General features: G+C 61.7%; 57 protein-coding genes, 1 tRNA gene and 1 pseudogene (1 of these 59 running past the window's edge). 25 read left to right on the top strand and 34 right to left on the bottom strand.

Translation table 11 applies throughout. The features are described 5' to 3' along the window. Both cysS and BP737_RS06995 read right to left on the bottom strand, forming a co-directional pair. Window positions 1-939 carry the 5' portion of a cysteine--tRNA ligase gene (cysS, locus tag BP737_RS06990; protein ID WP_292407029.1) on the bottom strand. The gene continues 321 nt to the left of window position 1, outside the view, so 939 of the gene's 1,260 nt are visible here — the first part of the coding sequence; the start codon lies at window positions 937-939; its stop codon lies off the left edge, out of view. A gap of 21 nt (window positions 940-960) precedes the next feature. Further along, window positions 961-1,034 (bottom strand) — tRNA-Cys (locus tag BP737_RS06995). 430 nt (window positions 1,035-1,464) lie between these two features. Between BP737_RS06995 and BP737_RS07000 the strand changes: the two genes are divergently transcribed. Continuing rightward, window positions 1,465-1,950 (top strand): TspO/MBR family protein, encoded by a 486-nt coding sequence (locus tag BP737_RS07000; protein ID WP_292407032.1) that lies wholly within the window; start codon window positions 1,465-1,467, stop codon window positions 1,948-1,950. Between the two features lie 61 nt (window positions 1,951-2,011). Here the strand turns inward: BP737_RS07000 and BP737_RS07005 are convergent, their stop codons facing one another. The 7 genes from BP737_RS07005 to BP737_RS07035 all read right to left on the bottom strand — a co-directional run bounded on the left by BP737_RS07005 (window position 2,012) and on the right by BP737_RS07035 (window position 8,358). Beyond that, window positions 2,012-2,614, bottom strand: a complete 603-nt coding sequence (locus BP737_RS07005) for a CDP-alcohol phosphatidyltransferase family protein (protein ID WP_342686064.1) — start codon at window positions 2,612-2,614, stop codon at window positions 2,012-2,014. After that, window positions 2,611-3,123 (bottom strand): adenylate kinase family protein, encoded by a 513-nt coding sequence (locus tag BP737_RS07010; protein WP_292407039.1) that lies wholly within the window; start codon window positions 3,121-3,123, stop codon window positions 2,611-2,613. The genes BP737_RS07005 and BP737_RS07010 overlap by 4 nt, the downstream gene beginning before the upstream one ends. Further along, entirely contained in the window at window positions 3,120-4,178 is a 1,059-nt protein-coding gene (hisC, locus tag BP737_RS07015; protein WP_292407041.1) for a histidinol-phosphate transaminase, read from the bottom strand. The genes BP737_RS07010 and hisC overlap by 4 nt, the downstream gene beginning before the upstream one ends. Further along, entirely contained in the window at window positions 4,162-5,286 is a 1,125-nt protein-coding gene (locus BP737_RS07020) for an acetylornithine transaminase (RefSeq protein ID WP_342686065.1), read from the bottom strand. Before BP737_RS07020 ends, hisC begins: the two co-directional genes overlap by 17 nt. A gap of 4 nt (window positions 5,287-5,290) precedes the next feature. Then, entirely contained in the window at window positions 5,291-6,208 is a 918-nt protein-coding gene (guaA, locus tag BP737_RS07025; RefSeq protein WP_292407050.1) for a glutamine-hydrolyzing GMP synthase, read from the bottom strand. A 4-nt stretch (window positions 6,209-6,212) separates the two neighbouring features. After that, complete coding sequence (locus BP737_RS07030) at window positions 6,213-7,808, bottom strand: CTP synthase (protein WP_342686066.1); 1,596 nt, start codon at window positions 7,806-7,808, stop codon at window positions 6,213-6,215. Between the two features lie 139 nt (window positions 7,809-7,947). Further along, entirely contained in the window at window positions 7,948-8,358 is a 411-nt protein-coding gene (locus tag BP737_RS07035) for a PaaI family thioesterase (protein WP_292407059.1), read from the bottom strand. 100 nt (window positions 8,359-8,458) lie between these two features. Between BP737_RS07035 and BP737_RS07040 the strand changes: the two genes are divergently transcribed. Together BP737_RS07040 and BP737_RS07045 are read left to right on the top strand one after the other, a co-directional pair. Then, a complete protein-coding gene (locus BP737_RS07040) occupies window positions 8,459-9,634 on the top strand; it encodes a hypothetical protein (RefSeq protein ID WP_292407062.1) in 1,176 nt (391 codons plus the stop codon). Between the two features lie 246 nt (window positions 9,635-9,880). Then, window positions 9,881-11,170, top strand: a complete 1,290-nt coding sequence (locus BP737_RS07045) for a PAS domain S-box protein (protein ID WP_292407065.1) — start codon at window positions 9,881-9,883, stop codon at window positions 11,168-11,170. A 13-nt stretch (window positions 11,171-11,183) separates the two neighbouring features. Here BP737_RS07045 and BP737_RS07050 read toward each other — a convergent pair whose 3' ends face one another. Further along, a complete protein-coding gene (locus BP737_RS07050; protein ID WP_292407067.1) occupies window positions 11,184-11,966 on the bottom strand; it encodes an MBL fold metallo-hydrolase in 783 nt (260 codons plus the stop codon). An 87-nt stretch (window positions 11,967-12,053) separates the two neighbouring features. Here BP737_RS07050 and BP737_RS07055 point away from each other — a divergent pair, with 87 nt between their 5' ends. From BP737_RS07055 to BP737_RS07075, 5 genes are all read left to right on the top strand, one after another. Beyond that, a complete protein-coding gene (locus BP737_RS07055) occupies window positions 12,054-13,439 on the top strand; it encodes a P-loop domain-containing protein (RefSeq protein WP_342686067.1) in 1,386 nt (461 codons plus the stop codon). Between the two features lie 193 nt (window positions 13,440-13,632). After that, window positions 13,633-14,088, top strand: a complete 456-nt coding sequence (locus BP737_RS07060; RefSeq protein ID WP_292410814.1) for an NUDIX hydrolase — start codon at window positions 13,633-13,635, stop codon at window positions 14,086-14,088. A gap of 1,042 nt (window positions 14,089-15,130) precedes the next feature. Next, the gene (locus BP737_RS07065) at window positions 15,131-15,490 is read left to right on the top strand and encodes a transposase (protein ID WP_292410816.1); all 360 of its coding nucleotides are present in this window, start codon (window positions 15,131-15,133) and stop codon (window positions 15,488-15,490) included. Window positions 15,491-15,501: 11 nt separating this feature from the next. Next, the gene (locus BP737_RS07070) at window positions 15,502-15,924 is read left to right on the top strand and encodes a transposase (protein WP_292410823.1); all 423 of its coding nucleotides are present in this window, start codon (window positions 15,502-15,504) and stop codon (window positions 15,922-15,924) included. Window positions 15,925-16,247: 323 nt separating this feature from the next. Further along, window positions 16,248-16,388, top strand: a complete 141-nt coding sequence (locus BP737_RS07075; protein ID WP_292410817.1) for a hypothetical protein — start codon at window positions 16,248-16,250, stop codon at window positions 16,386-16,388. A 57-nt stretch (window positions 16,389-16,445) separates the two neighbouring features. On the opposite strand, the gene BP737_RS07080 is transcribed toward BP737_RS07075, so the two are convergent. The 3 genes and pseudogenes from BP737_RS07080 to BP737_RS07090 form a co-directional block, all read right to left on the bottom strand. Beyond that, window positions 16,446-16,958: an HNH endonuclease signature motif containing protein gene (locus BP737_RS07080; RefSeq protein ID WP_292410818.1), complete on the bottom strand. Its 513-nt coding sequence runs from the start codon at window positions 16,956-16,958 to the stop codon at window positions 16,446-16,448. A 519-nt stretch (window positions 16,959-17,477) separates the two neighbouring features. After that, window positions 17,478-18,224: a PDDEXK nuclease domain-containing protein gene (locus tag BP737_RS07085; RefSeq protein ID WP_342686073.1), complete on the bottom strand. Its 747-nt coding sequence runs from the start codon at window positions 18,222-18,224 to the stop codon at window positions 17,478-17,480. Then, window positions 18,203-18,658, bottom strand: a pseudogene (locus BP737_RS07090) (DUF1016 N-terminal domain-containing protein); the annotation flags it as partial. The pseudogene BP737_RS07090 and the gene BP737_RS07085, both read right to left, overlap by 22 nt. 377 nt (window positions 18,659-19,035) lie before the next feature. Here BP737_RS07090 and BP737_RS07095 point away from each other — a divergent pair. Both BP737_RS07095 and BP737_RS07100 read left to right on the top strand, forming a co-directional pair. Next, window positions 19,036-19,365 carry a nucleotidyltransferase family protein gene (locus BP737_RS07095; RefSeq protein ID WP_342686068.1) on the top strand — a complete coding sequence of 110 codons (330 nt, stop codon included), beginning with the start codon at window positions 19,036-19,038 and terminating at the stop codon, window positions 19,363-19,365. Beyond that, a complete protein-coding gene (locus BP737_RS07100) occupies window positions 19,325-19,570 on the top strand; it encodes a DUF86 domain-containing protein (RefSeq protein WP_342686069.1) in 246 nt (81 codons plus the stop codon). The genes BP737_RS07095 and BP737_RS07100 overlap by 41 nt, the downstream gene beginning before the upstream one ends. A gap of 18 nt (window positions 19,571-19,588) precedes the next feature. Here BP737_RS07100 and BP737_RS07105 read toward each other — a convergent pair whose 3' ends face one another. Beyond that, complete coding sequence (locus tag BP737_RS07105; RefSeq protein WP_292410820.1) at window positions 19,589-19,819, bottom strand: hypothetical protein; 231 nt, start codon at window positions 19,817-19,819, stop codon at window positions 19,589-19,591. On the opposite strand from BP737_RS07105, the gene BP737_RS07110 reads away from it, so the two are divergent. Next, window positions 19,818-20,261: a GNAT family N-acetyltransferase gene (locus BP737_RS07110; RefSeq protein ID WP_292410821.1), complete on the top strand. Its 444-nt coding sequence runs from the start codon at window positions 19,818-19,820 to the stop codon at window positions 20,259-20,261. The two genes, BP737_RS07105 and BP737_RS07110, sit on opposite strands and share 2 nt — an antisense overlap. Window positions 20,262-20,590: 329 nt before the next feature. Here BP737_RS07110 and BP737_RS07115 read toward each other — a convergent pair whose 3' ends face one another. The 5 genes from BP737_RS07115 to BP737_RS07135 form a co-directional block, all read right to left on the bottom strand. Next, on the bottom strand, window positions 20,591-21,670 hold the full coding sequence (locus tag BP737_RS07115; RefSeq protein WP_292410822.1) for an ABC transporter ATP-binding protein: 1,080 nt from the start codon (window positions 21,668-21,670) through the stop codon (window positions 20,591-20,593). Between the two features lie 4 nt (window positions 21,671-21,674). Continuing rightward, window positions 21,675-22,376: an ABC transporter permease gene (locus tag BP737_RS07120; RefSeq protein ID WP_342686070.1), complete on the bottom strand. Its 702-nt coding sequence runs from the start codon at window positions 22,374-22,376 to the stop codon at window positions 21,675-21,677. A 67-nt stretch (window positions 22,377-22,443) separates the two neighbouring features. Continuing rightward, entirely contained in the window at window positions 22,444-23,376 is a 933-nt protein-coding gene (locus tag BP737_RS07125; RefSeq protein WP_292407506.1) for a substrate-binding domain-containing protein, read from the bottom strand. Between the two features lie 179 nt (window positions 23,377-23,555). Further along, window positions 23,556-24,254: an ABC transporter substrate-binding protein gene (locus BP737_RS07130; RefSeq protein WP_292407509.1), complete on the bottom strand. Its 699-nt coding sequence runs from the start codon at window positions 24,252-24,254 to the stop codon at window positions 23,556-23,558. A gap of 92 nt (window positions 24,255-24,346) precedes the next feature. Continuing rightward, window positions 24,347-25,153: a uridylate kinase gene (locus BP737_RS07135; RefSeq protein WP_292407511.1), complete on the bottom strand. Its 807-nt coding sequence runs from the start codon at window positions 25,151-25,153 to the stop codon at window positions 24,347-24,349. A 92-nt stretch (window positions 25,154-25,245) separates the two neighbouring features. Between BP737_RS07135 and BP737_RS07140 the strand changes: the two genes are divergently transcribed. The 4 genes from BP737_RS07140 (at window position 25,246) to BP737_RS07155 (ending at window position 28,134) form a co-directional block, all read left to right on the top strand. Next, on the top strand, window positions 25,246-25,479 hold the full coding sequence (locus BP737_RS07140; RefSeq protein ID WP_292407514.1) for a hypothetical protein: 234 nt from the start codon (window positions 25,246-25,248) through the stop codon (window positions 25,477-25,479). Window positions 25,480-25,526: 47 nt separating this feature from the next. Further along, window positions 25,527-25,880 carry a hypothetical protein gene (locus BP737_RS07145; protein WP_292407518.1) on the top strand — a complete coding sequence of 118 codons (354 nt, stop codon included), beginning with the start codon at window positions 25,527-25,529 and terminating at the stop codon, window positions 25,878-25,880. 150 nt (window positions 25,881-26,030) lie between these two features. Beyond that, window positions 26,031-26,933 (top strand): mechanosensitive ion channel family protein, encoded by a 903-nt coding sequence (locus BP737_RS07150; protein ID WP_292407521.1) that lies wholly within the window; start codon window positions 26,031-26,033, stop codon window positions 26,931-26,933. A 67-nt stretch (window positions 26,934-27,000) separates the two neighbouring features. Beyond that, window positions 27,001-28,134, top strand: a complete 1,134-nt coding sequence (locus tag BP737_RS07155; protein ID WP_292407524.1) for a putative sulfate/molybdate transporter — start codon at window positions 27,001-27,003, stop codon at window positions 28,132-28,134. Window positions 28,135-28,136: 2 nt separating this feature from the next. Here the strand turns inward: BP737_RS07155 and BP737_RS07160 are convergent, their stop codons facing one another. The 4 genes from BP737_RS07160 to BP737_RS07175 all read right to left on the bottom strand — a co-directional run bounded on the left by BP737_RS07160 (window position 28,137) and on the right by BP737_RS07175 (window position 32,009). Then, a complete protein-coding gene (locus BP737_RS07160) occupies window positions 28,137-29,216 on the bottom strand; it encodes an ABC transporter ATP-binding protein (RefSeq protein ID WP_292407528.1) in 1,080 nt (359 codons plus the stop codon). A 4-nt stretch (window positions 29,217-29,220) separates the two neighbouring features. Further along, complete coding sequence (locus BP737_RS07165) at window positions 29,221-29,925, bottom strand: ABC transporter permease (protein WP_292407531.1); 705 nt, start codon at window positions 29,923-29,925, stop codon at window positions 29,221-29,223. Window positions 29,926-29,979: 54 nt separating this feature from the next. Further along, the gene (locus tag BP737_RS07170; RefSeq protein ID WP_292407534.1) at window positions 29,980-30,951 is read right to left on the bottom strand and encodes a substrate-binding domain-containing protein; all 972 of its coding nucleotides are present in this window, start codon (window positions 30,949-30,951) and stop codon (window positions 29,980-29,982) included. Window positions 30,952-31,076: 125 nt separating this feature from the next. Continuing rightward, on the bottom strand, window positions 31,077-32,009 hold the full coding sequence (locus tag BP737_RS07175) for a substrate-binding domain-containing protein (protein WP_292407536.1): 933 nt from the start codon (window positions 32,007-32,009) through the stop codon (window positions 31,077-31,079). A 190-nt stretch (window positions 32,010-32,199) separates the two neighbouring features. Here BP737_RS07175 and hisD point away from each other — a divergent pair, with 190 nt between their 5' ends. Further along, complete coding sequence (gene hisD / locus BP737_RS07180) at window positions 32,200-33,450, top strand: histidinol dehydrogenase (RefSeq protein WP_292407539.1); 1,251 nt, start codon at window positions 32,200-32,202, stop codon at window positions 33,448-33,450. A 48-nt stretch (window positions 33,451-33,498) separates the two neighbouring features. On the opposite strand, the gene BP737_RS07185 is transcribed toward hisD, so the two are convergent. Then, window positions 33,499-34,461 carry a HEAT repeat domain-containing protein gene (locus BP737_RS07185; protein WP_292407542.1) on the bottom strand — a complete coding sequence of 321 codons (963 nt, stop codon included), beginning with the start codon at window positions 34,459-34,461 and terminating at the stop codon, window positions 33,499-33,501. A gap of 91 nt (window positions 34,462-34,552) precedes the next feature. Further along, window positions 34,553-35,281 (bottom strand): HEAT repeat domain-containing protein, encoded by a 729-nt coding sequence (locus BP737_RS07190; protein WP_292407545.1) that lies wholly within the window; start codon window positions 35,279-35,281, stop codon window positions 34,553-34,555. Between the two features lie 337 nt (window positions 35,282-35,618). Here BP737_RS07190 and BP737_RS07195 point away from each other — a divergent pair, with 337 nt between their 5' ends. Further along, window positions 35,619-38,060: a heavy metal translocating P-type ATPase gene (locus BP737_RS07195; RefSeq protein WP_292407548.1), complete on the top strand. Its 2,442-nt coding sequence runs from the start codon at window positions 35,619-35,621 to the stop codon at window positions 38,058-38,060. A gap of 20 nt (window positions 38,061-38,080) precedes the next feature. Next, window positions 38,081-38,230 (top strand): YHS domain-containing protein, encoded by a 150-nt coding sequence (locus BP737_RS07200; RefSeq protein WP_292407550.1) that lies wholly within the window; start codon window positions 38,081-38,083, stop codon window positions 38,228-38,230. Between the two features lie 169 nt (window positions 38,231-38,399). On the opposite strand, the gene BP737_RS07205 is transcribed toward BP737_RS07200, so the two are convergent. Beyond that, window positions 38,400-39,425 carry an HD domain-containing protein gene (locus BP737_RS07205; protein ID WP_342686071.1) on the bottom strand — a complete coding sequence of 342 codons (1,026 nt, stop codon included), beginning with the start codon at window positions 39,423-39,425 and terminating at the stop codon, window positions 38,400-38,402. A gap of 728 nt (window positions 39,426-40,153) precedes the next feature. Between BP737_RS07205 and BP737_RS07210 the strand changes: the two genes are divergently transcribed. After that, window positions 40,154-40,879, top strand: coding sequence for a S16 family serine protease (locus tag BP737_RS07210; RefSeq protein WP_292407556.1), 726 nt, complete (start codon window positions 40,154-40,156; stop codon window positions 40,877-40,879). Between the two features lie 413 nt (window positions 40,880-41,292). On the opposite strand, the gene BP737_RS07215 is transcribed toward BP737_RS07210, so the two are convergent. Together BP737_RS07215 and BP737_RS07220 are read right to left on the bottom strand one after the other, a co-directional pair. Next, window positions 41,293-42,024, bottom strand: a complete 732-nt coding sequence (locus BP737_RS07215; RefSeq protein ID WP_292407558.1) for a dolichyl-phosphate beta-glucosyltransferase — start codon at window positions 42,022-42,024, stop codon at window positions 41,293-41,295. After that, the gene (locus tag BP737_RS07220; protein ID WP_292407561.1) at window positions 42,018-42,533 is read right to left on the bottom strand and encodes a DJ-1/PfpI family protein; all 516 of its coding nucleotides are present in this window, start codon (window positions 42,531-42,533) and stop codon (window positions 42,018-42,020) included. The genes BP737_RS07215 and BP737_RS07220 overlap by 7 nt, the downstream gene beginning before the upstream one ends. Before the next feature lie 375 nt (window positions 42,534-42,908). On the opposite strand from BP737_RS07220, the gene BP737_RS07225 reads away from it, so the two are divergent. Then, window positions 42,909-45,251, top strand: a complete 2,343-nt coding sequence (locus BP737_RS07225) for an SdrD B-like domain-containing protein (RefSeq protein WP_292407564.1) — start codon at window positions 42,909-42,911, stop codon at window positions 45,249-45,251. A gap of 263 nt (window positions 45,252-45,514) precedes the next feature. Then, entirely contained in the window at window positions 45,515-46,000 is a 486-nt protein-coding gene (locus BP737_RS07230; protein WP_292407567.1) for an SdrD B-like domain-containing protein, read from the top strand. A gap of 27 nt (window positions 46,001-46,027) precedes the next feature. On the opposite strand, the gene BP737_RS07235 is transcribed toward BP737_RS07230, so the two are convergent. Continuing rightward, complete coding sequence (locus BP737_RS07235) at window positions 46,028-46,261, bottom strand: hypothetical protein (protein ID WP_292407570.1); 234 nt, start codon at window positions 46,259-46,261, stop codon at window positions 46,028-46,030. A 105-nt stretch (window positions 46,262-46,366) separates the two neighbouring features. Here BP737_RS07235 and BP737_RS07240 point away from each other — a divergent pair, with 105 nt between their 5' ends. Then, window positions 46,367-48,019, top strand: coding sequence for an ATP-dependent DNA ligase (locus tag BP737_RS07240; protein WP_292407571.1), 1,653 nt, complete (start codon window positions 46,367-46,369; stop codon window positions 48,017-48,019). Here BP737_RS07240 and BP737_RS07245 read toward each other — a convergent pair. From BP737_RS07245 to BP737_RS07255, 3 genes are read right to left on the bottom strand one after another with little or no spacing between them, the layout of a single operon-like run. Further along, complete coding sequence (locus BP737_RS07245) at window positions 48,016-49,158, bottom strand: hypothetical protein (RefSeq protein WP_292407574.1); 1,143 nt, start codon at window positions 49,156-49,158, stop codon at window positions 48,016-48,018. The two genes, BP737_RS07240 and BP737_RS07245, sit on opposite strands and share 4 nt — an antisense overlap. Then, a complete protein-coding gene (locus tag BP737_RS07250) occupies window positions 49,139-50,203 on the bottom strand; it encodes a DUF2117 domain-containing protein (protein ID WP_292407577.1) in 1,065 nt (354 codons plus the stop codon). The genes BP737_RS07245 and BP737_RS07250 overlap by 20 nt, the downstream gene beginning before the upstream one ends. A gap of 31 nt (window positions 50,204-50,234) precedes the next feature. Beyond that, on the bottom strand, window positions 50,235-50,927 hold the full coding sequence (locus tag BP737_RS07255; RefSeq protein WP_292407580.1) for a TIGR00266 family protein: 693 nt from the start codon (window positions 50,925-50,927) through the stop codon (window positions 50,235-50,237). Window positions 50,928-51,111: 184 nt separating this feature from the next. On the opposite strand from BP737_RS07255, the gene BP737_RS07260 reads away from it, so the two are divergent. Together BP737_RS07260 and BP737_RS07265 are read left to right on the top strand one after the other, a co-directional pair. Continuing rightward, complete coding sequence (locus tag BP737_RS07260; RefSeq protein ID WP_292407583.1) at window positions 51,112-51,402, top strand: HNH endonuclease; 291 nt, start codon at window positions 51,112-51,114, stop codon at window positions 51,400-51,402. A gap of 67 nt (window positions 51,403-51,469) precedes the next feature. After that, window positions 51,470-51,697: a hypothetical protein gene (locus BP737_RS07265; RefSeq protein ID WP_292407586.1), complete on the top strand. Its 228-nt coding sequence runs from the start codon at window positions 51,470-51,472 to the stop codon at window positions 51,695-51,697. A gap of 9 nt (window positions 51,698-51,706) precedes the next feature. Here BP737_RS07265 and BP737_RS07270 read toward each other — a convergent pair whose 3' ends face one another. Both BP737_RS07270 and BP737_RS07275 read right to left on the bottom strand, forming a co-directional pair. Beyond that, complete coding sequence (locus tag BP737_RS07270) at window positions 51,707-53,512, bottom strand: YgiQ family radical SAM protein (protein ID WP_292407589.1); 1,806 nt, start codon at window positions 53,510-53,512, stop codon at window positions 51,707-51,709. Then, window positions 53,509-53,958, bottom strand: coding sequence for a PPC domain-containing DNA-binding protein (locus BP737_RS07275; RefSeq protein ID WP_292407592.1), 450 nt, complete (start codon window positions 53,956-53,958; stop codon window positions 53,509-53,511). Before BP737_RS07275 ends, BP737_RS07270 begins: the two co-directional genes overlap by 4 nt. 125 nt (window positions 53,959-54,083) lie before the next feature. On the opposite strand from BP737_RS07275, the gene BP737_RS07280 reads away from it, so the two are divergent. Beyond that, a complete protein-coding gene (locus BP737_RS07280) occupies window positions 54,084-55,202 on the top strand; it encodes an acyltransferase (RefSeq protein WP_292407595.1) in 1,119 nt (372 codons plus the stop codon). Window positions 55,203-55,477: the final 275 nt, after the last annotated feature.

Consider the following 55,477-nt stretch of genomic DNA (forward strand, 5'->3'; position numbering starts at 1 on the left):
TTCGAGCGCCCGCGCCGCATGTGCTATTCCCTCTTCGGTGGCCTGAAGCGGGGACCGATAGTGCGACAGCAGAATATAATATCTCAGGACGTCTTTATTCCAGGTCTTGAGCGCGTCCCTGACGGTGATGAAGTTGCCGAGCGATTTCGACATTTTCTTCCCTTCGACCGTCAGGAATCCCGTGTGCATCCAATACCTGACCATCGGGTGCTTTCCTTCCATCGATTCCATCTGCGCGATCTCCGCTTCATGGTGGGGAAAGATCAGGTCCAGCCCCCCGCCGTGGATGTCATACTGCTGCCCGAAGTATTTCTCGGTGACCGCAGTATCCTCGATGTGCCACCCGGGCCGCCCCCGGCCCCAGGGGGAGTCCCAGGTATACTCTCCGAATTCTCCGAACTTCCAGAGCACAAAGTCCAGAGGTGTGCGTTTTCCTTCGCCGGTTACCCGGCTGATGCGGTCCGTTCCATGCTGGCCGGACAGCTCTCCGTTGCGCTCGAACGTACTCACGTCGAAATAGACTCCGGCCTCTGTGACGTATGCCGCGCCGCGCCCGAGCAGGCGCTCCGCCTGGGATAGGATCTCCGGGATATGCGTGGTGGCGCGGGCATGGTAACTCACCGCATCGATTCCCAGGGAGCGCATGTCCCGGAGGTATGCGGCCTCAAACGTTCGTGCGAGTACGCTCTGGGGCACGCCCTCTTCCTTTGCGCGGTTGATGATCTTGTCGTCGACATCGGTGATATTCTGGAGATAGAATACTTCCAGCCCCGTCCACCGGAGGTACTTCGCCAGGACGTCAAAGACGATGTAGGTCCTGGCGTGACCAAGGTGCGAGTAGTCGTACACCGTCGGGCCGCAGACGAATAAGTATACCCTGCCAGGGTTACGGGTCACGAGCGGCTCTACGGTTCTCGATAACGTACTGTAGAGGTCCAAGTACCGATCTCCTCCATCGGACGCCGGCGGAGGGAGTCGAACCCCCAAACATTCGCTTTGCAGGCGAAGGCATTATACCGCTCTGCCACACCGGCTTCGTGCTGCTTCCCGCTTCGCGGTTGCGCGGCCCTTTCCGGCACACCCGGCTGCCGTACTCTCCGGGAGTGATGTGCCGGTCGTCAACGGCGATCATCGGGTGATCTCTCGTGCCTATGTATCCATCACTTTTAGTCGTATTGGTTACCGTGAAGGGATACCTCCTGCAGCGGGCCCTCATGGTGCGGTGCCGTCTTGAATGTTTGTCCTGCCCGGAGCCGCCGCCTTTCTGCAGGATCGCTCCGCATCCATTGATAAAGGAGCCGGAGAGTTGCGGCCCCGTATAAATGGTCTGATGATCCGGATATGCGGGGGTTGTATCCTCCTCGTTTTCGAGGAAGGCATATCGTCGGCTTTCCGTCGGGACCAGGGCTGACATCTTGCCCTGATATCAAAAGATTTAAGGCGTATGACTGCTACTTTACCGTCGTGGCATCCACATACATCCGGGTTATCCAGTTCCTTGCGGCGATCGCGGTCTGCCTGCTTGCGGGGCTGATCGGGTCGGTCTTCACGACACCCGCCGTTCCGACCTGGTATGCCGCGCTTGCAAAGCCCGACCTGACCCCTCCGGCGTGGATCTTTGGCCCCACCTGGACGGTGCTCTATATCCTCATGGGCGTCGCGCTTTACTTCGTCTGGAGCAAGGGGTGGGGGCAGAAGAACGTGCAGGTCGCCATGACGATCTTCGCCGTCCAACTGGCCTTGAATGTCCTCTGGTCGTACTTCTTCTTCGGACTGCAGTCACCGTTCTTCGCTCTCCTCGGGATCGTGCTCCTCTGGGTTGCTATCCTCATGACGATCGGCGCCTTCTACCGGGTCTCCGTGCCCGCGGCGGTGTTGCTCGTCCCCTACCTCCTCTGGGTGAGTTTCGCGGCGTATCTCAACTACGGCATCTACGTTCTCAATCCGTAAAAATGACCTATTTTCCGGGGGCAAGGCCCCCGGCGCCGGGATTTGTGAAAGATGTCGGGCGTCAGCGTTTATCGATCTGCCGCCAGACGTGGACGAACCGCTGCAGTGCGGTGTAGTGTCCGAATATCCCGAATATGACGAGGAGCCACCCGAGGAAGTTCATGCCATATATCGTTTCCGGGAGCAGCACCGTGAGCGCGCCGGCGATGATGATCAGCACCAGGCGGTCCGCCCGGCCGAGGATGCCCCCGTAGTACCTGCCGACCCCGACGGCCTGCGCCTGGGTGCCGAGGTACGAAGACATCAGGACGCCGGTCAGGGCGAAGACGCCGATCGGCCAGGGGGCGGCGCCGCCTGCGAAGATGCCGGTGATGATGAATATGTCGGCGTAGCGGTCGATGACGTGGTCGAGGAAGTCGCCCCGAAGGCCCGCGGCCCCCGTGTCCCGTGCGAGCGCTCCGTCAAGAGCGTCGAAGACGGCGTTCAGGACGACCATGACGATCCCGAGCACGACGCCCCCGGCATAGAACGCTATACCCGCGAGTATCGATACGAAGAAAGATGCAACGGTGAGCCCGTTCGGGGTGAGCCCGATCTTCTTTGCCAGGTTCACCATGGGCTGAATGATGCCCTGCATCTGCGGCCGGAACTGGTCCAGTGTCATGCCCCGGGCTCCAGATACCCTGTCCAGTCGATGGACCCGTAGGACGCCGGCAGTTCCCCGCGAATAAACTGCTCTATCCGGTCCGCACACTCGCCGACCGGGAGATCGGTCGTATCCACCTCAAGGACGCGCTCTCCCGGATGCTCTTCCAGCGTCTCGATCAGGATGACGTCGAGCGCCTCCGCCTCGACGTTCTCGGCGACCTTCCCGGCGGGATAGTTCCTCGGCATAAGGCGTTTCCGGAGGACGTCCGGCCGGCACCGGAGGACCACCACCCGGTCGCAGGGGAGGAGGTGTGCGAGGTGGCCCTCGACGATCCCGTCGACCGGCTCGAACTCTTCCGCCCACCGGTCGACGTCCACCACCAGGGTCTCGCGGCAGGGGTCCTCCTCGATGACGTAGGGCCGCACGGTATCGGTCAGCCGGACGACCCGGTGGCCCCGCTGTTCGAGTTCCGCCGCAACGGACGTTTTTCCGGTTCCCGGCGTGCCGGTGAGGCCTGTCATCATAGGTCGCGAATCGCCTCGAGGAATCGAACGTTTTCCCATTCTTCGCCGATGCTGACCCGGATATAGTGGTCTCCGAGCCCCGGGAAACTGGTGCAGGACCGGACGAGGACTCCCCTCGCCGCAAGGTGTTCCACCGCCTCATCACCCGTGCAGGGAGCGACGTCGATCATGACAAAATTTGCGTCCGAGGGGAACGTCGTAAACGGGGTCTCATTCCGGAACCGCAGCCTCCACCGCCGGACGTGGTCGCGGACCTCGCGCACCCGGTCGGGGTCCGCGAGCGCCCCGACGGCAGCCGCTGCGGAGACCGAGTTCAACGCAAACGGCGTCGCCGCCCGGCGATAAAACGGCTCCAGCCACTCCGGGACGAAGGCGTAGCCGACCCGCAACCCGGCAAGGGCGAAGATCTTCGACATCGTCCGTCCGAGGACCAGGTTGTCGTGCCGCCGCATGAGGGGCCGGTAGTCGATATCTGAAAAGTCGACGTAGGCGTTGTCGAGGAAGAGCAGCCCCTCCGTCTCCTCGAGGATCTCCTCGACCGTTTCGGGGGAGACCGAGTTCCCCGTGGGGTTGTTCGGGGAGCAGAGGAAGGCGAGTTTCGCCCCCCGCGAGGCTTCAATGAACTCTGCCGGATCGACCGAGAAGTCCTCCCGGCGGGGGACGTTCACGACCCGGGCGCCGTGCGCCGCGGCCGCGAGCCCGTAGAACGAGAAGGTGGGGGTCGAGACGACCACCGCTTCCCCGGGCTCGACGACCGTCCGGATGACCGTCTCGATGACGCCGTCCATCCCCGCACCGGTGACGAACCGGTAGTCACCGTGGTAGCGGCGGAGAGCCTCGACGAGCGCCGCCGTCCGTTCGTCCGGGTAGCGATTGACCGTCCCGAGCGCAGCCGTCGCTGCTTCGATTGCGGCCGGTGTCGGCGGCCGGGGATTCTCGTTGCTTGCAAGGCGGGCCACCCGGTCGATGCCGTGCTCCCGCGCGACGTCCTCCGCCTTCTTCGCGTAGGAGTAGCCGTTCGCTCCCGCGAAGCACGCTCTAACCAAGCGCCGCATTGATGACACCGACGGCTGTCTTGATCTCTTCGTCCGTGATCACGAGCGGCGGGACGAGGCGGAGGTTCCCGTCGGCGGCGCAGTTGACGAGCACGCCGTTCTCGGCACAGGTCCGCTGCACTTCCGGACACCGGTCGCCGACCGAGATCCCGATCATCAGGCCGCGGCCGCGGGGAGTGTGGCGGGAGAGGCCATTCATGAACATCTCGCCCTTCCGCGGGATGTCGGGGAGGATCTCCTCGATGACGTCGATCGTCGCGAGTGCCGCCGCACAGGCGAGCGGCCCTCCGGCGAACGTGCTCCCGTGCTCGCTCCTCTGAAATTCGAGCCCTTCCCGTGCGACGAGCGCGCCGATGGGGAAACCGCTTGCAAGCCCCTTTGCGATCGTGACGATATCGGGGGCGACGCCGGTGTGCTGGAAGGCAAACCACCTGCCGGTCCGGCCCATTCCGGTCTGCACCTCATCGACGATCATCAGCGCACCGGTATCGTCGCAGATCTCCCGGATGCCCCGGAGGAAATCATCGGGCGGGATCAGGACGCCTGCTTCACCCTGGATCGGTTCGACAAAGACCCCGGCGGTATCCGCATCGACGGCCTCTGCGAGAGCGTCGAGGTCGCCGTAGTCGACGAATGTGCAGGAGGGCGAGAGCGGTTCGAACGGCTCCCGAATAGCGGGTTTGTGGGTGACGGCGAGCGACCCGCACGTCCTGCCGTGGAACCCGTGATTGAACGCAACGAACTTCTTTCTCCCCGTCCGGACGCGGGAGAGTTTTATCGCGCCCTCGTTCGCCTCCGCGCCGGAGTTCGAGAAGAAAGCCTTTGCGAGCCCCGTGATCCCCACCAGTCGCTCCGCAAGTTCCGCCTGGTTCGGGACGTAGTAGAGGTTCGAGCAGTGGATCAGTCGGTGGGCCTGATCGCAGATCGCTTTCACAACCTTCGGGTGGCAGTGGCCGGTGCTGCAGACCGCAATCCCCGCCACACAGTCGATGTATTCCCGTCCTTCGTCGTCCCAGACGCTTGAGCCCGCGCCGCGGACAACTTTCATCGTCCGGCCGAACGCGGGCATGTAGTAGCGTGCATCAAGCACCCGTGAATCTTCTGCCATGGTCTCACTCATACTCTATCGTCGCGGGGGGTTTCGGGGTGACGTCGTAGACGACCCGGGAAACCCCCGGGATAGCGGCGGTGATCCGGGCTGCCATCCGCGAAAGCGTCTCGTGGGGCAGGAGCAGCGGGTCGGCGGTCATGCCGTCCCGCGACTGGACGGCCCGGACCGCGACGATCCAGCCGAGCAGCCGGACGTCCCCTTTCACCCCGGTCCCGAGGCCGATGAGCGCCGCAAAGCACTGCCAGGGGTGGAATTCCTCCACCAGGCACTCCTCGACGATGGCGTTTGCCTCCCGGACGATCGCGATCTTCTCTCTCGTCACCTCACCGAGGACCCTGACGGCAAGCCCCGGTCCCGGGAAGGGCATCCGGTGCTGGATCTCCACCGGAAGCCCGAGCCCGCCGGCGACCTCGCGGACCTCATCCTTGTAGAGGTCCGCGAGCGGCTCGATGACGCCTTTGAACTTGATGTCGAGGGGCATGCCGCCCACGTTGTGGTGGCTTTTTATTCCCCCTTCGCTCTCGATACGGTCGGGGTAGATGGTCCCCTGCAGGAGCATCGTCGCTCCCTTGCGCTTCGCCTCCCGCTCGAAGATCCGGACGAACTTCTCGCCGATGGCTTTGCGTTTTGCTTCGGGGTCCGCGACCCCCTTGAGCGCCGCAAAGAACTCATCGCCCGCATCCACAATGTGGAGATTTTTCCCGTCGAAGAGAGAGCGTATCCGTTCGGTCTCTCCCTTTCGCATGAGGCCGGTATCCACGTATATCGGGATGAGCCGATCGCCGATGGCACGGGAGGCAAGCTCCGCGCAGACCGACGAGTCCACGCCGCCGGAGAGCGCCATCACGACCTTCTCTTCTCCGGCGGCATCGCGTATTCGCCGGATCGCCTGATCGATAAACTTCTCGACGTTTACCATTCTGTTATCTCACCTGGTCTTTTGAAGAGGATTTATTCTTTTTGCACGCCTCTACAAAGCCGATGTAGGGCGGAGAGGGTTTTGTCGGACTCGACTTGAACTCGGGGTGGAACTGGGTGGCGAGGTAGAAGGGGTGGTCCGGAAGTTCGCAGATCTCCATCCGCTCCCCGCATGAGCCAGAAAAGACGAGGGCGGCGTCTTCGAGGTCTTTGATGAACATGGGGTTCACCTCGTAACGGTGCCGGTGCCGTTCCACGGTCCCGGTCTTGCCGTAGAGTTCGGCCGCTCTTGTTCCTTCTTTGAGATCGACGTTGCAGTTCCCGAGGCGCATCGTGCCGCCGAGGTTCGAGACGTCCTCCTGCTCGGGAAGGATGGCAATGACATGCGTTCCCGGCCCCATCTCTTCGCTGGTGGCGTCGGGTATGCCGAGGACATGCCGTGCGTACTCGATCACCGAGAGCTGGAAGCCGAGACAGAGGCCGAGATAGGGCTTCCTGTTCTCGCGGGCGTATTGTATCGCCCGGATCTTGCCCTCGATCCCGCGCTTGCCGAATCCCCCGGGGATCAGGATGCCGTCCACATCGGCAAGATCGCGGAGGCTGAACGTCTCCGCATCCAGCCAGCGTATGTTTACCTCGGTGGAGAGAGCCCGGCCGGCGTGTTTGAGCGACTCCTTGATGGACATGTAGACGTCCTCGATCCCGTACTTGCTCACGATGGCGACCGTCACCCGGCTCGTGTACTCCTGCGAGACGACCCGGTACCACGTGGGGTCTGGTTCCCTGTTCTCGAGGGCCAGGTAACCGCAGATGACGTCTGCAAGTCCTTCTTTCTCCAGTTCTACCGGGATCTGGTAGATGTCCGGGACGTCCTTTGCGGAGACCACGGCCTTTGCCGGGACGTCGGTAAAGGCGGAGATCTTCTTCTTCGTCTGCGGGCCGATCACCTCGCTGCTCCTGCCCACGATGATATCGGGCTGCAGCCCGAGTTCCCGAAGCGCCTTGACCGAGTGCTGCGTGGGCTTGGTCTTGAGGTCGCCCATGGTGTCCACCGGGACCAGGGTGACGTGGACGAGAAGCATGTCCTGCGGCGCAAGTTCGCCGTGCATCTGTCGGACGGCCTCAAGGAACGGCATGCTCTCGATATCGCCGACCGTGCCGCCGACCTCCACCATGCAGATCTCAGCCTTCTTGCCGCCGTTTACTTCTACTTCTGCCGCCCCGCGGATACAGTGCTTGATCTCGTCGGTGATATGGGGGATGATCTGGACGGTCGCGCCGAGGAAGTCCCCGCGCCGCTCTTTCTCGATGACGTTCCGATAGACCTTTCCGGTCGTGATATTGTGGAGCGACTTGAGGTTGATGTCCAGAAACCGTTCGTAGTTGCCCAGGTCGAGGTCGACCTCTCCCCCGTCGGAGAGGACGAAGACCTCCCCGTGCTGGGCGGGGTTCATGGTGCCGGCATCGATGTTCAGATACGGGTCGATCTTCACCGCCGTTACCTGGTAGCCGCGATTTTTCAAGAGGCGACCTATGGAGGCGGTGGTGATGCCTTTCCCGAGTCCGCTCATGACGCCGCCGGTTACAACAATGTACTTCAAACTCCTGTTCCCCTCCGAAATGTTCCAGAGTTTCTATCTCATGTATGTGATCTCGGATATTGAGAATGTATGGTTCCCGTATCCCCCGGGACGTTCTGCCGGCGTAATAAGGGGTTTTTTGCGGGAACCTGCCGCGATGCTATCGGCCTACAACCGCGAACGAGGTCGATGTCCGGGATAGGAGGGTATCATCCGCCGCGTTCCGGACCTCTCCGTCTGCAAACGCTACGCGGCGTCCTTTACGGATGACTCTGCCGGTGGCGACGATCCTTCCGGCATTGACCCCTTTTATGAAACTGGTGTGCTCGTCGATCGTGGCGATCTCTTCCGTATCGGTAAGAAGCGTGTGGAGTGCAAGCGCGATAGCCTCGTCTGCAAGCGCCACGTAGATCCCCCCCTGAAGCCACCCGACGCCGTTCAACATATCCGGCCGAACCTCCATGCTGAGGCGGGCGCATCCGTCGCCGAACTCCTCCGCCTCGATGCCCATCAGTGTAAAGAAGGGATTCGCATCTCTTCCTATCCGTTTTAGTTCGTCAATGTAGCCCACATAACCACGCCTGTCTTACGGTGTTTTGGGGTCGGCCCGGATAAGTTTTGTGAATTTATATGAACAACAAATATCTCTTCCATCGAACACCTGTAACTGTATGGATGATGCGTGGCAGCCCGAAGCGCTTCGAAATCGGAGACTTGAGCAACTTCGGGCTACCATGGACGATTACGTTGCGGCGCACATCGATCAGGTGGAGGCCAACCTCCCGGTCTTCTTCGGGCACGTTGCCGCTACGCTCGATAAGGCCTTTCCCGACCTCCTCGACGGGGCCTACGACGATTTCATCGATGCAACCACCTTCACGCTTCTCAACACCACGCGCGAACCTCCTACGCCGGAGTTTCTCGAAAAGATCCTGCGGCACGCCATGGGAAACAAGCGGCGTCGTCGGGGACGGGCGACCCTCGATGTGATCGTAGGCCTCAAACTGGTCGATACCGGCAACTACCCTCAGGCAATCGAATACTTTACCCGTTACCGGAACTACGACGGTCGGGTCAACACGGCGATCGCTTACATTTACTATGCTCTCTCCCTGGCACCGAACAGGAAGCGGGATCTTCGCCCTGATGATATGGAACTTCATGCCCGGGAGGAGATGCTGAACCTCGCCCGGACCCGCGCTCCGCTCAATCGTTTGGAGGTGTTCAATCGTAAAGACACCCGGCTGAACCAGATCTTCTGGTTCATGCTGGACCTCGCATTCACCTGGTTTCCGAGCGAACCCGAGTTTTACCGTATCGGGATTCTGCAGGCAAACTACGAGGACGACCTCGATCGTCGCCAGCACCTCCTCGATTACGCCCTGGAGCGGTTCCCGGATAACAGGTCCTTCCTGGTGGAGGCGTTTGACACCCGCGTAAAACTGTGCAGCGGGAGCGGTGCCGCCGCTATCGTCAAACAGATGATGCAACAGTATCCTGACGACCACGGCTCGCTTTATTTCGGGATGAAACTTGCGATCCTCGGAGCGCAGCCGAAATCCTACGCAAGTTTTCGAAAACTTGCCATCTTAAACGGGTTTCCCCGGCACCTCCTGCTGCTGCTGGACGCCGTGCTCGAGGTCATGTGCAACCACAAGACCGAGAGTTACCTCTGCTTCGAAGAGGCAAAGAAGGCCCTGGCCTGGCGGAGCCACTATATTGCAGCGCTCGAGTATATCCTCCGGGATTTCATCGAAGGGGATGACGACCGGGCAAAACGGGCGAAATCGACTCTGTTTTCGAGCGTCGACCAGTACTGTATGAATGTCCTGAAGATCGAGGGGTAACAAAAGTCCTGCAAGGGCTCCCGGGTTCCTGTCGCGTATAACCCCGTGCTGTTCCCGTGGATCGTCGGGACCCCTTTAATGGGTGCTAAATCCCCTGGGGGTTCTTTTGTATTCTTAAAAACGCGTTTACTCAAAGTTCCATCGAAAATAGATAACGATGGGTATATTTACTCTAACAGGCAAAACCTCCTACGGGTTACGCTCGGGCGTCTTGAATCCGGGTCGGCCGGCGGAGGATCGGTTACAATGACGGGAAACACTACTACGCATAACACTGGCAGGGAGGTATCCGGGGTCGAAGCCGCCCGCGAATCGCCGCATCCCGGGGCGGATGTCTGCCTCTCGATCCTCCGCGAATCGCCGGACGGGCTTGTTCTGGTGGACGATACGGGCGAGTGCCGGTACCTGAACCCGGCGTTTACCCGGATCACCGGATATACCCTCGAGGACATTCCCGTGTTGAATGCGTGGTTCGAGCGTGCTCATCCGAATCCGGCGTATCGACAGGAAGTCCTGGAGATATGGCAGGAACTGGTCCGTGGCGACCGGGACACTCTGGTCGCCGGTGTGGTTTGCCGGGATGGGAAGAAGGTGCGGGATATCGAGCTCCGGCGGGTGCCGGTTGGCGGCGGCTGCAGTTTGCTCACTCTCCGGGACGTCACCGAGCAGGTTCTGGTCGAGGAGCGTCTCAGGCAGACCACTTCCGAGCTGACCGCAGTGATCGAGGCTTTTCCTGATCTCTTCCTCCGGCTGAACGCCGACGGCACGATTCTCGATTCCCGCGCAGGCAGGCTGGCGGAGGTCTCGCTTGCGTCCCGGATGCTGCTCGGGCGACGGGTACAGGACCAGTTCCCTGCCGGAATCGGGGTGGCGCTTCTGGATGCGCTGCGGCAGGCCGTTCGGACGGATACACCTGCCGCACCCCTGGAGTTCAGTCATGCGGAGGCCGGGAAGGTCCGGCATTATGAGGCGCGCGTCGTGCCGATGTACGAGATGCAGGCGATGACCGTCGTCAGGGATATTACGGAGCGGAAGGAAGCGGAGCAGGAACTGCGTCGCCACCGCGAGCACCTGGAGGACCTCGTTGCCGAGCGAACCGCCGACCTCGAACATTCGAACCAGCGTCTCCGGCGTCTCCTCTATTACATCGAGATGACCGAGAGGCAGGCCGCCGGGGAGTGGCTGGACTCGTCGATCGAGCAGGGCACCCTGAACCCGGCCGAACCCGAAGAGGGGCGGATCACCGTCGACGCCTCCGGGACGGTCCTCGTCGTCAACCGGGCGGCCGAACGTCTGACCGGCTATGCAGGGGAGGAACTGACCGGGAAACCCCTCTGGCCGCTCCTCCCGGGAGGCGATCTCCAGGGGGTCCTCTCGTCGGTGGTCCTCAGGCAGGGCAGGTCCGCGGAGTGCGTCGAAGGAGCGGTGCTCGTGAGAGACGACGGTTCAAAACGGCTGGTCCGCGTCTGTGCCGACCCGATCACCGATGCTGCTGGTGCCGTGATCGGTATGGTCTGTATGCTTCGAAAACAGTGAGGTGCGGGAGCGCTCAGAGCCGAAAGCCGCAGGACTCCGGGTGCACCGGGCCGGGGTCCTGGGGCGCTACGGTGACCCCTACCTGGTCGGAGTAGAATCCGAGCCCTTCGAGCGCGGAGAGAAGCGCCTTCTCGTGGGTATTGTTGATCTCGCTTAAGTGGGCGAGGACCGCCATGTGGATGTGGTCGGCGAGCCTCTGCAGGCATCGGGCGGCATCGGGGTTTGAGAGGTGGCCGCGTTTCGACCGTATCCGGCTTTTTAGATACGCGGGATAGGGTCCGTTCTCAAGCATCTCCGGGCAGTGGTTGCTCTCCAGGAGGACGGCGTCGCAGGAGGCGAGCCGGTCGAACATGGAGGCGGTGACGGTGCCGGTATCGGTGCAGCACCCGATGCGGAGGTCGCCTTCGGTGATGCGGAACCCGCAGGGTTCCCGTGCGTCGTGGGAGGTCGGGAAGGCCTCGACCGAGAAGTCCCCGAGACAGAACGGTTCGTCGTACCGACACCTCCGGACTGTTGTCGTCTCCCCGCATCTTCCCGAGAACGCTTCAAGCGTGCCGCCGGTCGCGTAGACGGGCACGTCCAGCCTCCTTGCCAGGACATCGACGCCCCGGATGTGGTCGATATGCTCGTGGGTAACGAGAATCCCTTCGATGAGCCCTGCATCTCCTCCGGCGGCTCTGAGGCGCCGAAGGGTTTCACGCGCTGAGAGCCCCGCATCGATGAGCAACGCACCGCGCTCTCCTCGGAGGTAGGTGCAATTCCCTTTGCTCCCGCTGGCGAGGATCGTCAGTTTCATTGTAAGATTGGTGGGCTGTGCGGATATTTAAGGGCGCGGCGATGAACCGTACGAAAAGAGCCTTGGGGTACGGGATACCATCTCCTGATGAACGGCATGAGCGGGACGGACGGCTCCTGGCAGGGGCAGGTTCACGGGATCGTTGCGAGTCTCGGAGACGGCCGGGCATGCATTGAGCGGAAAGCAGTGCGTGACCTCGTCAACACCTACCTTGTCCGGTCGCTCGACACGACGGCGCTCCGGTTCAGCCTTCCCGTTCTGCTCGCGGCGCCGGCTGGCGCATCCGGCCCCGGCTCCGACGGGGCCGTCGGGGTGACCATCGAGGCGATCAAGGCGGCGGTTCCCGGAGAGCGCGACCTCGGCCCGATTGCCGGGGCCGGGACGGAGCACCCCGTTCATTGTCTGCCGAACGTGGAGCCGGTCACGCTGATCGCATCAAGGAGCGCCATCGGGACCGACCTCTGGCGGCCGGACCCGGACAACCGGATCGACGACGACGGTCTCCACCTCGTCGTCAGGGGGGCTCTCCCGTATCCCGGCCCGCCCACGCCGGGTAGTGTCGGGGAGGTCAGGGAACGCCTCGGGGCGCTTGTCGAGGCTCTCGACCGTGTCGTGCGCCGGGTGCCCGACCGGACCCTCGTTGCAGCACGGGCCCTCTCCGTCGACCAGAAGGCCCTCCGGCGCGCCCTGCCCGGGATGGGGCTTGTTGCGTTCATCGCCGACGGCACCCGCCCGGCCCGCCGGTTTACCCGGTTCCGGTGCCACCACAGGATCGCGGGCCCGAAGGAGGGCGTGCATATTCCCTTTTGCTGCCCGCGGGAACTCGACCCGGTCGAGGTGGAGGTTGCCGGGAGCGGCAGGACGATAACCGGGCTCGGGCTCCGGCGCCGGGAGGCCTTCGCGGTCGCGGGCTCGAACGCCGAAGGGAAGAGCACGTTTCTTCGTGCGGTGATTGCCGGACAGGACGACCACGCCGCGGGGGACGGGCGGGAGTTTCTCGTCAGCGTCGACGGGGTCACCCGGGCGGAGGCGGGCGAGCGGTACCTTGCGGGGGCGGACGTCAGCCTCTTCTTTCACAGCCTTCCGCCGGGGGTCTCGGGTGGTCCCCGGGCGGCCACCGGTCAGGGGAGCGGTTCCCTCGTGATGGCGCACGAGATCCAGACCGCGCTCCGCGCCGCGTCGCCGCTCCTCATCCTTGACGAGGACCGCGCCGCAACCAACCTGCTGGTGCCGGGATGCCTCCAGAGCGGCGAGGTGACCCCGCTCTCCACCCTGCTTGCCGTCCGGAGGGAGGCGTTCGGAGAGACGGCAATTCTCTTCGCCGCCTCGTCGCTCGACATCCTGATCGCGCAGGCCGACCGAATCCTGCAACTCACCAGCCACGAAGCGCGGGCACTCGACCCCGGCGAGTTTCGGCGGCGGCTTGATGCGCATCTCGCAGAGGTGCGGGAACACCTTGCGGCGCGAGAGTGATTGGGGGTGCGGTTATCGGCGATATATTTCGTGTCCGTATGAAGACCTTTATGCCCGGAGCGGAGGGTATGCCGTGGGGTGCGTTTGACGGAGCGTCTCGGCGCCTCTGTCGCAATAGCATATTCACCATCCTCAGGGAGAGCAGACCGTATGAAGCGACGCCGCCAAGGAAAAAAGAGAATGGAGGAACTGTATGAGACAGCCACTAAATATTCATGTCTACCTTTATCGGAAAAATCACAATGATGTATTTGAGTACGCCGTTTTCCAGCGAGCTGATGACCCAAAGTGTTGGCAAGGGATATCTGGTGGTGTTGAAGAAGGGGAAACAATTGAGCAAGCCGCTTTAAGGGAGTCCTTTGAAGAAGCAGGCGTGGCTATTGATACCCCACTGTATCGTTTAGATACAGTCAGTTTTCTGCCGTCAGATATTTTTTCCGTGCACAACAAATGGGGCAAAGATGTTGTGGTTTGTCCGATGCACTTCTTTGCCATACCCTTCCAAGGTGAAATTGTCCTATCCAATGAACATTTAGATGTGAAGTGGTGTACATTTCAAAACGCTTATGGCATCATTTATTGGCATGACCAAAAAACTGCCCTTTGGGAGCTTAATCAACGGCTACTCCGAGGAAATCTCATAAGATGATTCCTCTCTATGAGGGGTCGTCCCAGATTTATATGGCCTCTTAGATAATACTCGGTTGTATGGCCTTCCGGGAAATTGACGATGATATCTGGGGGATTGTCCGGAAAACCTCCCACCGACGAAGCCGCACGTCGGCCGCCCCCGGCGTGACTGTTGCGGGGCACGAAAAATCGGAGATTTTCCTAACAGGAGAACGTATCATGCGTTCTCCATGTATGCAACGGCATCTCGTACGTTCTCGCCACCGGGTGTACCTGGCACAATGTCCCCAGCAAACTACGGAACTTGGAAATCCGTATGCACCCCTCAACGAGGTATGGAGGCCGTGAGGCCAACAAATAGTGCAGACGGAAGAGGAGGCCCCAAGAAGCGAATGCCTGCCGGTAATAGGTGGGATAGAGGCAGGCGCCTCGACCTGAAAGGGTGCTGACGTGGGATCGGTGTTTCACAGCAGAGAGGGGAAGTATACCCGTGCAAGTATGTTATTCAACGACGCCGCAGGGCAAGAAGCATACTGACAAGGAATTGTTAACGGACTACAGATCCGGATTGCAGAGGCAAACAACAGTGTTGCCGCCCTGAACTGGGTAGTGAAATGCGCGAGCTGTATGCGCTAAAAGGCGCACGTACGGTTCCTAGAAGGGGGAAGAGTGGTAACACCCTCCCCCTATTCGATCCGAAGTTGTCTTTTGTAGAATATTATTCTATGGGAATACAAAGCTAATTTTAATGATTGTTGCTGCATGGCTAGTTTATTCTGGTGTAGCCCTGTTGGTAAACAGCGCCGTTCAAAAAGAGATCCTACCTTTAGGAAAGCCATTGTTCACACAAAAAGTGAGTATGCCTGCAGGAAAGCCAATTAATCCGTAAAAATAATAACGGAATGCTTAAATGGGGTCTGAAATCTAAATCCAGACCCCATTTCAATCCCCCTATGACGCCTGTTCTACTCTAACCCGGCTTTCTCTTTTTTTATCATGATATTGCTCTTATGGTCGAAGTTGTCCCAAATTTATAAGACCCATTAGATAATACTTGAGGCATGGCTTTCCGGGAAGTCGACGATGATCTCTGGGAGATTGTCCGGAAATACCTTCCTCCAACGAAGCCGCACATCGACCGGCCCCGATGTGACCCCCGCAGACTGTTCGGCGGTATCCTGTACATCCTGAGTGCCGGCTGCAACTGGCGCGATGTACCGGCGAACTATGGCATCAAATCGACGGTTCATCGGTACCACCTTGAATTATCGGAGAAAGGCATGTATCAGGCGATCTTCCTCGAGTTGTTTCGGTCGGGGTACGAGATCCGAAAGATCGATCTCTCGCACTGTGCGACGGATACAAAGGATATCCCGGCAAAAAAGGGAGATCGACCGGCTATGATGGCTATAAAAAGGTAAAGGGGAACAAGCTGAGTGCTCTGGTTGAACGGCATGGTCTCCCCCTTGCCTGCACAGTTTCACCGGCAAATGTCCATGTTTCCCGGCTCTATGAACCAAAACTCGAAGCATTTGAGATTCCCAAAGTGCAGGTTCGTCCTGCGATCATCTCCGCAGATACCGCCTACGATGCCCGGGAAATTCGCCAGTACAACCGGAAACGAAGGATCAAGAGCAATATCCCGGTCAACCGGAGATCCCGGGTACACCCGAAGCGGGGAAGGCCACGGCGGTTCGATCCGATACTGTATAAAGAAAGAGGGGCTATTGAACGGTTCTTTAGCTGGATCGAGGCGTTCAAGAAGATTGTTCCGCGATATGAACGCTATGAACACTCATTCCTCGGGTTGATCCACCTGGCATGTGCCATCATGATCTGGAGGGTTATGGGATGACCTCTACTACACGGAGTTTGAAAGACCAAAAATTATCGTCCCTGCAATTGTCAAAAAGCATCATATGCCTATGATAATCGCGGTTTCTATTCGAACGATAAAACTACCATAACCCCAACCGATGATCTCTATCTATTGGGCAGCCTAAATTCAAAAGTTGCTGACTATGTCGTCCATCTCATCTCTTCGACGAAACAGGGCGGTTATTACGAGTATAAGCCTCTGTATCTTTCCAAAACCCAATTCGTCCCATCGCTCCTTCTAACCCCTCCGATCTCGCCCGCCGCGACCGGATCGTTGCCCCGGTCGGGGATCTCCTTGCAATGAAGCGAGCACTTGCCGGGGATGTAGCCCCGGAGGAGCGGTCGCGGCTGGAGGCGGCGTGCACACGGGCCGATGGGGAGATAGCGATCGTGGAAGGGGACGGGGTGATTTTTTCCTGGTTGACACAGCGCACGGAATGATGTGTAAACGTGGTATCGGTAAGTTACCGGATCATTACCCGGCTATAAGATGCTCTCCTACCACAGGCTCCAATCATCATCCTTTTTCTTTCGAGTTTTTCTTTTAGGCGAGTTGCTGCCCAGCATATCTGGAACATCAAATGTAAGAGGTTTAATTTTTGCAGGAGTTATATTCGGAATTTTCAGAACGTCTGGTATATCAGAAGCGCTGGAAGTGCCGTTTACTTTTGCTCTGTCTCTCAAAATAGCACTTATTTCTTTCTTTACATTCTCAGATCGCTTTCTGATGACTTCTTTCTGCTTTGTTTTCGGGACCGGCTTATGATGTACATCATCATGGCAAATGGAACAAAGGACAAGTAAATTCCCGGGTGTATTTAGATCATTACTTTTCGGCGCTTTATGCACCTCCTCGATGTGGTGGATTTTCAAATTGCGTAGAGGGTATTTCTTCCCGCATAGTTCACACTTACTGCCGACTGCTTCCTTGATTTTCCTTTGCTTGGCTGAAGTTAATGCTTGCCGTGTTCTTTCTGCAGCTGTCCTATTATCGAAAATTGAAGGGGTCATAATCTTTGTCCTACAAGGCGCTTATTTTCTCTTTTTTTTAGGTCCGATGCCCGTGAGATTTTCTAACATCTTTTCAGATTGTCCTTTCTTTCTCCCGTCACCGGTTTCCCACTTTCTCATAGTGCCTTTGAGGGTCCTGGGTTCGCGCGCCATAATACCTCACAGAGGGTAGTTATGTGCAATAGTATATAGATGTGGTGATTTGTGGGAAAAAATATATGGTGAGGAATTGAATCCCCGCAGGGGGGATGGTCTTGAACCGTGATTGGATGGGCTTAACGTACGGCTGTACTTTTTAGGAGAGAGCTGAGTATCCAACATATGATCGAGCACTGATTCCTCATGATGGTATGTGATTGCCCCAGACTCTCAAGTCGGGGGAGTCCCCAAGAAACAACTGATAATAGAAAAATTCCCCCAATGTGATCTTTTGATATGAACGCAGGCCATTGCTCAACGTACTACGGCCCGATTCTATGAAAGACATTTTCAGTTATAGTCTGGGGCACCACCCAGATTTTAATCGGCCGCATATCCTTCAGGAGTCGGCCCCTGCTGTCGGCTATTCCTCTCCCATCTTCGGCATCTCATCGCATCTACATCATATCGCATCTTCAGCTGTTCCCGCGCAGCAGAGATCGCTGCTTTCAGCCTCTCCTCCAGCACGACCTTGGGTGGCAGCTCGGTCAGGTATTCCGCCACGCGGATCCCGCTTCTGCCGAGTTGGAGCAGCTCGATGTGCTCTACGGACTTTCCGGCGCATAGGATCAAGCCCATAGGGGACTCTTCTTCCGGCTGTCGCTCGAATCGATCGAGCCAGCGCAGGTAGAGTTCCATCTGACCTTTATCGGCTGCCTGAAACTTCCCGATCTTCAGGTCGATCGCCACCAATCGGCGCAACCCGCGGTGATAGAAGAGCAGGTCAATGTAATAATCCTCCCCATCGATGATAATCCGCTTCTGACGCGCGATAAATGCAAACCCGGCTTCGAGCTCCAGCAGGAACCGTTCCAGCTCCCGGAGGATCGCTGTCTCGAGGTCCCGTTCGCTGTAGGTATCGGCAAGCCCGAGGAAATCAAGCAGATACGGATCGCGAAAAACCAGACCGGCGTGACACGGCCCTCTTCTCGCAGCACGGCAAGCTCCTGACGGGCAAGTTCTTCGGGTTTTCGGGAGAGAGCGGTGCGTTCGAACAGCATTCCCTGGATTTTGGAGTGAAGTTCCCGCACGCTCCAGCGTTCGATCCGGCAGATCTGAACATAGAATTCACGGGCAACGGCGTCCTCGATCTGGAGAAGTTCTACGAAATGAGACCAACTCAATTCTTTCGACACTGTCGAGACAAGTTCTTCGGATGGGAACAGCGCTGCAAAACGGATCATCCGGGTCAGATTCGGCTGGCTATATCCGGGCCCGTACTCTGCTATCAATTCTTTCGACAGTGTCGAAAGAATTTTCTTACCGTATGGTGCTCTTTCTTTCTTGAGAATATCTCTGCCGATTCGATCGCCGATATGCCAGTACAGCAGGACCAGTTCGATGTTTATCGCTGTCGCAGCACGGCCTTTTGCCGCCCGGATCAGGTCACGGAGATCTGAAAGGAGGAAAGAGATGTCCGGTTCCGGAGAGTGTATATCGCGAACCGGTTGCAACGCTGTATCATCGACGGGTGTATCATGCCGTTTAGCCTTCCGTGTCATCTGTGATCGACCTCCCGGATATTCTCCATGCTGATGTGCATGTTTGAGCCGTTGTCAATGGCGGGATAAAAGTGCTCAATAATGACGGTACAATAGTGCTCACTTCCCTGCATAAGGTCTTCGGTTTCGATCCCATTTCGCCCGATTTATCCATGCAGGATTATGCCCTGCCTTCGTCGCTCCTTGAGTCGGTAACTATCCCCCTTGATGTTTTCAGTCAGGGTGGTAGCATTGATTCGAGGGGTCACACTACCCGGCGAACCCGCTCCAGCCCGGGAAGGATCGTCGCCCGTTTATCCCGTGACCCGCTTCGTTCTACAAAAGACTGATACGGGGTGAGCATCATAGTAACCAGCATACGGGTTAGGTCGGGCGAAATGGCAGGACGTACATTAACCCGGAGGGCTCGGGAGACCATCGTTGCGATACTCACCCAAAACGACGCTGAATGGATCGCAACCTTTGGCTCCTATGCACGGGAATCCGCTGATGCGACCAGCGATATCGACATCTTAGTCCGGTTTTCCCGCGAAAAAAGCCTCTTTTCGATCGTCCGGATCGAGGACGAGCTCGCGCGGGCTCTCTCCATGAAGGTGAATCTCGTCACCGAAAACGCCGTGAGCCTCTACCTTGCCGATGCAATATATCGTGACGCTGTGGTGATCTATGACGCCGGAGGACTTCGTATATCTCCGCCACATCCTTGATGCCATAATAGCCATCGAGGAGTTCTCCGAAAATATTCCGTCGGCGGAAACCCTCCGGAACCGCCGGCTGGAACGTGCCGGGATCGAGCGTATGCTGACTATCGTCGGCGAGGCGGCTAAGAGTATCTCGCCCGGAGTTACGCAACCGGAAAGCCGTTGCACAAGGCGGCGATCCGGGAACTCGCGAACCCGATCCCCGACGTAACGTCGTTTGCTCCCGCTCCTACCGGAGCATCGTGGCTACCACGTTGCCTTCACCAAAAAGACCGCCCGGATCTCGTCCGGCGAGGACGACGCGATCAGCCGGGTTCGAGACCCGGGCCGACGCCGCTTCCGCGCCGGCGTGAGGGGACTCCCCCCGCCCATTTTCCGGCGTCGTCCCGACGATGGCCCACCGGGGGCGCTGAATAGTTAAGCCGTACGGACCTATAACCAGAGGGATGGGGAATTTCATGAAGTTATATACGGTGGCGGAATTGGAATTCGGTTCTGAAAAATATGAGCAAACCGTTTTGCTCAGGGATAAAGTGATGCGCAAGCCGCTGGGTCTTTCAATCAAAAACGACGACTTATCTTTTGAGCGGTATGCCACCGTGCTTGCCGTCTTTGAGTCCGATACGATTCTCGGGACGGGAACCTTCGTGTCCGAGGATGAAGGTACCGCAAAAATTCGCTATCTGTGCGTTGATCCGGAACTGCAGAAGAGCGGCGTGGGCCGCGCTATTATAGAGGATATCGAACAGCGGTCAAAGCGGCACGGCATACGGAAAATCTGTCTGGAATCACGTGTAACGGCTATGGGTTTTTACAAGAACCTGGGCTATCGTGAATATGGGGACACATATTTGATGAACGAGGCTCCGGTCGACCATATCTGGATGGAAAAAAAGTTGTAAGACGATAATCATGCGTGCAGCAAGAGTCCGGCGGATCGGGGGTCTTTGGGTTATTTTTCCGAGATGACGAGCGCGAAGAGAGCGATATCGATATTTTCATCGTGTTCGAATAAGGGGACGTTTCTCGAATCCATCGGAAAAATTGACCGGCATATCCGTGGATGGAGTATCACGAGTTCTTGGAGAACGATCTGGTGTAGGACGGAGTGGCCTAGAATTGCGGAAGTCCTCTGATCGCTCGGGAAATTATTCGAAAATGCCTCTATCTGTCAAAGGATTGTGGAATGCGGGTACTCTACGATCTTAGAATCCCTGCCGTCGCCGCTCTTTCAGTCTTCTCGGACGACGTGGACCGATTCCGCCGCAAACGAGACAACCACCGGGCTCCCCCCCTGGATGCCGAGGTTGTCCAGGGTCTTCCAGGAGAGGACGGATGAGAGCGGGAACCCGCAGTCGACCGTCACCCTGCTGAACGGGCCGCGCGGCACGACGGAGGCCACGGTGCCCGGGAGGGCGTTTCCGCCGGGAGTCGCCCCATCCCCGTCCGCCGGGGCGATCCGGAGGTCCTCCGACCGAATGCAGAGCGAGACCCTCTCCCCCGGACTGAGCGGCGTAGCGGTCCTGACCCGGACGCCGCCGGCCTCGACCGCGGAAGTGCCATTCCCGCCGGCCACGACGATGCCGTCGACGATGTTCTCGATACCGACGAACCGGGCGACATCGCGGGTCGCGGGAACGGTGAAGACCTCCCGCGGCGTCCCCACCTGCGCAAACCTCCCATCCATCAGGACACCGATCCGGTGGGCGAGCCGCTGCCCCTGGTACATGTCGTGGGTCGAGAAGAGGATCGTCGTGCCGAGGTCGCGGTTGATCCGGAGGACCAGTTCCTCGATCTTCTCCACCGAGACCGGGTCGAGGTTTGCGGTCGGCTCGTCCATCAGGAGGATCTCCGGTTCGGTCACCATCGCCCGGGCAAGAGCCACGCGCTGCATCTCCCCGCCCGAGAGCGTCCGGGCTCTCCGCTCCCCGTAGCCGGAAAGACCGACCATCGTCAGAGCGTCCGTCACCTTCGCTCTGATCGCCGTCTTTCCCACCCCCCGGAACCGGAGGCCGACGGCAATGTTCTCCGCGACCGTCGTGTTGAAGACGGCCGGTTTCTGGAAGACCATCCCGGTCATGCGACGGACCCGGAGGCTCTGCTTCCCCTTCGCGTGGATGTCGATGCCCTTGATCCGGATCGCTCCTCCTGTCGGTGAGTCCAGGAGGTCGATGAGGCGCAGCAGAGTCGATTTCCCGGCCCCGGAGGGGCCGATGACGGTGAAGATCTCGCCCTGCTCGACCCGTCCGGTGACACCGGAGAGCACCGTCGTGGCATCGAACCGCTTTGAGACGTTATCAAGTTCAATCATGGAATCACCGGTTCTGGATCATGGTTATGACGAGATTGACGGCGAGGGCGATGAGAAGAAGGACGATCCCGAGCGCAATGGACTGGGAGATGTTTCCCATCGACGTCTCGAGCGATATCGCGGTCGTCAGCACCCTGGTCGAACTCGCAAACGACGACGCCATGATGTTGCCCCCGACGAGGATCGCCGCCCCGACTTCGGATATCGCCCGCCCGAACCCGACCGCGACGGCCGCGAGGATTGCAAACCGGGCTTCCTTCATGACACTCTTGAGGAACTGGAAGCGGGTCGCCCCGAGCGAGCGGAGGGTGTCTCTGATGACCGGGTCGACCCCCGAGAGCGCCGAGATGGTGAGCCCGGTCATGATCGGCAGGATGAGCACCGTCTGTGCGATGATCATGGCGGTCGGGGTGAAGAGCAGCCGAAAAAAGCCGAACGGCCCGACACGGGAGAGAAGCAGGAATATGAGGAGCCCGACGATGACCGTCGGCAGGGAGTAGAGAGTCTGGATCAGGTTGATCAGGCTCTTCTTTCCGGGAAACGTGCCGAAGTAGATCGCGGCGCCGAGCGGCACGGCGACCAGCGTGGCGACGACCGTTGCGGTGAGCGAGATAACGATGCTTCGCGCGGAGATGGCCATCACGTCTGGGTCGAGCGTGACGATGAGTCTCGCTGCCTCTATAATTCCCTCGATGATCTCGTACATGCTCTGCACCTATCGTGGTCTTGCCGGGGGACAAAAAAGGTGGAAATAAAGAGTGGACGGGTCCGGATCACTGGACCGGGTCCTTCACTTCAGCCTCGGTCACGCCGATCTTCTCCCAGTCGTCCCCTACGGCGTAGAAGAGCGGCTGGCCGTACTGGTCGACACCGAAGGATGCGATCTCGTTCTGGACCTCATCAGAGATCAGGAAGTTGATCCAGTCTTTGGCGAGGGTGGTGTTGGTGTCGGGGTACTTCTCGGGGTTGATCTGCATGGCGCAGTAGACGTTGAGCAGGATGTCCCCTTCGTCCACGAGCGTCACGAGGTCGATGTCGCCCTTATAGGCGAGGTAGGTGCCGATGTCGGAGAGGGTGTAGGCCTGCTTCTCGTTCGCCATCGAGAGGGTTGCACCCATGCCCGTCCCGGCCTCCTGGTACCAGTCGCCGGACCCCTGGACGTCCGTCGTGTAGTTGAACCCGGCGGCCTTCCAGATAGCCTGTTCTTTCGAGTGTGTGCCCGAGGCGTCGCCGCGCGAGACAAAGGTCACGTTCGCATCGCCGGTCGTCCCCTTCTCCCGGATGGCGGTGAACGCCGCTTCAGGGGTCATGTTCGCGACCCCTGCCGGGTCGGACTCGGGTCCGACGAGGACGAAGTAGTTGTAGGCGAATACGCGCCGGTCGGTGCCGTAGCCGTTGGCAAGGAACGCGTCTTCACGCGCACGGTCGTGCACCATCAGGACGTCCACGTCGCCCCGCTCCCCGTACTCGATCGCCTTGCCGGTCCCGGCGGAGATGATCAGCACCTCGGCGTTGTACTGCTCCTCGAAGATCGGTTTGAGGTGATCGAGGAGTTTGGTGTCGTGGAGGCTTGTCGTCGTAGCGATACGGAGTTGTTGCGTCTCGTTGTCGGCAGGAGTCGGGCCGGATGTCGTCCCGGTACAGCCGCAGATAAGCAGGATGGCGACCATTACGGCCGCAACGGCAAAAAGGGTTCTTCGTAGCATGGTTATCAATTCAAGTATCAGATTCCTGATAATTAAATGTGATAGTTTTATATCTGTTGTTAATTAGTTAACTGAATATAATTTACTATTTGTAAAATACAATGGGTATCGCCCATAAAATGGGTGCCGACTCCGCTCGTTCACACCCGGTCGGGCAGCGGAAGGAGTCTCTGTCGGCATCACCCGATAACGACGTCGCGATAGACATCGCCGTCGGGTTCGACGTAGAGGACCGCTTTTCCACCGACGAAGGCGGGCTTCGGGAACTTCCGGAGCGCAACGACGCCTCCCTCGATCACGGCCCCCTCCCGGGTCTCTACCCGGTCGACGCCGGAGGCGAGGATTGCGGCGACCGTCCGGGTGCCGCGCAGGTCCCGGGTCGTTCCTTTCTGGACGAACCTGCCGTCGTTTCCGGATGCCGCAAGCCCGACACCGGCAAGCGCCCCGATCACGCCGTCTTCGGTGCCGCCGAGCCCCTCCAGGAGGATTCCCGCCTGCCGGGCGAGTGACCGCGCCTGCTCCTGCGTCACGACACTCGTCTTCGCGGAGAGCCCGAATCGGCGGAGGCTGCCGTCGATATTCCGGTCGGCGGCGACGCAGATGCCGGGATCGCTCCCGTCGACGAAGTCGGCGAGCATCAGTTCCTTTGCCGCCGTAAAGAGACCGGCCGCGTCTCCGGCACCTGCGTCTTGGATGTGGATCACCGCCGAGCTGTTGTGGGAGGTGTAGGGGATGGCGGGGTGGACGTAGAACTGGTGGCGGGTCACTCCCGTCACCACGTAGGACCCGGCGAGTTCTGCTGCAATCGTGCGTGCGAGCCTCCCGGTTCCCCGGGACTCGCAGGTGTCGGTGTCGTCAATGCCAAGGTAGATGGTCATAGGGGATCGCTCGTGTGCTGTACCGGTCCGCCTCTAAGATTAAATAAGACTTCCACGAGTAAACGAAAAAAAAGTTGACTTAAAAAGGGTTTTCAGGCCCGGATCAGGGTGCCGACCTGCTCTCCGTTCACGGCTTTTGTGATGTTCCCGGGCACGTGTGCGTTCACAACCCGGATCTCTTTAACGTGAACGGCGTCCCGGAGGAGCTCGACCGCCATCGGCTCGAGCACCATATCCTCCATCCTCATCTCCAGGAGTTCGTCGGCCGCGATCTCCGGGATGAACTCGGCGTCGGGGTTCACGAACGGATTTTCGGCATAAAGGCCGTCGACGTTCTTCCCGAGAATGCAGCTCCTGCCGCCGACCACTTCGGCCATCAGAAAGGCGCCGGTGTCGGTCCGGTGCGGCGGGATGCTCCCCAGTTTCGGGGGATGCTCGTAGAGGCCGTAGGGCGGGGTGCCCTGCACCACCGGCAGCATCCCGAGGGATATGAGTGAGGGGAGGTTCAGGAGGTCTTCGGTATGAATCCGGACGCCGTTGTACTTCGAGAAGAGGAGAGAGATCATGATCGCGTTCTGCTCGCTGATCTTGCCGGCCAGCTCCGCAAGCACCCCCGTCGGCATCCCGAGATCGATGCCGATGTCGAGGATGTGCCGCACCCGTGCGCCGCCGCCGGTGGCGATCAGGATCTTGTGGTTCCGGGAGAGTTCTCCGATCTCCTCGACCAGCGGGTGGACAACCTTCCTTCCGTAATCGATAACTCCGTGGCCGCCGATCTTGATCACGTTCAGGTCCGGCATGATCCTGATCTGCCCGACACCCTCGGTCTCGCGAAGCAGGCCCCGTCGGACAAGGCTCTCGCCCCGCAGTCTTGATCCAATCTCAAACCGTTCTGCCATGCAACCACTCCTGTATCTTTATGCGATGAAAAATCTTAAATATCTTTGCGGTATATCTGCTGATATATCAACTGGTTGGAGGAGCGATCACCATGAAGATCTATGTACGTGAACGCCAGAAGGTCGGTACCGGCGTAAAGCAGCCCCGGTTCCGCGTCGTCGCCGTTGTCGAAGAGAGGGGCGACGACAACCATGTGAAGGTGGAGGGAACTCACTTTCGGAAGACCGAACTCGAACAGATCGCACGGGATGTCGGGGCGGAGGTCGTCTATCTCGAGGAGATCCCCGAAGAAGAGCGTGGCGAGATGCAGAAAGCAGAGGCATGACAGACCACTCACTTTTTTCCGTCAGGCGCGAGTAGTGTTACGATCGGATGTCTCTATACGAGCACGACGACCTCATTGACGCGGCCGTCAGGATTCTCCTTGAAGAAGACCGGTGCATGACCATCGTTTTTTCCCCGGACGGCGTGGCCATACGGTTCCCCACGACCCGGAAACTTGCCGAACACCTCGGTATCCCGCATTACTATGTCCTTCCCCGGTTTGGCGAGATGGAGCGGGACGGTCTGATCCGCCGGGTGGAGCGTGTCGGCATCTCCACAACGGCGGCGGGGACGGAGCGGCTCCTTGCAATCATGGCGACGCGTTATCCGGAACGCGCAGAAGAGGTCCTCGGCGCTGTGGTCTTCCGGGCGCTGCAGGCCCGCGGGAACGAGCCCGGCTAAGCCCCTATCCGGAGAGGTGCAACTCCCGTCCGCGGCAACGAGTCCGGCTTCGCTTGCTGGCGCCGATCCGCAGGGTTCGACAACGGCCGTTCCCTCTGCACGGCGGTCGGTACGGAAGGGGTTAACTCCCTCTCCCGCCCACCTCTCTACATGCAGGTCAGCGGTCCGGTCCTCATCGGCGGAGTGCCCCTCGATGCGGTCCTCGTGTTCTTCTTTGCTCTCATAGCATCCCTCTTCCTCGGCAACCTCGTCTACCTGCTTCTCCGACGGGTCCTCTCCGGGCGCGTCTCCCGCGGGACGGCCAGGTGGACGGCGGCCGCCCTGCAGTACGCCGTCATCATCGGCGGGATCTACGCGAGCGCCCGGTACCTCCTCGACTTCGATCCGACGGCCTTCGTCGCATCGCTCGGCATCCTCGGTATCGTCATCGCGTTCTCGTCGCGTCAGATCATCCAGAACGTCCTTGCCGGCATCCTGATCACGATCAACCGCCCGGTCCGGCTCGATGAATGGGTGATCGTCAGCGGAAGACCGCCGACGGGGCTCTGCCGGGTGCGCGATCTCTCTCTCACGACGACGATCCTCCAGGAACTTGACGGCGGGCTGATCCTCGTGCCGAACTCGGACATAATAACGCGTAAGGTCATCAGCTACTCCCGGGCCGGGCTGATGGAGGTCCCGATTCCGCTCGCCATCCCGGCCACGGCGGACCTCGCACGGGTGCAGGAGATCGCACTCGCGGCGGCGCACGATCATCCCCTGATCTTCCCGCGCGTCGGGCCGGCCGAGCGGTCTGCCGCCCAGAACCTCTTCGACCTCCCCTACATGGGGCGCCTCAATTTCGACAGCCCCGGCCTTACGATGTTCGAGCCGAGAGTGCAGGTCTCGTCGGTCAGGGAGGACTGGACCCGGTTGACGGTGCGGGCCTGGATCCGGCAGATCCCGATGAAAGACAGCATCGTCTCGGAGTATCTGGATGCCGTCGTCACGCGGCTGAAGGCCGAAGACCTCCTTATCGAGAAGAAGCCGGAGACCGAACCGCGCGATGGGTGACGATGGCAGGCGGTATGCCTCATCCAAAACCGCCAAGAAGAAGAGGCGACATAAGGAGAGTTGCACTATGGCGGAGAGCACCGAGACCGGGAACGGCGGCATCCGGTTCACCCTCGAGGAAATTGCGGGAGCCGTCGGCGACTTCGGCACCATCTTTCCCATCCTGCTCGGCGTCGCCATCGTCTGCCCGGACGTGAACGTCAGCCACTTCTTCCTTTTCTTTGCCGCCTGGTTCATCATCGCCGGCCTCTACTACCGCCTCCCGATTCCCATCGAACCGATGAAGGCGATCGGGGCCGTTGTCATTGCCGGAGGTCTCTCGCACGGCGAGATCGTGGCGTCGGGGATCGTCGTCGGCGTGCTCTTCCTCCTGCTCGGTCTCATCGGCGGCATGGCCTGGATCGGGGACCGGATTCCGCGAAGCGTCATCCGGGGCGTCCAGGCCGGGCTTGCGCTCCTCCTCCTCAAGACCTCGCTCGGCTACATCCTCGTCGACGTTCTCTTTGCAGCATTCTCCATCGCGATCATCGTCCTCTTCTTCATCGCATCGCATCGCGCCCGCATCCCGGACGTCTCCGCGCTGGTCGTCCTTCTCATCGGGCTTGCCGCCGGCATCGCCACGCAGGGGATGCCGCCGTTCCGCCTGATGCCCCTTCCCACCCTCATCGTCCCGCTGCCGGCGGATTTCATCGCCGGCACCTGGGACCTCGTCCTCCCGCAGATCCCGCTCACCGTCGCAAACGCCATCCTCGCCACATCGCTCCTCACCTACGACTTCTTCCCGAAGAAAGGCGTCGACCCTGACCGGCTCTCCCGGACCATCGGGGCCATGAACCTGATCTCGACGCCGCTCGGGGGGTTCCCCATGTGCCACGGCGCCGGTGGGCTCGCCGCCATGTACCGGTTCGGCGCGAGGACCGGCGGGGCGAACATCGTCGCCGGCCTCCTCATCCTCATCTTCGCCGTCGCCTTCGCCCCGCCGGAGGTCCTGACCCTCATCCCCTACGGCGTCTTCGGCGCGCTCCTGGTCTTCGTGGCAATCGAACTCGGGAAACACAGCGCAAAGACCGAGTCTTACCTGGTCACGGGAGTCGTCGCCGTCCTCACCCTCGTGACCGGCCTCACGATTGCATTTATTATTGGGATGGTCCTCGCCTATGCGATGAAATGGCGGGCGGGGCGGCAACAGCCTGTTTCCTGAGATTACTCCCGGGGGATCAGGTGGACCGCCTTCGCCTGGAGAGAGACCCATACCTGCATCCCGACTGCAAGGCCGAGGGTCTCCGCCCTCCTCGCGGTCACCAGTGCGACGAGATCGCACCCGCAGTGCACCGTCACGTTCACGAACGGCGCCGTGGGCTCAATGGCGGCGACCGTGGCGGAAAAGAGATTTTCCGCCTCCTCGTGCATCGGCTCCCGCCGGTGCAGGGAGATGTCCTCGCCCCGGATGACCATCTCGACCTCTTCGTCCGGCGGCGGGGTCGCCGAGATGATCCGCCTCCCGCCAGCCTCCACCGTGGTGAGTCCATCCTTCCGGAAGACGACCCGGCCGGGGATGATGTTCTGGACACCCACGAACCGGGCGATCCTCCGGTTTCCTGGCTCGTGGAAGATCTCGCGGGAAAGTCCGGTCTGGGCGATTGTGCCGTCGATCATCACCGCGACCCGGTGGGCGAGCCGCTGCCCCTGCAGGAGATCATGGGTGCTTATGAGGACTGTCGTCCCGGCCTCGCGGTTCAGCCTTGTTACGATCGCCTCGATGGTGGCGGTCGAGCCGGGGTCGAGGTTCGCGGTCGGCTCATCCAGAAAGAGGATCTCGGGATCGGTCACGAGTACGCGCGATAACGCTACACGCTGCTGCTCGCCGCCGGAGAGGTCGGTCGCCCGGCTCCTCGTGTAACGGGAGAGCCCGACGGCTTCAAGGGCCCCCCTCACCCTTCGATCGATCTCGGCGCCGGAGGCATGGCGGTAGCGCAGCCCCATCGCGACGTTGTCGTAGACGGACGCGTTAAAGACGATCGGTCGCTGAAAGAGCATCCCCATCCGCCGGCGGAGGTCGAGTCGGCGGCCGCGTTCCTCTGCCACATCGATACCGAAGATCCGGAGCCTCCCGTCGCTCGGGTCCTCGATCAGGTCGAGGACCCGGAGAAGCGTACTCTTGCCGGAGCCGCTCGGCCCGATGAGCCCGAAGATCTCCCCCTCCCCGACCGAGAGGTCGACGTCGTGCAGGACCTCCTGGTTGCCGTAGGACTTTCTGATCCTGTGCGTCTCGATGATCGCCATGGTTTCACCGCCGCTGCACGAGAGAGAGGGCGATATTCACCCCGAGCGCCACCGCAAGGAGGATGATCCCGAGCGCAATCGAGAGGGAGTAGTTTGCCATCGACGTGTTGAGCGCGATTGCGGTGGTGAGGACACGGGTGGCGCCACGGATGTTTCCGCCGACGATCATCACCGTCCCCACCTCGGCGATTGCCCGCCCGAAGCCCAGGAGGACGCCGGCCATGACCGCGAACCGCGCCTCCGATATGACGGTCATGACTGTCTGGAGCCTGCTTGCGCCGAGTGCGGTGATCGTGTAGCGTTTGTCCCGGTCGATCCCGGAGAGCGCCGAGACCGTCAGCCCCATGAGGAGCGGTATGATGAGGACCGTCTGGGCGACGATCATGCCGCCGGGTGTGTAGAGGAGTCGGAGAAACCCGAACGGCCCGATGTTTGAGAGGAGGAGGAACATGAGCAGGCCTACGATGACGGTGGGGAGCGCATACAGCGTCTGTAGCGTGGAAACGACGGCATGCTTCCCCCGGAAATCGTAGAAGTAGATGAGCGCCCCGATGGGGAGGGCGACCAGCGAGGCGAAGAAGGCGGCGGTGAGGGAGATGTAGAGCGACCGGACGGTAATCTCCACCACCTGTGGGTCGAGGGTGACGATGAGGCGGATGGCCTCGATGAACCCCTCGACGATCGGGTTCTCGCCAGGGCCGTTCACCACGCGTCTTCACCCTCCGGGCTCCCGGTCACCTCGTTCACGTCTCCGGTATTACGCCTATCCGGCAATCTCCCCCGAGCAGGAGGTGCAGTTAAACGGCGGCTCCGTGCACTCCGGAGGATAGAGCGGCGTAAAGAGCGGTTTTCCAAACTCCGCGGCTCCGAACTCGCCGATCATCTGTTTCGTCTCATTCGCGGCGAGCCAGTTGATGAAGTCCGCGGCACCTTCCGCGTTCACGCCGGGGTGTCTCTCGGGGTTGACGGCTATCGCGCTGTAGCGGTTCAGGAGTTCCGCACCCTCCGCGATGACCGGCACCAGGTCGAGCCGGTCGGCAAACGAGAGATAGGTTCCCTCGTCGGAGAGCGTGTAGCCGTTCACCTCGTTTGCGAGGATCAGGGTGTCCCCCATGCCCTTGCCGGCCTCGACGTACCAGCCCCCGGAATCAAGGATATCCTCGGTGTAGTTGTAGCCCGCCTCCTCCCAGAGCGTCTTCTCCTGGGTGTGGGTCCCGGAATTGTCGCCGCGGGAGACGAAGGCGACGCCCGGGGTCTCGTTCGTGCCGGCGATATAGATCGTCCGGAATGCCTCAACCGGGCTCATGTTCGCGATCTCCGCCGGGTCGGACTCCGGCCCGACGATGATGAAGTAGTTATAGGCGATGCACCGCGGGTCGATACCGAAGCCGTCGCCGATGAACTGCTGCTCAAGCGCCGGGGCGTGGACGAGCACCAGGTCCACGTCACCGCGCCGGGCGGAGTCGATGGATTGCCCGGTGCCCTGGGCGATGAACTGGAGGTCCATTTCGGTCTCGCTCTCGTAGATCCGCTCGAGTTCCGCGAGGAGCCCGGTGTTCTCAAGGCTCGTGGTGGTGGCTATCCGCAGAACGTTCGCTCCGCCCGCGGGAGCGGTCGTCGTGGCGTTCGGGGTCTCGTTTCCGCCCGGCGCCGTTCCCGTGCATCCCACAAAGAAGGCGAAGATAAGCAAGATCGAGATGATGTCTGCCGTTAGAATAGTCGCATACGTCTTCATAGCAGCGCGTCAGGATGTTCGGCCGATGTAAATAGTTAACGGTGTCCCGCTGTCAACGATCTATCGTTCGTCCCGGGAGAGCCGCCTGTCGGTTCTCCGACAGACGGCGAAGGTTTAAACCCCCGTCACGCCGTTGCGTTCGCCGGTGACGAGCAGGTGGTGCAGTTGAACGGCGGTTCCGTGCACTCCGGGGGATAGAGCGGCGTAAAGAGCGGTTGGCCGTATTCTTCGACGCCGAAGTTCCCGATGAACTCCTTTGTCTCGTTCAAGGTGATCCAGTCGATGAAGTTGTTGGCCTCATCGATGTTGACGCCCGTCGCCATCTCGGGGTTGACCGCGATTGCGCTGTAGCGGTTCAGGAGCTGGTCGCCCTCCGTCACCAGCGGTACGAGGGTCAACTGGTCCTGGAAGGCGAGATAGGTGCCGATGTCGGAGAGCGTGTAGGCTTCCCTCTGGTTGGCGACGGTCAGGGTCTCACCCATGCCGCTCCCGGTCTCGAGGTACCAGTTCCCGGAGTCCTGGATGTCTTCGGTGTAGTTGTAGCCCGCCTCTTCCCAGATCTGCTGCTCCCGGTTGTGCGTGCCGGAGTCGTCGCCGCGGGAGACGAAGGCAACGCCCGGGGTCTCGTTCGTGCCGGCGGTATAGATCGTCCTGAACGCTTCCTCGGGTGTCATGTTCGCGATCCCCGCCGGGTCGGACTCCGGCCCGACGATGAGGAAGTAGTTGTAGGCGAAGCAGCGCTGGTTGATGCCGTAGCCTTCATCGATGAACTGCTGCTCAAGTTCGGGCGAATGAACGAGCACCAGGTCCACGTCGCCGCGTCGGGCGGTATCGAGCGATTGGCCCGTCCCCTGAGCGGTGATCTGTACGTCCACATCGGAGGTGTTCTCGTACATCAGTTCAAGTTCGTCGAGAAGGCCTGTGTCGTACAGGCTTGTCGTCGTTGCTATCCGGAGCACGCCCGGGTCCGCGGCTTCCTGTGCCGGGGCGGCGACGATGCATGCGGCGAGCAACACTACCATGATGCCGACAAAGGGCATCCACGATCTCGGTCTCATACGGGCGGGTGATCGGCACGATATGTATTTAGTTGTTTTTATAATAATTAACAAATATTTATGGTCAAGATCTTTCCCTAAACCGGCTGTCCGGGAAAGAGCGGTCGTCTTCCGGGAAGCGCAGAGGTCTCTCCCTCCGTGGGACGGAGGGCCGAAACCTTAACGCTTCCATCCGCCGACCCTGTTCCTCATGTGGCAGGCGCTGGATATCGAGACCTGGATCGCCGGACGACGGTCGAACCTTGACCGGGTGAAGGGGCCGGTCGCGGAGATCATCGGGAGGGTGCGGGCTGAAGGCGACGATGCCCTGTTCGACCTGACGAAGAAGTTCGACGGTATCGACCTGGAGAGCATCGCCGTCCCCGACGATGAGCGGGAAGCGGCCTACGACCGGGTGGACGCCCACCTGGTCGAGAGCCTGGTGGAGGCGGAGGCGCGGATCAACCGGTTCCACGAGTTGCAGCGCGGGCGCGACCTCTGGCTGCAGGAGATGGAGCCGGGGATCACCCTCGGCGTCAAGACGACTCCTCTATCCCGGGTGGGGGCCTACGTCCCCGGCGGGCGGGCGGCGTACCCCTCGACGGCGCTGATGTGCACGGTTCCCGCAAAGGTCGCCGGGGTCGCGGAGGTCTGCTGCTGCACTCCCCCGCCGACGAGCCCGATCACACTTGTCGCGCTCGATATCGCCGGGGTCGACGAGGTCTACCGGGTCGGCGGCGCCCAGGCGATCGCGGCCATGGCGATCGGGACGGCGACGGTGCCGCGGGTGGAGAAGATCGTCGGCCCGGGCAACGTCTACGTCACCGCCGCGAAGATGCTCCTCCGGGAAGAGGCCGAGATCGACTTCCCGGCGGGTCCAAGCGAGATCGCGGTCCTCGCGGACAACACGGCGAACCCGACCTTCATCGCGGCTGATATCCTTGCCCAGGCAGAGCACGACCCGAACGCGGCCTGCGTCCTCGTAACCACCGATGCGACCCTTGCCGATGCGGTTACCGGTGAGGTGAAGCGGATGGCGGAGGGTGCGAAGCGCCGGGAGATTATCGAGGAAGCGCTCGATCACTCGGGCTACATCGTGGCGGACGATCTCGACGAGGCGGTGGAGGCGGTCGAGGGTATCGCCCCCGAGCACCTCTCGGTGCAGGTTGCCGACCCGCTCGGCATCCTCAACCGGATCAGGAGCGCCGGCTCGATCTTCGTCGGCCCCTATGCGGCGGTGGCCTGCGGCGACTATGCATCGGGGACGAACCACGTCCTCCCGACGGCGGGCTATGCCAGGTTTTACTCCGGGCTCGACGTGAACCACTTCTGCCGGCGCTCGACGGTCCAGGTGATCACGCGGGAGGGCCTTGATGCGATCGGCGACGTGGTGGAGACGATCGCCGATGCGGAGGGGCTCCACGCCCACGCGGAGTCGGTGCGGGTGCGGCGTAGAGGATAAACCTTAACCCCTTTTGAGCCGCTCGCCCGTAAAAAAATAGGTTTCTTCCTACCGTGACGTCGGCGCCGAAGGCTCCGGTGCGGCCCCGCCCCGGACCATCCGGATCTTCTCGACGGCGTCCTCCGCGACGCTGCGCTCTTCGGCGTCCCCATTCCGGGCGAGTTTTTGCAGCGTATCGATTGCCCGCGGGTTGCCGATGTACTTGAGCGCCCCCGCAGCGTAGAGCCGGACGTTCCGGTCGGCGTCCTCTGTCGCGCCGATGAGTTGGTCGACCGCGGTGTCGCCTATCCGGACGAGAGCGCCCGCCGCCGCCCCCCGGACATCGGGGTTCCCGTCCCGGAGCGCTCCGATGAGCGGCTCCGTCGCGGACGCTTCCTCGGTCTCCCCGAGGACCCCGGCCGCGACGATCCTGACCTCCGGGTCGGGGTCGGCGAGCAGCCGTGCAAGCGGCTCCACCGCCTCCCGACCGAACTTCGCAAGAGCCCCCGCTGCCTGGCATCGGAGGTCGCTATTCTCGTCGTGGAGCGCCCGGACGAGGGGGCCGACTGCGGCGGGATCACCGATCTCGCCGAGGACGGCAGCCGCGTAGACCCGCCGAAGGTCTCCTCCGGTCTCGATCTCCCAGGTCCCGCCGCCGGGCCCGGTCACGGTCGCCGGGCCTTCGGCCGCCGTCGATTTCTCGTGCTTCTTCGCTGCCTCCGGGTGCTCGACGAGTTCGATCAGCGGTCCGACCGCCGCGTCCGAAAGCAGGACGAGCGAGTCTGCGGCCGCTTCCCGCACCGCCGTCAGCGGGTCGCCGAGCGCCCGGATGAGGGGACCCGCCGCCTCCGTCCCGCCGAGGTCCCCCAGCGCCAGGGCGGCCCGCTGGCGGGTCAGGTCGTCGCTGCTTCCGAGCGCCTCGATCAGACCGCCGACGTTCTCCTCGGCTCGTAATACATCAATATTGAACCTCTTTTCGTCCTGCTGCGCCGTCGTAGAACTGCTCTCCTGTTCCAACCGTATCGCCTCCAAGCCCCGCGTATACTGCCGACCCGATATAATAAACCTTGTCCGGCAGGACCGGTCCGACCGTTCCGCCGGAAAAAGGGTGACCCGCCCCGCATCAGCGGGACACCGGCAGAACGGCTGCGGCCGTACTTCGCCTCTTCCGGAATCGTGCCAGCCCGTCTTCGGCCGCTCTCCGGACGATGGGGTCGCTGTCGGAGAGCGACCGTGTGAGGACCTCCTCCGCCCGCGGATCGGCGATCTCGCCGAGAATGACGGCGGCGTAGGCCCGGCGCAGCCCCGGCTTCATGCCGGGGGGTGCCCCCTCCGTTGTGATGCCGGCCCTCTCCGCTCCGGGAAAAAGTCGGTTGTGTTCCCGTATGCCCTCCGGGCCGGCGAGAAGGTCGTGCTGTGCGAGTTCCCGGTGCTGAAGGGCTCGCTTCTTCTCGGCCTCTTCAGGGCCTCCGAAAAGGTCGTGCTGTGTGACTCCACCGCCGTGATGGAGTCGTCTCTTCTCCGGCGGTATGCCCTCGGGGCCCCCGAGGAGGTCGACCTGCGTCAGGCCTTTCCAGGCCTCTTCCCCCTGCGGCACCCCGAAGACCGTGGCGATGTCGGGGCGGTCGAGGAGATCGATCAACGGTTCGACCGCCGGCGTCCCGACCGTCACAAGTGCGTTTGCCGCTCCCTCCCGGACAGCCTGCGCCGGATCGGCGAGCGCGCGGATGAGCGGGTCCACCGCTCTCCATTCGCCGAGTGCACCAAGCGCCAGGGCGGCGGAGCGCCGGAGTGCGGGGCTGCCGTTCTGCAGCGTTTCAATCAGGCCTTCGACGTCCCGTCCCGATGTCATGCGCTCAAGATCGTATCGTCTCTCCTCTTGTGGATTTTCCACTGGAATCTCTCGTCTTTGCACTCCAATCACCTCAGGATGAGGTGGTGGTAACCGGTTTTGTGTATAATAATGTTTGTATAATGATCGGCATATCCCCAGCCGGGCCCCCGGATGCGGCTCTGCACGAACACGGGTGAAGGAGGGCCGGTATCTATCCCGCACAGCAGCGGGAGGACGGGCCGGAGGAGACACAACAGGCGGAATTGCGGGGCTCCGAGGAAGGAGCGGCCCGGATAGGAAAAACCTTTGCAGGTAGTGGGAGGTATTTAACCTGCACGGTAATAAACCAACTATCATGCCGGAAGAGCGGAGGAAAGCAGAACTGAAGATCTCCGGGATGCACTGCGCGTCCTGTGCCCTCAATCTGGAACGCGCCCTCCGGGGGCGGGACGACGTCTACGACGCCCGGGTCAACCTCGCGTCCGAGACCGCCGTCGTCGAGTACGACCCGACGAAGGCCACCCTCGCAGACCTCGAACGGACGGTCGACGACGCCGGCTACGAGGTCGTGAGGAACGAGGCCACCGTCAGGATCGGCGGGATGGTCTGTGCTGCCTGCGCCCAGGTGATCGCGGCCTCGCTCACCGACCTTGAGGGGGTCTACGAGGCCAGGATCAACCTCGCGACCGAGAACGCGCATATCGTCTACAATCCTGCGCTCGTCACGCTCTCCGATATCCGGGCCGCAATCGAGGATGCCGGCTACCAGTATCTCGGGCTCGAAGAAGAGGTCTCCGAAGATGTCGAGGCCCGGATGCGGGAAGAGGACCTCCGGGGCAAGTTCCGGCGGTTTGTCGTCGGGTTTGCGGTGAGCATCCCGCTCTTTCTGTATATGCTCTTCGGGATGCCGGGGATGGCCGCTCTCCCGGTCTCGATCAACCTCATCATGCTCGTTATCACCGCCCCGGTCTTCGTCTATGTCAGCGCCCCCATCTTCAAGGCGGCCGCCGCGGCGCTCCGGAACCGGACGCTGACCATGGACGTGATGTACGCGATGGGCATCGGCGTCGCATACGGCGCAAGCATTCTTGGAACCTTCGGGATCGTCCTCACCCCGGAGTTCAACTTCTACGAGACCGCGGTGATGCTCGCGGCGTTCCTGACGCTCGGGCGTTATCTTGAAGCCCGGGCGAAGGGGAGGACGTCTGAAGCCATCAAGAAACTCATCGGTCTCCGGCCCCGGACCGCGACGGTGGTCCGGGACGGGCGCGAGGTCGAGGTCGGGATCGAGGACGTCGTCCCCGGCGATGTCCTCCTGGTCCGCCCTGGGGAGAAGGTGCCGGTGGACGGTGTGGTCGTCGGCGGCGAGAGTTCGGTCGATGAGTCGATGATCACCGGCGAGCCCATCCCGGCCGACAAGCAGGAGGGCGACGGGGTCGTCGGCGGCACCCTGAACGTGAACGGTGTCCTCCGGGTCCGGGCCGAGAAGATCGGGAAGGACACGGTGCTCGCGCAGATCATCAAACTCGTCCGGGACGCCCAGGGTTCACGGCCCCCGGTGGAGCGGATCGCCGATGTCGCGGTCTCCTACTTCATCCCGGTCATTCTTGCGATTGCAATCGCCGCCTTCCTCGTCTGGTACGTGGTGCTCGACGCCTCGCTCCTCTTCTCGCTCACGGTGCTGATCTCCATCCTTGTCGTCGCCTGTCCCTGCGCGCTCGGCCTCGCCACCCCGACCGCCGTGACCGTCGGGATCGGCCGGGGCGCCGAACTCGGGGTGCTGGTCCGGAACGGCGAGGCGCTCGAGGTCTCCAAGAACCTGACCACGGTCGCCTTCGACAAGACCGGGACGCTCACCCGGGGGAAACCAGACGTCACCGATATCGTCGCGTTCGGGATGCCGGAGGACCGACTCCTCGCGGTTGCGGCGGCGGTCGAGCGCAACTCGCAGCACCCGCTCGCGGTTGCGGTCGTCCGGCGGGCGGAGAGTGCCGGGGTTACCGTCCCGGCGTCGGAGCGGTTTAACACCTTCGGCGGCAGGGGGGTCAGCGCCGTGGTGGACGGTGAGGAGGTTCTGATCGGGAACCAGCCCTTCCTTCTGGAGCGCGGCATCGCCGTCCCGCCGAAGGCGGAGATGAGGGTAACCGCCTTCCAGGATGTGGGAAAGACCGCGGTCCTGGTCGCCGCCGGCGGTGAGCTCGCGGGCATCCTCGCCATCGCCGATACGCTCAAGCCGACGACGAGGACCGCTATCGCGGATTTAAAGCGGATGGGTCTAACCGTGACGATGATCACCGGCGACAACCCGCGGACGGCGAACGCTATCGCGCGTGAAGTCGGGATCGAGAACGTCCACGCCGGGGTGCTGCCGCAGGAGAAGGCGCAGGAGGTCCGTGCCCTCCAGGAGCGCCGTGAGGTCGTGGCGTTCGTGGGCGACGGGATCAACGACGCCCCGGCGCTCGCGCAGGCGGACGTCGGGATCGCCATCGGGAGCGGGACCGACGTCGCTATCGAAAGCGGGGATATCGTCCTCATCCGCGACGACCTGACCGATGCCGTCGCAGCCATCCAGCTCTCCCGGAAGGTGATGTCCCGGATCAAGCAGAACCTCTTCTGGGCGTTCGCCTACAACGCCGCCCTCATCCCCCTCGCCGCGGGCGTGCTCTACCCCATCTACGGCATAACCTTCCGGCCGGAACTTGCGGCGCTCGCGATGGCGCTTTCGTCGGTGACGGTCGTCTCGCTCTCCCTGCTCCTCAAAACATATATACCTCCGGCGAAGAAAGGGGCTATATAGAATCAAGGAGGTGAACGAAGATGGCAATCGACCCGGTATGCAAGATGGATGTCGATGAGGCGTCGACGAAATACACCGCCGAGTATCAGGGCAAAACCTACTACTTCTGCGCCCCGGGGTGCAAGAAACTCTTCGAGCGTAACCCCGAAGCATATCTCAAGGGAGCGTAACCCTTTTTGCAGCAAGAGCCCCCGGACGGGTGGGCTCCGCCCACCGCAAGGGGGGACTCGGGATCTCCGTATTCAAAGAATAATACCCCCTATGAGTGAAACAAACCCACAATCCCGGAATTTTTGAGATACACTATACGATTACATCACCGGCCTGCCTCGGGAGGGGTCAGAACCGGTAGACCTGTTTCCCCGTCCGCGTTCCCTGCCTCCCCTCTCCCGGTGCAAGGTCCGCGGTGTCGTCGCAGGCTCCCCTCAGGAACGCGCTCGCGTTATCGGCGAAATGGACCGTCCAGGCCTCTGGAGTCCGCGGTTGTATCTCGCCGTGGGGGCCGTGATGCGACATCAGGATGTGGAGGATGTGCGCGAACCGTGAGGGGTCGATGCCGGCGGAATGCCTCATGAGCGTAGCAGCCCCGATCGCCGTATGCCCGACGAGCGCGTACTCGGGGAGCGCCACAAAGGCGAAACCCTGGCGGCGGAAGCAGGACGCCTTGCCGATGTCGTGAAGGAGGGCACCGGCGAGGAGGACGTCGGTATCCATCTCCGCCCGGCAGACGGTGTCCGCGAGGGAGATCGCGATCTCTGTGGTCTCGAGGGTGTGCTCCGCAAGCCCGCCCATGTAGGCGTGATGCCGGGCCTTCGCTGCGGGCGCGTCGAGGAAGCCCGGGGTGCTGTTCATAACCGTGGAAACGAGAGAGAATATACCGGGGTCTTCGATCCTCGCGGCCATGTGTCCCAGCCCTTCGCGGACGGCAGCGGAGTCGGCAGGTGCATAGACGAACAGAGACGGGTCAAACGTATCCGACGGCAACGGCGTTGCGAGGTTCGCGATCCCGTCGTTCACGCTGACCTCGCAGGTGCCGTTGTAGACCTTTGCGTAGCCCTGGATGCGGTAAACCTCGCCGTTCCGGATCGCGCGGCAGAGCGCCTCAATCTCTCTCGCACTCTGGTCGGGCGTCCCCCAGACCTTGCAGTTCCTCTGGCCGGTTCGGTCGGAGAGGGTAAGTTGAATATACTTTCCTCCCCGTTTCTCTCGCAGTTCCGCATCATTCACTACAAAGGGTGCATCGACCTGCACGCCCCCGTTGATCTCCTCCACGAATACTGTCTTCTCGAGCATTGCGATCCCGCACTCCTGCAAAGAATCCGTTCCGCCCGAAAAGTCATAAAGCCCGGCGGTTTGTCCCGGCATGGAAAATGGGTCCGGTCTCACGCGAAGCCGCGAAATCTTTGCGGTAGAGGTCGTCCCAAAAGATCTATGAACCTTCAGTGCACCCTTATCGGAACACTTTACTCTGAGAATTCTACCATCTGAACCATTCTGGGACAAGAAGGGTGAAACGGCTTCCCACTGGTTATCGCCACGCGGAGGGGAGGGACCGGGGAGGTGCACCCCCTCCCGGCAGAGGCATTTTGGGACGACCTCTTCGAGTGAGCGATTGGTCGTAGAGCAGGAGCGTGAGAAACCCGAAGAGTTTCGAGTGAGCGATTGGTTGTAGAGCAGGAGTGTATGAAGAACGAAGTTCTTCGAGCGGGTATCTCCTTTCCGGAATAGTGTTTTGGGCCAATTTCTTGATCTGAGGGCGCGTTCTCTCCTTTCAGGAGGGCAGATGAGTGCCTCTTGATGCAGTTATATTATAATAAATAGGAAATTATTAATAACAAAATGTATATAATAATTTACATTTACGCTCGTAAGAGCGTTCCGCCGAAGGGACTGGAACCGCTCGATACTGACGGACGGCAGTACCGCAGAACCAAGAGAATGATTGAGACGTGGTGAAGATGACCGATGGAAGGTTGACGCCAACTGTGAAAATTCTTGCCGCGCTTCTGATCCTGTCCATGATAGGGAATATATGCCTCGTAATTCCGTACTTCATCCCGGAAGGGCAGGCTGTGCAGAAACCTGCAGGAGAAATGACCAACCGAGACACCCGGGGGGTCTCACTCCAAGGTACCCAAAACGCATCGGCGACGGGGGTCTGGGGGGAGGTTACCATGCAGGGTCCGGCCGTCATCGAAATTGTCAACGGGAGGGGTGCGAACCCCTTCGGGATGGCAACCAGCACGACGAAAGGAACCATGCTGAACATCTCCGTGGAGATCCAGCCAGGCCAGGGGAGAGTTCTCGTGGAGACAGAGCCGCTTATGGGCATCGTCTTTCAGGATGCTGCAATCACCGCGGTCCAGGTTGCTCAGAACGTAACCGGAAGATCCCTTGCCGATGCCGATGTAATCTTCAGTGTTGAAGGAGACGCGGAGATTCCGGCCGTTGACGGGCCGAGTGCGGGCGCACTGATGACATCGCTTGCCATCGCCGCGCTCTCCGGAGAGACGCCGCAAACGGATGTCACGCTGACGGGAACCATAGACGAAAGCGGGAAGATCGGTGCAATCGGGGGTGTGATCGAGAAAGCAGAGGCAGCGAAGGTAAGCGGGAAATCCACGATCCTCCTGCCCGAAGAGAATGCTCAACTGGTGCAGTACACCGAAGAAGTCAGGAGATTCGGGCCCATCTCCCGGCTCGAAAGAGTCGGGGTGGTGGTCGACGCGAAGGAATATATCGAGCGTGAGATCGGAATTTCCGTCATCTACGTAAATACCATCAACGATGTCGGGCAATACCTGGGGCTCTCTACATAGGTGACGGTCCCGGCGTGCCCCATCTTTTAGGCGATTCGGCCCGGAGGGCCTCTCCCTGGTCCTCCCCGCACTCCTATACGTTCAGACTGCCGAATCTACGCGGATTCCGTAGTTGCATCCTGGCCGATCTTCACCCGCACGCAGGGTGCTGAGGGGTGTCGGGATACTTCCGGGTGAGACTCGTGTTCCGGTGCCGCGATGCGATCCGGTTCATCGCCAGCGGGCGGATCGCCCGGTTATAGGTGAGAGAGGACCGCGCGCACTTCTTTCGGGGGAGAGGTATTGCCCTGACCGGTGCTCAAGATCGTGAGGTTCTCCGGCAGTGAAACAAGGTCGCAACTCGCTATAATCCAGGGCATCTTCAGTATGCCTCGTCATTTATGAACTTTCCTTCGCGTGAGGCAACAGTACGCCTACGTCTTTGGAGACCGTCGCCACCCGAACCGGAGGCGGATCATGCCGAGGAGCATCTCCTTTGCGTCGGATGCGTTCACCTTCGACTCGTCCCGGTTCTCCCAGGTGATCGGGACCTCCGCCACCCGGCAGCCGCTCCGCCGGAGCTGCCAGAGGAGTTCGACGTCGAACTCGAACCCGGTCGACCGGATGGAAGGAAGAACCTCATCGAGCGCCTCCTTCCGGAAGACCTTTGCACCGCACTGAGTGTCACGGTAGTCGAGCCCGAAGAGCAGCCGGACCAGGAGGTTGAAGAGACGGCTCTCCGCCCGGCGGCGGAATCCCTGCCGCACGGGGAGGACCGAGCCGGTGACCCAGCGCGAGCCGATAGCGCCGTCTGCGGTTGCGAGGCGGTCGAAGAGGCGTTCCATCTCGCGAAGAGACGTTGAGCCGTCCGCGTCCATATAGCCTACGTAGCGTGTGGCCGCCGCCTTCATCCCGGCAAGAACCCCTCCGCCTTTCCCGAGGCGGGCCGGGAACGTCAGGCACCTGATGGAGAGCGACGGATGATCGGCGGCGAACGCGTCGATGATGGCGGAGGTGGCGTCGGTCCCGTCGCAGACGAAGATGAGGTCCCCGGGAAAATCCAAGATATCTGTAAGGAGTGACTGTATTCGCCGCTCCTCGTTGTATGCCGGGATCACCAGGGTGCAGTCCACCCGGTCCACGCCGCCGCCGCTATTGTTCAACATTCCAGTTTCGTGATGATGGTATCGGCGAACTGTGCTGCCGCCCCGGGACCGTTCGCGGTCACGACCTGCATGTCGGCGACGACCGGGATATCGAGGAGGTTCGCTCCGGTTTTCGTCATCTCCGACACCGCCTCGGGACTCCGGTATACCGTGGTCTGCCGTCCGGCAAGGATGCCCGCCCGCGCCAGAACGACCGGCGCAAGGCAGATGGCGGCGACGACCTTGCCCTGTTCAAAGAACGCCCGAACAAGGGTGATGAGCCTTTTGCTCTCCCAGAGGTAATCCTGAGAACCGGTACCGCCCACCACCACGATCCCGGCGTAGTCGTCGGGTTCTGCCTCGTCGAACGTCATGGCGGCCTTTGCGGTGGCCCCGAGCATCCCTTTACATGTGCCGGCGGCCGTGGAGGCGATATCGACAGTGATCCCCGCTTCTTCAAAGATCTTTCTCGGGACGTTCAGTTCCTCGTCCCTGTAGCGTTCCGGTGCAATCGCAAGCAAGAGTTTCATGCTGGTCTCTTATTCTAGTCTGTTCATATCTGTATTGATGGTTGCGGGGTTGAGGCCGTACCATGGCATCCGGCCCGTCCGTGGCTGCGGGGCCGACGCTCTCCCGCCGGAAGAGGGGATGCGCTGTTAACCGGGATGGTGGTCCCTCTTGAATTGCTGCCGCACTTGCATTTTTAAATAAACTTATTATAATTATTACACTATTGAAGTGCAGACCCTGCAGTGCTGCAGGACCCCTGGACCCTGCGAGTGGCCCGGCTTCCTGTCAATCAACCCGTGTTTCACAGCTGTTCGCCCGAACCTCCATGATGAAGGGTTACCGGTGATCGCCGGCACGGGCTGCAGCACGGGGGCGGAGATGAGGAGAGGCAGATCATGCAGCGCGGCATTTCTTTCGGGATCGTCTTCCTGTCGGCACTTGCGCTCATCGCGGTCGCGGGGGCAGAGACAGGAGACCCTGTAACGGTATGGAACCAGACGTACGGCGGGCCGGGTACCGGGGAAGCGGCATATGCGGTCGTTTCCGATCCCGGAGGGGCCGGATTCTTCCTTGCCGGGGAGAGAACGCTATCCCGAGAGGGGATGACGGGCGCTCTGGTGATCAGGTTGACGCCTGAAGGCACCGAGGAGTGGAACCGGACCTACGGGGGAAAAGGGGTCGGCTCTGCCCGTTCCGTCACCGGAACCAGCGACGGCAACCTCCTCTTCGTCGGGAGTCTCGTCTCTGTCGCGAACGAAACACGGGCGGACGCCGAGGCCTGGGTCGTGAAGATAGACCCGTCGGGCAACGAACTCTGGAACCGGACCTACGGCGGTCCGGACGAGAACGTCTCGGCGAACGCGGTGACCCTGACCGATGACGGCGGCTATGTCTTCGTCGGCTCTACCGCTCCCCGCAAAGAGAGCAGGTCCGCCGCCCGGGTGGTCCGGCTGAACGAGTCGGGGAGCGAGGTCTGGAACCGGACGTTCGATGGAGCGAGGAACACTACGGCGAACGCCGTCGCCCTGCTCCCCGGCGGAGGGATCGTTGTCGCCGGCAGCACCGAGCCCTCGGGAACGGGCATGGCCGACGTCTGGGCGGTCCGGCTGAACGAGTCGGGAAAGGAGGTCTGGAACCGGACGTTCGGCAGCCCCGACGACGATGCGGCCCTCTCGGTGATCGCTACCTCGGACGGTAACCTGCTCGTTGCCGGCAGGTTCACCGAGCGGCCCGATAATACAACGGTCGATACCGATGCGCTCCTCGTCAAACTCAATCCCGACGGGGAGATCCTCTGGAACTGGGTCTACGGGGATTTCGGCGCGAACGAGTCGGCGGCGGCCGTCATCGAGACTGCGGACGGCGGTTACCTCTTTTCCGGAGAGACGGGTTTTTTGGATGTGAATGACACCGATGCCTGGCTCGTTGCGACCGATGCCGAAGGTGCGGTGGCGTGGAGCCGGACCTTCGGGGGCGAGAATCCCGGTGACCGGGCCGTCTCCGTCGTCGAGGTCGTGCCGGACGAGCAGGTCTTCGCCGGGACTTTCAATGCCACGGAGAGGGGAGGTGGGGTGAATACGGACACCTGGGCGGTGAGGCTGGGACCTCGCCCCGAGCCGACGCCGACACTCCTCAAGCCCCAGAAGGCGCCGGCCATGCTCCAGAAACCGCTGGTGACCCCTACACCCGGGCCTACCTCGACGATGGAACCTACGGCTGCGCCGACGGTAACGATCACACCTGCCCCTACAGTGACGTCGGAACCTACGGCCACACCGACCCCAACAGTGACGGCGGAACCCACGGTTACGTCGACGGTAACCCCTACCCCCGAACCGACCGGGACCGCGGAACCTACAGGCACACCGACGGTGACGCCGGACGACAACCAGAACGACACCGATAACGACGGTTCGATCACGGGAACGGTCTGGTACGACCTGAACGCGGACGGCGTCCTCGATCCCGGCGAACCGGGAATCCCCGGCATTAACGTGCGGCTGATCGGGCATCGGACCATGGCCGACCATGCCGCCACCGGCCCGGACGGGTCATACCGGCTCTCCGCCGTTCCCCCGGAAGGTTACAGCGGCGTTGAATTTCTTCTGCCGGACGGTTACTCCTGCACCGCCCCGGGCCGGGACAGCGACGCCGGTCCCGTCGACCGAAACGTGGCGTTCGCGGAAGGCGGGGCCGGACGAAATACCCTGAATGCGGGATTCGTTGGGAGTTTCCGGCCGGAAACCCCGGCCGTGTCTTATGGGTGGATATTCGGGACGACCTGGAGCGATGATAACGCGGACGGCGTCTGGAAGGACGAGACCTACGGCCTGACGGACGTCGAGGTCCGGCTTCTGGATGCGGATGGGGGCACGGTAGCATCGACCCGCACAAAACACCACGACATCTACACCTCCTTCTACCTCTTCGGTCCCCTCCTGCCCGGGGAGTACTCCCTATCGTTCACCCCGCCCGACAGTTACGTCTTTACAGCCATCGGCCTGGACAGCCACGCTGACCCGTTGACCGGCACGACGGCCCCGATTACCGTCGTCGACGCTACCCCGGTCGTCAGGAATGCGGGGCTGGTTCTCACCCTGGCGTCCGGGGGCCCGGGGAACGAGGTAGATAGCGGGCAGAGCGCGCCGACCGTAACCGACCGGTTGCGGGACCCGGAGAATGTGGCAGAACAGAACGATAACACCGGCACCGAACTGAGAGTGACCGGGGCAGACTGATGGCCGGCCCCCTCCCTCCCGCCGCTTCCCGCATACCGCAGGTTCCGGTCCCGATCGTCCGGGGCTGCAGAGACATAATTATTCCCAATTTTTCATAAAAACATTAATATGGTTTAATGGGTATTCTAAGTCTGAATCCCGGGCAGGCATAATGCCGGAGAAATACCGGTTCGTCCTGTTGCCGAAGACAATGCGGGAAGGTACTATGGTCTTCTACCCGGGGTTACACGCCCGGAGAGTCTCCGTGGCATCCGGGAGATGAGGTGAGCCGATTGCGAGGGATCAGCGTTCTTATCATTATCATGATATCAGCAGCGATCTTCGGTTCGACCGCAAGCGCCGCAGAGGCGGGTGCGGGAGAAGAGAAGACCGTCGGCACGATCGGAGGAACGGTCTTCCTTGACGCCGATGCGAACGGTGTCCAGGGCCCGGAGGAATGGGGGATGAGCGGCGTTACCGTCCACCTCCGCAACGCCGGGGGAGAGCGGGTGAGTACGGCGGAGACATTCTCCCATGCCTGTACCGGACTCTACATCTTCAGCGGCGTCCCTCCGGGGAACTATACCGTCGAGGTCGTCCCACCGGAGGGGTATGCCTTCACCGTCCCCGGCCGGGGGGCGCCTGGAGAGACGGCGAGCACCGTCGATCCGGCCAGCGGAACGACCACGGTCATCAATCTGACCCCGGCGTTGATCCGGGAGACGGACCTCGTCGTCAGGGATGCGGGCCTGGTGCCGGCCGAAGGCTGACGACGGTTGCCCGTCTTTTTTTAACAGTTACTCGTGTTTTGCGACGTGCTGCCGGAGCATCGTTCCGGGCTTATAACGGTCGGCGATGTCGAGCGCCGTCGCCCGCAGGGCAGCATGTTCGGCGATGCAGGACTCCGGCGGTGTCGTCTTCCGGAGGATCGCCGAGGTGTTCTCGGTTATCTGGATGAGTTCGGTGGCTATCACGGCATTGAGCCAGAGGAGGTCGCTGAGCATCTCCTTGAGTTCTTCATTCTGGTCCATACATAGGAATTGGGCGGTACTCCCACATCAACCCCGGCCGTTTACCCGCGGCCGAACAGAAGGTTCTATTCCTGCCGCCGGGCAATACTAAAGAAGACTATGGGTATGCAGTTTCTGGAGTTCGCCCGTATCTGCGAGCACCTGGAAGGGGTCCCCGGACGCCTGGATCTGATCGAGCAGGTCGCCGCGGTCCTGCCCCGGCTCGACGACGAAGAACTCCCCGTCTTTGTCCGCTTCATCAGGGGCAGAGTCTTTCCCGACTGGAGCCCGCAAAAACTCGGCGTAGGCCCAAACCTCCTCTACGATGCCGTGGCCTACGTCGTCGGCACAAAGAGGGAGACGGTTCGCGAGGCGATCAACGCAACCGGCGATGCGGGCCTTGCCGTCGAGAGGCTCCTTGCAAACAAAGAGCAGACGTCGTTCTTTATTCAGGAGATGGACCTCGTCGAGGTGTATCGGGACCTCGAGCGGATGGCGGCCGCCGGAGGGCAGCGGTCCCAGCGGGAGAAGCTCCGGGTGGCGCAGCGGCTCTTCGGCAACGCCCGCCCGCTTGAAGGGCGATACCTCGCGCGGCTGATGCTCGAGGAACTCCGGATAGGCGTAGGGGAGGGGAACGTCCGCGATGCCGTCGCGCGGGCGTTCGAGGTTGATGTCCGCCTGATCGAGCATGCCCACCAGGCGATGAACGACCTCGGAGAGGTGGCCCTCCTTGCCCGGCGCGACCCCGCCGCGCTCTCGCACGTGACGATCGAACCCTTCCGGCCGGTGAAGATGATGCTTGCCCAGGCCGGCACTATCGCCGCCCAGATCGCCGATCACGGCGAGGTGGCGGTCGAGTACAAGTACGACGGGAGCCGGTTCCAGTTCCATAGGGTGGGCGACGTCTGCCGGATCTACTCGCGGAAACTGGAGGAGGTCACGGGGAGCCTCCCGGATATTGCAAAACAACTCATCGCGGCCACCGACCATGACGTGATCCTTGACGGCGAGGCTGTCGCCGTCCGCGACGGGAGGCCCATGCCGTTCCAGTACGTGATCCGGCGGTTCCGGCGGAAGCATGAGGTGGACTCGATGATGGAGAAGATCGAACTTGTCCCCCGGGTCTTTGATATCCTCTACCTGGACGGCGAGCCGTTGATGGACCGGCCCCTTGCCGAGCGGCGCACCCTCCTTGAAGGGGCGCTCGGCGCACATGTCGCGGAGCAGTTCCATGTCGGCGACGTTGCCGGGGCGGAAGCAATTTACGGCGAAGCGCTCGGTCTCGGGCACGAGGGCATCATGGTGAAGGTTCTCGACTCCCCCTATACGCCGGGCGTCCGTGGCCGCCTCTGGGTGAAGGTGAAACCCGGGGTCGAGACTCTCGACCTTGCGGTTATCGGGGCCGAGTGGGGCGAAGGGCGGCGGGCCGGTATGTTCGGGTCGTTCCTGCTCGCGGTCCAGGACCAGGGTCGCCTCCTCACCGTGGGGAAAGTGGCGACCGGGATCACGGACGAGGTTCTCTCGGAACTCTATGCTCTCCTGAAGGAGAGCGTGATCGCCCGGTCAGGAAAAGAGGTTACGCTTGAGCCGAAGGTTGTCTTCGAGGTGGGCTACTCCGAGATCCAGGCGAGCCCGAACTACGAGAGCGGGTATGCGCTCCGGTTCCCGAGGTTTGTGCAGGTGCGCGAGGATAAAGACGTCGACGAGGTCGAGACCCTCGATGCGCTCGTCGAGCGCTATCGCCAGCAGAAGAACGGGCAGGGTTCCCTTCCCGCCTAAAAGTCGAAGAGCGTCTTTTGCGTTGCGAGTTCCGGGATGAGCTGGCTGTAGGGGCGCCATCGGGTAAAGCCGATGAGGCGGGAGGCGAGGCCGACCGCCTCATCGAGAGTGGCGCACCCGGTCTTTGGCCCCTTCATGGCGTTCCGCGTCGCCTCCCGGACCACCCAGGTGCCGAGCGGCGCCCAGTACTCGCTCGTGACGTTCCGGAGCACGAGCACCCGTGCCGAACGACGCACGCTCTCCAGGTACTCCGTAACCGCCAGGCGGGCCGAGTAGTAGGCCCCCGCGAGCGGCGAGTAGCCGGACTTGACAGACCCTTCGCCGTCCTGAGCAATCGTCTCGTTCTCGCCGCCCCAGAGCGACTGTTTCCCCCAGACCTCGATCATCTCGAACTTCCAGTCTCCGGGGACGAGGAGGCAGACGATATGGTTTCCAAAGAGCGAGGTGGAGAAGACTTCAATCCCGCCGAGCGGCGGATACCGGGCGATCTTATGCTTGAGGTGCTTTGAGACCGTGTCGTCGACCGCCGTGATCGCCCAGCGAGTGGGGACCACGCGCCGTTTCCGCCCGAGGAGACCGGCGGTGAGGAGCTGGGTGATCTGGTAGACGTCGGTGCCCGACGTGTGGAGGATATCGCAGGCGTCGGTGGCGGAGAGGTCGGTATCGGACGTCGTCCGGTCCACCGCCCGGTCGAGCCGGGCGTTCCCGAGGACGTCCATCTTCCGGATGGCGCCGGTGAGCCCGATGGGGGCTATCGTCCCGTCGAACCGGAGGTCGAACGAGACGGGCTTTACGAACCGGACTTCGACGTCGAGCGGCCGGCTTGAGAGCGCGATCTCCTGGATGTTCCCGGCAAGTCCCTTCGCTTCGCCGGCGCCGCGTATCGTCCGGGCCCGCAGCCCCACGATATCCTCGATCCCGAGGCCCCGGGCGACCCAGTCCGGCGGGTGGTCGGCGTCGTCGATCATCAGCGGGCCTCCCGCGACCTTCGGGTAGCCGTAACTTCCGACGAAGACCGATGGTGCCGACCCCTGGTAGTGGTCGGTCGGCCGGACCGGGGCCTGAGCGTAGAACCGGCTCATGATCGGGCAGCGCTCAAGCCCGCAGAGTCCCTTCCCTTTACACTCGGCGCATCGCATCGTTACCCTCCCGGCGGTCGACGACGATCCGCACCCGTCCCGCAAGGGTGCGGAGCGTCTCTTCCACCCAAGCCTCCCAGCAGGGCGGCGTGAGGCCCCTCGTCGCTGCAACTTCCCGTCCGACATCGTCGTCCCGTCCGCAGGTGACCTCGACCACGACCGATCCCGGGGCGTACCCTGGCTTTACGATGGCGTCGGCGTCCCCGTCGACCACCCCGAAGACCGGGATGCCGGCGTGAGAGCAGATATGGCCGCAGACGGCGGTCGTGTCGTCGCCGATTGCAAGAACGCCGCAGACCCCCTCCCCGATCTCGCGGTAGAGGGTATGGCCGCAGTGGTCGATGACGGCGACCCTGCCCCCGCGGAAGGTGCGTTCGCCCCGGCCGGGCGGGACTCTCCGCACCGGCCCGCTCTTGCACCAGGCCGTATCGAGGTCGGGGAGGCCCGCCCGGAGAAGTTTCTCGAACCCGTGAGGTTTCGGGTCGAGCCCGGAGACGGCCCGGAGCGTCCCGCCCTCGCTCGTAAGGACGACCGTCTCTTCCGTCGCGGTCCCGATAACGATTCCGTTGACAAAGACCGCCTCTCCCGGGAGACACCCCCGGACCTCCCGCACGCCCTCCGGTCGGGCGCGTGCGCTTGTCTCGCGGACAAGAACAAATCCGGTCCGCTCTGCAATCTCGCCCGCAAGGGCGTCGTCGGTCCGGTCCCAGCAGTAAACGGTGCGGTTCGAGCATTCGACGTGGACAAGCCCGCGTTTGCTTTCCAGACGACCGGCGATGATCTCGCCGAAGATACGGCCCGACTCCGGGGTCTTCCCCCGGTTGACCAGATAGGTCCGGCCGTTGAGGGTATCGAAGACCGCACTCGGCCGCTCGTCCGTGCAGGTCGCCGGAAGTCCCGATTCCTCGGCGGCGGTCCGGCCCATCACTCCGGCGACAAGCACCCGTTGGGGGGCGAGGAGGCCGATCAGCCGCTCTACGTCGCCGGCATCGAAGGCTTCGGGGCCGTGCACCACCATGACGAAGTCCGCCGTCGGAGAATTCATAGCATAATTTTTGGCTTCGCGGACTATCAGGTTACCGTCCCGACGAGTTCTGCTGGAGGGGGAGGTAGGGGATCAGGGAACTCGCGAGTTTTGCAATATCCATGGACTGCAGGACGACCCGGCCCGGCCCGGTCAGCGTGGTCAGGAAGAGCCCCTCGCCGCCGAAGAAGACGGTCTTTATGCCCCCGGCGAGCTGGATGCTGTAGTCGACGGTGCTCTCGAACCCGACCACGAGGCCGGTCTCCACCCTGACCACCTCGCCGGGCGCAAGCGTCATCTCCATAATGTCGCCGCAGCAGTGGAGGAACGCAGCTCCCCTGCCGGAAAGCCGCTGGAGAATGAACCCCTCGCCGCCGAAGGCGCCCGACCGGAGGCGTTTCGTGAATGCGATGTCAAGGTCGATGCCCTGTTCGGAGCAGAGGAACGCGTCTTTCTGGGCGATGAACTCGCTCCCGGCAAGATTGAGTGTGTAGATCTTTCCCGGGACGTTCCCGGCGAAGGAGACGAACCCCTCGCCTCCCTCCGGTGTGAACTCGGTCATGAAGAAACTCTCCCCGGTCACCATCCGTTTGAGTCCCTTGAGGAGTCCGCCCTTCATGTGGGTTGTCATCTGCATGTTCCCGCTCATGTTGACCATGGCGCCGGCCTCGGCGCAGACGCTCTCGCCGGAGGCGAGGCGCAGGGTCACCATCTGCAGGTTGTCTCCGGTGATCTCGTAATGCATGCAGATGCATTTTTGTTGTCAGGCAATAGGTTTTCTCCTTAATCCACCGGAATTGCAGGACTTCGGCCCCCTGTTTCTCACAGGGCCCTCCGGTGTCGCCGTCGGCCGGGGTGGTCGACTTGGGCCGTGCCCCTTTCACCATCTTACCGCAAGGTTTATCATCCGGAGTGAGAACTCACTCCACGTGACCACCGGGCGCGAAGAACAGGCAGGGATACATCTCGAGGACATGCTCATTATTCCGGGAGCATACATCACGGACGAGATCGTGCGGACCGTCCTTGAGCGGCAGTGCAACCGGTGCGCCGGATGCAACGCCCCGCTCACTGCCGGTTCAACGCACTTTGATCTCCGGCAGCCGGTTATCTGCGGCGGTTCCCATACGTCGAGAAATTTTGAAGCCCTCTGCCCCTTCTGCCATCAAAACCGCATGCGTCGGATCCGGGTTCGCTTCGCCGACCATAGGAATAAGTAATGCTCGGGCCACATCTGTGGCTATGTCCTGCAGACGAAGTATATCTGGTGAGTGGCGGTCGGCGACCATGCAGACGGTGAGCGACTTCGCGGGGAGGTTCGCGCTCCCTTCTGCGCCCCCTCCCGGAGGGTGGCGCTCCTCCACGATGCGAATGCTCGGCGCCGTCGTCACCCCCGGGACGAGCGCTAATGTGGCGACTTCTCTCGCGGTGACGACCGTCGTCATCCCCGCGATCCCGAACCGGGCTCTCGCGGCGGCGGCCGGATTTGCCGCGGGTTCGGTCCTCGGGGGGTAATCCGCGGTATTACTCCCGCCGTCCTCTTCTCCGCGCCGGGACGAGGCACTTCCATGCGTTCCCGATGAGGTCCTCCCTCCCGGCCGCGCGGAGCCCCTCGCAGACGAGCCCGTAATTCTTCGGGTCCCGGTAGTGCAGGAGGGCCCGCTGGACCCGCTTCTCGCGGCCTTTTGGAACGTAGACCTCTTTGAGAGTGAAGGGGTCGAGCCCGGTGTGGTAAATGGTCGTCGAGATGCTCATCGGCGTCGGCGTGAAGTCCTGGACCTGCTCGGTGTAGAGCCTGGTGTCTCTGACGTACTCGGCGAGTTCGACCATATCCTCGACCCGGCACCCGGGGTGGCCGGACATGAAGTAGGGGACGAGGTACTGCCGTTTCTTCTTTCCTTCCTGGAGGGCCTCGAACCGTTTCCTGAAGGCATCGAAGACCTCGCGGGGCGGTTTTCCCATACAGGCGCAGACCCGCGGCGAGATGTGCTCGGGGGCGACCTTGAGGTGCCCGGATATGTGGTGATCGCAGACGCGGGCGAGGTACTCCCGGTCTTCCGGATCGATCAGGTCGTAGCGGATGCCGGAGGCGATAAAGACCCGGTTCACTCCCGGGACCTCTGAAAGACGCCGGAGCAGGCGGAGTTGCTCCTCGTGGCTGCGGTCGAGCGTGGGGCAGTCGATGCAGCGGCGCTCAGGACAGGTTCCGGCGGTCTCCCACCGGCCGCAATGGACCCCGTACATGTTCGCCGTCGGCCCGCCGACGTCCTGGACGACGCCCGTAAACTCCGGCATCGCCGCCATCCGCTCCACCTCCCGGACGATGGAGTCGATGCTCCGGCTCTGGATGATCCGCCCCTGGTGGTGGGTGAGGGCGCAGAACGAGCAGGAGCCGAAACACCCCCGGTGGCTGACGACCGAGAACCTGACCGGCTCGAGGGCGGGCACGGGTTCAGTGTAGGAAGGGTGGGCCCGCCGTGCGTAGGGGAGTTCGTAGACCCGGTCGAGTTCGCTCCCCGAAAGCGGCATTGCCGGGGGGTTCTGGACGACGACGGTCTTCGGGTGCGGCTGGGCTACGGGACGGCCCCGGAAGGGGTCCTGCTCGTTGTAGTGCAGTGCAAACGCATGGGCATAGGCGTAGCGGTCCTGCTTTACCTCCGGATAACCGGGGAGGACCGCGTATCCGGTCCTCTCCATGCCCCGCCATGTCTTCAGGTCGATCCGGTAGGCGGTGCCGGGGATGTCGGTGAGGGCGTCTATGCTCTCCCCGGCGGCGAGCCGGTTCGCGATGGCGACCACCTGCCGTTCGCCCATGCCGAAGACGAGGAGGTCGGCGGGGGCGTCGGCAAGGATGGACTGCCGGACCGAGTCGGACCAGTAGTCGTAGTGGGCGAACCGCCGGAGGCTCGCCTCGATCCCGCCGATGACGATCGGCGTCCCCGGGAAGAGGGCGTGGACCCGGTCGGTGTAGACGAGGGTCGCCCGGTCCGGCCGCAGAAATCTTCCGCCGGGGGAGTAGACGTCGGAATTCCGGCGCTTCAGGTTCGGCGTAAAGGCGTTCACCATCGAGTCGACGTTCCCGGCCGAGATCGAGAAGAAGAGCCGTGGCTCGCCGAGGCGCCGGAAATCAGCGTCGCGGCGCCAATCTGGCTGGGCGATGACGCCGACCGAGTACCCGGCGTCCCAGAGCACCCGCCCGAGGAGCGCGGTCCCGAAGAAGGGGTGGTCAACGTAAGCGTCCCCGGTGATGAGGATGATGTCGAACCGGTCGATGCCGAGGCGCTCCGCCTCCGCGACCGTCATCGGGAGGAACTCGGGCTCACCGGTCATGGGAGTACCCGGTCAAAGACCGGCAGATCGACGCCGATTTTTTCATCCCGAATTCGCTTTGCGGAGATGCCGACAAACTCCATGATCACCGCCTCGATGACCACATAGACCTCCGCTTGCTCCCGGAGGCACCCGGCGAGCGATTGAATTCCCTTTCCGGCCGCTGTGTGGATGTGAATGGACGGCTCCCCCTCTCCCGGGTAGATCGTGGCGAACCCGAGGAGTTCCCACCCCCCGAAGATCTCTTCGCCCTTCGGGGACGGCGGGATGACCGGCTCTTTTGGCCCGGTTACGATTTTCGCCGATCGCACGGCTCCGAGGAAGTGGATCATGCCGTTCTGGATGTTCATCGCTGCCGCAAACCGCCGGATCTCCCGGATGAAATCCTCCCCGTCGTCGATCCTGACGGTAAAGACCCTGCCGACCTGTCCTTCCGAGTACTGCATGGAATCAACTCTCCTGGATATTGATGGTGTCTTCCGGTATTATTAGTGCCTCCTCACCGGGCAGGGTTCATATGGGTCGACTTAGATAGAGGTAGCGTTTGCCGTCCCTGGCGGGGGGCAGAGGTGTGATTGCAGTGGTCTGGTTCCGGGAAGTCGAGTACCTGCGGGGGTTTGCGGCCCTCGCCGTGATCGCCGTCCACGTCTCGATGAACTTCACCCGGATCCCCGGCGTGGACCTGCTTTTCCTCCTGAACGTTGCCGTCTATATCTTCGCCCACTTTGCCGTGCCGGTCTTCATCTTCATATCCGGGTGGGTGCTCGCGGCGCGGTATTTCGGCGAGTATTCGATTCTGGAGTTCTATCGTCGCCGGATGCGGACGATCCTTCTGCCCTACCTCTTCTTTACTGCTCTCTACCTCCTGGTGAATGTCGAGGGGACGATCGGGTTTACCGGCGTGCCTGAACCCGGGAGAGTGGCGGAAGCCCTACTCCTCGGGACCGCCGCCTACAATCTCTGGTTCTTTGTGCTGATCATCCAGTTCTACCTCCTCTACCCGCTGATTGTCCGGGGTTATGACCGGTTCGACCGGGCCGGGGCGGTAGCCTTTCTCCTTCTCGCACTCCTCTTCGTTCAGGTCCTCTGGAACGCGTGCGCTCATCTCACGGGGGCATTTGTAGACCCGGAGTGGTACACGGTGCTGATCCGTCTCTTCCCATCGCACCTCTTCTACTTCGTGCTCGGGGTTTTCGTCGCGCGGCATACGGAACGGTTCCGGTCGGTGCTCCGTTCGCTTTCGCCGGCGGGGGTTTTCGCCGCTGCCGGCGGGAGCGCCCTCATCCTCGGCGGGATGTGGATGGCGGCGGTGCTCCGTGCGGGGAGTTTCTCCGGCACAACGCTCGCGGTCTTCTGCATCTACCGGCTCCTTGAACCGCTCTACTACGTCCCGGTCATTGCCGTGCTCGTCCTCGCGGCCTGGTGCCTGGATGAGAGGAGAAGCCGCGTGAGTGGTGCCTTCCGGTCGTTCGGGGAGCACTCTTACGGAATCTACCTTATCCACCCACTCGTCATCGCCGCCGGTGCGGCCGTCTGGTTCTCCATCACCGGCCTATCGTGGGCGGATTGGCCGACCTATCCGGTGATCTTCCTCGTGGCGGTTGCGGTGAGCTACGCGGTGGTGCGGGGGGCGGCGGGGATACCGTATGCAGGGTGCCTGCTCGGGGAGGCGAGAATGCGGCGGGGGTAGGCGGTGCAGTAACGGCCGGCACCGTCCCGGCCGGGGTGCTTGCCTGTTGTTCGCTCTGTGCCCGGGAGGATGGGAATGCACAAAAATGGGTGGAGGACCTATATCGTTATGGAATCTTTGCCGCGGCGCGCCCGGCAAGGTCCTTCAGGTGGTCGTTGTCGTATTCCCCCGCACCTGATCTCAGGCCTGGTATCCTGTAACTGATGCAGAAGTCGCCGCTGCCGGGAGACAGCAGCGGGACCCCGCCGATACAGAATCTATACCTTGAGTGGGTA

Source organism: Methanoculleus sp. UBA291 (assembly GCF_002499755.1).
Lineage (GTDB): Archaea > Halobacteriota > Methanomicrobia > Methanomicrobiales > Methanoculleaceae > Methanoculleus > Methanoculleus palmolei.

What these genes read in the sequence shown, in the direction of transcription:
- BP737_RS07225 (WP_292407564.1), top strand. Translation starts at nt 42,909, where the DNA reads ATGCAGCGCGGCATTTCTTTCGGGATCGTCTTCCTGTCGGCACTTGCG.
- BP737_RS07100 (WP_342686069.1), top strand. Translation starts at nt 19,325, where the DNA reads ATGACGCCGGAGGACTTCGTATATCTCCGCCACATCCTTGATGCCATA.
- BP737_RS07065 (WP_292410816.1), top strand. Translation starts at nt 15,131, where the DNA reads ATGGCTTTCCGGGAAGTCGACGATGATCTCTGGGAGATTGTCCGGAAA.
- BP737_RS07105 (WP_292410820.1), bottom strand. Translation starts at nt 19,819, where the DNA reads ATGAAATTCCCCATCCCTCTGGTTATAGGTCCGTACGGCTTAACTATT.
- BP737_RS07270 (WP_292407589.1), bottom strand. Translation starts at nt 53,512, where the DNA reads ATGACCGGTGAGCCCGAGTTCCTCCCGATGACGGTCGCGGAGGCGGAG.
- BP737_RS07145 (WP_292407518.1), top strand. Translation starts at nt 25,527, where the DNA reads ATGTCTCTATACGAGCACGACGACCTCATTGACGCGGCCGTCAGGATT.
- BP737_RS07190 (WP_292407545.1), bottom strand. Translation starts at nt 35,281, where the DNA reads ATGACATCGGGACGGGACGTCGAAGGCCTGATTGAAACGCTGCAGAAC.
- BP737_RS07275 (WP_292407592.1), bottom strand. Translation starts at nt 53,958, where the DNA reads ATGCAGTACTCGGAAGGACAGGTCGGCAGGGTCTTTACCGTCAGGATC.
- BP737_RS07265 (WP_292407586.1), top strand. Translation starts at nt 51,470, where the DNA reads ATGCAGACGGTGAGCGACTTCGCGGGGAGGTTCGCGCTCCCTTCTGCG.
- BP737_RS07125 (WP_292407506.1), bottom strand. Translation starts at nt 23,376, where the DNA reads ATGCTACGAAGAACCCTTTTTGCCGTTGCGGCCGTAATGGTCGCCATC.
- BP737_RS07240 (WP_292407571.1), top strand. Translation starts at nt 46,367, where the DNA reads ATGCAGTTTCTGGAGTTCGCCCGTATCTGCGAGCACCTGGAAGGGGTC.
- BP737_RS07235 (WP_292407570.1), bottom strand. Translation starts at nt 46,261, where the DNA reads ATGGACCAGAATGAAGAACTCAAGGAGATGCTCAGCGACCTCCTCTGG.
- BP737_RS07195 (WP_292407548.1), top strand. Translation starts at nt 35,619, where the DNA reads ATGCCGGAAGAGCGGAGGAAAGCAGAACTGAAGATCTCCGGGATGCAC.
- BP737_RS07060 (WP_292410814.1), top strand. Translation starts at nt 13,633, where the DNA reads ATGAGACAGCCACTAAATATTCATGTCTACCTTTATCGGAAAAATCAC.
- hisC (WP_292407041.1), bottom strand. Translation starts at nt 4,178, where the DNA reads ATGCGGCGCTTGGTTAGAGCGTGCTTCGCGGGAGCGAACGGCTACTCC.
- BP737_RS07220 (WP_292407561.1), bottom strand. Translation starts at nt 42,533, where the DNA reads ATGAAACTCTTGCTTGCGATTGCACCGGAACGCTACAGGGACGAGGAA.
- BP737_RS07075 (WP_292410817.1), top strand. Translation starts at nt 16,248, where the DNA reads ATGAAGCGAGCACTTGCCGGGGATGTAGCCCCGGAGGAGCGGTCGCGG.
- BP737_RS07140 (WP_292407514.1), top strand. Translation starts at nt 25,246, where the DNA reads ATGAAGATCTATGTACGTGAACGCCAGAAGGTCGGTACCGGCGTAAAG.
- BP737_RS07095 (WP_342686068.1), top strand. Translation starts at nt 19,036, where the DNA reads ATGGCAGGACGTACATTAACCCGGAGGGCTCGGGAGACCATCGTTGCG.
- BP737_RS07020 (WP_342686065.1), bottom strand. Translation starts at nt 5,286, where the DNA reads ATGGCAGAAGATTCACGGGTGCTTGATGCACGCTACTACATGCCCGCG.
- BP737_RS07200 (WP_292407550.1), top strand. Translation starts at nt 38,081, where the DNA reads ATGGCAATCGACCCGGTATGCAAGATGGATGTCGATGAGGCGTCGACG.
- BP737_RS07205 (WP_342686071.1), bottom strand. Translation starts at nt 39,425, where the DNA reads ATGCCGGGACAAACCGCCGGGCTTTATGACTTTTCGGGCGGAACGGAT.
- BP737_RS07250 (WP_292407577.1), bottom strand. Translation starts at nt 50,203, where the DNA reads ATGAATTCTCCGACGGCGGACTTCGTCATGGTGGTGCACGGCCCCGAA.
- BP737_RS07135 (WP_292407511.1), bottom strand. Translation starts at nt 25,153, where the DNA reads ATGGCAGAACGGTTTGAGATTGGATCAAGACTGCGGGGCGAGAGCCTT.
- BP737_RS07170 (WP_292407534.1), bottom strand. Translation starts at nt 30,951, where the DNA reads ATGAAGACGTATGCGACTATTCTAACGGCAGACATCATCTCGATCTTG.
- BP737_RS07050 (WP_292407067.1), bottom strand. Translation starts at nt 11,966, where the DNA reads ATGAAACTGACGATCCTCGCCAGCGGGAGCAAAGGGAATTGCACCTAC.
- BP737_RS07175 (WP_292407536.1), bottom strand. Translation starts at nt 32,009, where the DNA reads ATGAGACCGAGATCGTGGATGCCCTTTGTCGGCATCATGGTAGTGTTG.
- BP737_RS07120 (WP_342686070.1), bottom strand. Translation starts at nt 22,376, where the DNA reads ATGTACGAGATCATCGAGGGAATTATAGAGGCAGCGAGACTCATCGTC.
- BP737_RS07245 (WP_292407574.1), bottom strand. Translation starts at nt 49,158, where the DNA reads ATGCGATGCGCCGAGTGTAAAGGGAAGGGACTCTGCGGGCTTGAGCGC.
- BP737_RS07005 (WP_342686064.1), bottom strand. Translation starts at nt 2,614, where the DNA reads ATGACACTGGACCAGTTCCGGCCGCAGATGCAGGGCATCATTCAGCCC.
- BP737_RS07045 (WP_292407065.1), top strand. Translation starts at nt 9,881, where the DNA reads ATGACGGGAAACACTACTACGCATAACACTGGCAGGGAGGTATCCGGG.
- BP737_RS07055 (WP_342686067.1), top strand. Translation starts at nt 12,054, where the DNA reads ATGAACGGCATGAGCGGGACGGACGGCTCCTGGCAGGGGCAGGTTCAC.
- hisD (WP_292407539.1), top strand. Translation starts at nt 32,200, where the DNA reads ATGTGGCAGGCGCTGGATATCGAGACCTGGATCGCCGGACGACGGTCG.
- guaA (WP_292407050.1), bottom strand. Translation starts at nt 6,208, where the DNA reads ATGGTAAACGTCGAGAAGTTTATCGATCAGGCGATCCGGCGAATACGC.
- BP737_RS07110 (WP_292410821.1), top strand. Translation starts at nt 19,818, where the DNA reads ATGAAGTTATATACGGTGGCGGAATTGGAATTCGGTTCTGAAAAATAT.
- BP737_RS07210 (WP_292407556.1), top strand. Translation starts at nt 40,154, where the DNA reads ATGACCAACCGAGACACCCGGGGGGTCTCACTCCAAGGTACCCAAAAC.
- BP737_RS07155 (WP_292407524.1), top strand. Translation starts at nt 27,001, where the DNA reads ATGGCGGAGAGCACCGAGACCGGGAACGGCGGCATCCGGTTCACCCTC.
- BP737_RS07115 (WP_292410822.1), bottom strand. Translation starts at nt 21,670, where the DNA reads ATGATTGAACTTGATAACGTCTCAAAGCGGTTCGATGCCACGACGGTG.
- BP737_RS07080 (WP_292410818.1), bottom strand. Translation starts at nt 16,958, where the DNA reads ATGACCCCTTCAATTTTCGATAATAGGACAGCTGCAGAAAGAACACGG.
- BP737_RS07215 (WP_292407558.1), bottom strand. Translation starts at nt 42,024, where the DNA reads ATGTTGAACAATAGCGGCGGCGGCGTGGACCGGGTGGACTGCACCCTG.
- BP737_RS07160 (WP_292407528.1), bottom strand. Translation starts at nt 29,216, where the DNA reads ATGGCGATCATCGAGACGCACAGGATCAGAAAGTCCTACGGCAACCAG.
- BP737_RS07040 (WP_292407062.1), top strand. Translation starts at nt 8,459, where the DNA reads ATGGATGATGCGTGGCAGCCCGAAGCGCTTCGAAATCGGAGACTTGAG.
- BP737_RS07010 (WP_292407039.1), bottom strand. Translation starts at nt 3,123, where the DNA reads ATGATGACAGGCCTCACCGGCACGCCGGGAACCGGAAAAACGTCCGTT.
- BP737_RS07255 (WP_292407580.1), bottom strand. Translation starts at nt 50,927, where the DNA reads ATGCATTACGAGATCACCGGAGACAACCTGCAGATGGTGACCCTGCGC.
- BP737_RS07130 (WP_292407509.1), bottom strand. Translation starts at nt 24,254, where the DNA reads ATGACCATCTACCTTGGCATTGACGACACCGACACCTGCGAGTCCCGG.
- BP737_RS07150 (WP_292407521.1), top strand. Translation starts at nt 26,031, where the DNA reads ATGCAGGTCAGCGGTCCGGTCCTCATCGGCGGAGTGCCCCTCGATGCG.